The 56,792-nt window shown below is 46.2% G+C and carries 60 protein-coding genes; 48 read left to right on the top strand and 12 right to left on the bottom strand.

Annotated features, from left to right (window positions below; all coding sequences use genetic code 11):
• Positions 1 to 211 precede the first annotated feature (211 nt).
• The 19 genes from BLU03_RS12655 (at position 212) to BLU03_RS12565 (ending at position 16,443) form a co-directional block, all read left to right on the top strand.
• Positions 212 to 763, top strand: a complete 552-nt coding sequence (locus tag BLU03_RS12655) for a DUF1572 domain-containing protein (RefSeq protein ID WP_093108129.1) — start codon at positions 212 to 214, stop codon at positions 761 to 763.
• A gap of 45 nt (positions 764 to 808) precedes the next feature.
• Positions 809 to 1,681 carry a phosphotransferase family protein gene (locus tag BLU03_RS12650; RefSeq protein WP_245698865.1) on the top strand — a complete coding sequence of 291 codons (873 nt, stop codon included), beginning with the start codon at positions 809 to 811 and terminating at the stop codon, positions 1,679 to 1,681.
• Positions 1,682 to 1,859: 178 nt separating this feature from the next.
• Positions 1,860 to 2,099, top strand: a complete 240-nt coding sequence (locus tag BLU03_RS12645; protein WP_093108126.1) for a hypothetical protein — start codon at positions 1,860 to 1,862, stop codon at positions 2,097 to 2,099.
• 86 nt (positions 2,100 to 2,185) lie between these two features.
• Positions 2,186 to 2,719: a dihydrofolate reductase family protein gene (locus BLU03_RS12640; protein ID WP_093108139.1), complete on the top strand. Its 534-nt coding sequence runs from the start codon at positions 2,186 to 2,188 to the stop codon at positions 2,717 to 2,719.
• A 689-nt stretch (positions 2,720 to 3,408) separates the two neighbouring features.
• Positions 3,409 to 4,380, top strand: coding sequence for a sugar-binding transcriptional regulator (locus BLU03_RS12635; RefSeq protein ID WP_245698862.1), 972 nt, complete (start codon positions 3,409 to 3,411; stop codon positions 4,378 to 4,380).
• Positions 4,377 to 4,823, top strand: a complete 447-nt coding sequence (locus tag BLU03_RS12630) for a transcriptional regulator GutM (RefSeq protein WP_093108122.1) — start codon at positions 4,377 to 4,379, stop codon at positions 4,821 to 4,823. Before BLU03_RS12635 ends, BLU03_RS12630 begins: the two co-directional genes overlap by 4 nt.
• Before the next feature lie 2 nt (positions 4,824 to 4,825).
• Complete coding sequence (srlA, locus tag BLU03_RS12625; protein WP_093108120.1) at positions 4,826 to 5,398, top strand: PTS glucitol/sorbitol transporter subunit IIC; 573 nt, start codon at positions 4,826 to 4,828, stop codon at positions 5,396 to 5,398.
• On the top strand, positions 5,391 to 6,425 hold the full coding sequence (srlE, locus tag BLU03_RS12620; RefSeq protein WP_093108118.1) for a PTS glucitol/sorbitol transporter subunit IIB: 1,035 nt from the start codon (positions 5,391 to 5,393) through the stop codon (positions 6,423 to 6,425). The genes srlA and srlE overlap by 8 nt, the downstream gene beginning before the upstream one ends.
• Before the next feature lie 18 nt (positions 6,426 to 6,443).
• Positions 6,444 to 6,809, top strand: coding sequence for a PTS glucitol/sorbitol transporter subunit IIA (locus tag BLU03_RS12615; RefSeq protein WP_093108117.1), 366 nt, complete (start codon positions 6,444 to 6,446; stop codon positions 6,807 to 6,809).
• Positions 6,810 to 6,821: 12 nt separating this feature from the next.
• The gene (gene srlD / locus BLU03_RS12610; RefSeq protein ID WP_093108115.1) at positions 6,822 to 7,598 is read left to right on the top strand and encodes a sorbitol-6-phosphate dehydrogenase; all 777 of its coding nucleotides are present in this window, start codon (positions 6,822 to 6,824) and stop codon (positions 7,596 to 7,598) included.
• 12 nt (positions 7,599 to 7,610) lie between these two features.
• Positions 7,611 to 8,264 carry a transaldolase family protein gene (locus tag BLU03_RS12605; protein ID WP_093108113.1) on the top strand — a complete coding sequence of 218 codons (654 nt, stop codon included), beginning with the start codon at positions 7,611 to 7,613 and terminating at the stop codon, positions 8,262 to 8,264.
• A 512-nt stretch (positions 8,265 to 8,776) separates the two neighbouring features.
• Positions 8,777 to 9,478, top strand: a complete 702-nt coding sequence (locus BLU03_RS12600; RefSeq protein WP_093108111.1) for an HAD family hydrolase — start codon at positions 8,777 to 8,779, stop codon at positions 9,476 to 9,478.
• A gap of 320 nt (positions 9,479 to 9,798) precedes the next feature.
• Positions 9,799 to 10,224, top strand: coding sequence for a PaaI family thioesterase (locus BLU03_RS12595; RefSeq protein WP_093108109.1), 426 nt, complete (start codon positions 9,799 to 9,801; stop codon positions 10,222 to 10,224).
• Positions 10,225 to 10,583: 359 nt separating this feature from the next.
• Positions 10,584 to 11,366, top strand: coding sequence for a hypothetical protein (locus BLU03_RS12590; RefSeq protein WP_093108107.1), 783 nt, complete (start codon positions 10,584 to 10,586; stop codon positions 11,364 to 11,366).
• Between the two features lie 355 nt (positions 11,367 to 11,721).
• Complete coding sequence (locus BLU03_RS12585; RefSeq protein WP_093108105.1) at positions 11,722 to 13,014, top strand: lipopolysaccharide biosynthesis protein; 1,293 nt, start codon at positions 11,722 to 11,724, stop codon at positions 13,012 to 13,014.
• A gap of 409 nt (positions 13,015 to 13,423) precedes the next feature.
• The gene (locus BLU03_RS12580; protein WP_093108103.1) at positions 13,424 to 13,801 is read left to right on the top strand and encodes a GntR family transcriptional regulator; all 378 of its coding nucleotides are present in this window, start codon (positions 13,424 to 13,426) and stop codon (positions 13,799 to 13,801) included.
• The gene (locus BLU03_RS12575; RefSeq protein WP_093108101.1) at positions 13,798 to 14,679 is read left to right on the top strand and encodes an ATP-binding cassette domain-containing protein; all 882 of its coding nucleotides are present in this window, start codon (positions 13,798 to 13,800) and stop codon (positions 14,677 to 14,679) included. Before BLU03_RS12580 ends, BLU03_RS12575 begins: the two co-directional genes overlap by 4 nt.
• A complete protein-coding gene (locus BLU03_RS12570; protein WP_093108099.1) occupies positions 14,672 to 15,376 on the top strand; it encodes a hypothetical protein in 705 nt (234 codons plus the stop codon). The genes BLU03_RS12575 and BLU03_RS12570 overlap by 8 nt, the downstream gene beginning before the upstream one ends.
• 635 nt (positions 15,377 to 16,011) lie before the next feature.
• Positions 16,012 to 16,443, top strand: coding sequence for a VOC family protein (locus BLU03_RS12565; protein WP_093108096.1), 432 nt, complete (start codon positions 16,012 to 16,014; stop codon positions 16,441 to 16,443).
• Positions 16,444 to 16,560: 117 nt separating this feature from the next.
• Here BLU03_RS12565 and BLU03_RS12560 read toward each other — a convergent pair whose 3' ends face one another.
• Positions 16,561 to 17,772 (bottom strand): cytochrome P450 family protein, encoded by a 1,212-nt coding sequence (locus BLU03_RS12560; RefSeq protein ID WP_093108094.1) that lies wholly within the window; start codon positions 17,770 to 17,772, stop codon positions 16,561 to 16,563.
• Between the two features lie 448 nt (positions 17,773 to 18,220).
• Between BLU03_RS12560 and BLU03_RS12555 the strand changes: the two genes are divergently transcribed.
• The 8 genes from BLU03_RS12555 to BLU03_RS12520 all read left to right on the top strand — a co-directional run bounded on the left by BLU03_RS12555 (position 18,221) and on the right by BLU03_RS12520 (position 23,182).
• On the top strand, positions 18,221 to 18,967 hold the full coding sequence (locus BLU03_RS12555) for an SDR family NAD(P)-dependent oxidoreductase (protein WP_093108092.1): 747 nt from the start codon (positions 18,221 to 18,223) through the stop codon (positions 18,965 to 18,967).
• A gap of 172 nt (positions 18,968 to 19,139) precedes the next feature.
• Positions 19,140 to 19,424: a zinc-binding dehydrogenase gene (locus BLU03_RS12550; RefSeq protein WP_093108090.1), complete on the top strand. Its 285-nt coding sequence runs from the start codon at positions 19,140 to 19,142 to the stop codon at positions 19,422 to 19,424.
• A 62-nt stretch (positions 19,425 to 19,486) separates the two neighbouring features.
• Positions 19,487 to 19,723 (top strand): DUF1659 domain-containing protein, encoded by a 237-nt coding sequence (locus tag BLU03_RS12545; RefSeq protein ID WP_093108088.1) that lies wholly within the window; start codon positions 19,487 to 19,489, stop codon positions 19,721 to 19,723.
• 109 nt (positions 19,724 to 19,832) lie between these two features.
• Positions 19,833 to 20,063 carry a DUF1659 domain-containing protein gene (locus BLU03_RS12540; protein ID WP_008592118.1) on the top strand — a complete coding sequence of 77 codons (231 nt, stop codon included), beginning with the start codon at positions 19,833 to 19,835 and terminating at the stop codon, positions 20,061 to 20,063.
• A 14-nt stretch (positions 20,064 to 20,077) separates the two neighbouring features.
• Positions 20,078 to 20,290, top strand: a complete 213-nt coding sequence (locus tag BLU03_RS12535; RefSeq protein ID WP_008592117.1) for a DUF2922 domain-containing protein — start codon at positions 20,078 to 20,080, stop codon at positions 20,288 to 20,290.
• A gap of 48 nt (positions 20,291 to 20,338) precedes the next feature.
• A complete protein-coding gene (locus BLU03_RS12530; RefSeq protein ID WP_008592115.1) occupies positions 20,339 to 20,473 on the top strand; it encodes a YvrJ family protein in 135 nt (44 codons plus the stop codon).
• 181 nt (positions 20,474 to 20,654) lie between these two features.
• Positions 20,655 to 21,704, top strand: coding sequence for a 2,3-butanediol dehydrogenase (locus tag BLU03_RS12525; protein ID WP_093108086.1), 1,050 nt, complete (start codon positions 20,655 to 20,657; stop codon positions 21,702 to 21,704).
• Between the two features lie 134 nt (positions 21,705 to 21,838).
• Positions 21,839 to 23,182: a DUF2254 domain-containing protein gene (locus BLU03_RS12520; RefSeq protein ID WP_093108084.1), complete on the top strand. Its 1,344-nt coding sequence runs from the start codon at positions 21,839 to 21,841 to the stop codon at positions 23,180 to 23,182.
• 61 nt (positions 23,183 to 23,243) lie between these two features.
• Here the strand turns inward: BLU03_RS12520 and BLU03_RS12515 are convergent, their stop codons facing one another.
• The 3 genes from BLU03_RS12515 to BLU03_RS12505 form a co-directional block, all read right to left on the bottom strand.
• The gene (locus BLU03_RS12515; protein WP_093108082.1) at positions 23,244 to 23,594 is read right to left on the bottom strand and encodes a DUF2200 domain-containing protein; all 351 of its coding nucleotides are present in this window, start codon (positions 23,592 to 23,594) and stop codon (positions 23,244 to 23,246) included.
• Positions 23,595 to 23,651: 57 nt separating this feature from the next.
• On the bottom strand, positions 23,652 to 24,167 hold the full coding sequence (locus BLU03_RS12510) for a DUF421 domain-containing protein (protein WP_093108080.1): 516 nt from the start codon (positions 24,165 to 24,167) through the stop codon (positions 23,652 to 23,654).
• Positions 24,168 to 24,354: 187 nt separating this feature from the next.
• Complete coding sequence (locus BLU03_RS12505; RefSeq protein ID WP_093108078.1) at positions 24,355 to 24,852, bottom strand: DUF1097 domain-containing protein; 498 nt, start codon at positions 24,850 to 24,852, stop codon at positions 24,355 to 24,357.
• 527 nt (positions 24,853 to 25,379) lie between these two features.
• Here BLU03_RS12505 and BLU03_RS12500 point away from each other — a divergent pair.
• The 3 genes from BLU03_RS12500 (at position 25,380) to BLU03_RS12490 (ending at position 29,515) form a co-directional block, all read left to right on the top strand.
• Positions 25,380 to 26,768, top strand: a complete 1,389-nt coding sequence (locus BLU03_RS12500) for an alkaline phosphatase (RefSeq protein ID WP_176765475.1) — start codon at positions 25,380 to 25,382, stop codon at positions 26,766 to 26,768.
• Between the two features lie 204 nt (positions 26,769 to 26,972).
• Positions 26,973 to 28,382, top strand: coding sequence for a sodium:solute symporter family protein (locus BLU03_RS12495; protein ID WP_076572266.1), 1,410 nt, complete (start codon positions 26,973 to 26,975; stop codon positions 28,380 to 28,382).
• A complete protein-coding gene (locus BLU03_RS12490; RefSeq protein ID WP_093108074.1) occupies positions 28,382 to 29,515 on the top strand; it encodes a M24 family metallopeptidase in 1,134 nt (377 codons plus the stop codon). The genes BLU03_RS12495 and BLU03_RS12490 overlap by 1 nt, the downstream gene beginning before the upstream one ends.
• Before the next feature lie 108 nt (positions 29,516 to 29,623).
• Here BLU03_RS12490 and BLU03_RS12485 read toward each other — a convergent pair whose 3' ends face one another.
• The gene (locus BLU03_RS12485) at positions 29,624 to 29,854 is read right to left on the bottom strand and encodes a hypothetical protein (RefSeq protein ID WP_093108072.1); all 231 of its coding nucleotides are present in this window, start codon (positions 29,852 to 29,854) and stop codon (positions 29,624 to 29,626) included.
• Positions 29,855 to 30,054: 200 nt separating this feature from the next.
• Positions 30,055 to 30,243 carry a hypothetical protein gene (locus tag BLU03_RS12480; RefSeq protein ID WP_093108070.1) on the bottom strand — a complete coding sequence of 63 codons (189 nt, stop codon included), beginning with the start codon at positions 30,241 to 30,243 and terminating at the stop codon, positions 30,055 to 30,057.
• 207 nt (positions 30,244 to 30,450) lie between these two features.
• Here BLU03_RS12480 and BLU03_RS12475 point away from each other — a divergent pair, with 207 nt between their 5' ends.
• Positions 30,451 to 30,651, top strand: a complete 201-nt coding sequence (locus BLU03_RS12475) for a hypothetical protein (protein ID WP_076572284.1) — start codon at positions 30,451 to 30,453, stop codon at positions 30,649 to 30,651.
• Positions 30,652 to 30,668: 17 nt separating this feature from the next.
• Here BLU03_RS12475 and BLU03_RS12470 read toward each other — a convergent pair whose 3' ends face one another.
• Entirely contained in the window at positions 30,669 to 32,606 is a 1,938-nt protein-coding gene (locus BLU03_RS12470) for a DUF2075 domain-containing protein (protein WP_093108068.1), read from the bottom strand.
• A 282-nt stretch (positions 32,607 to 32,888) separates the two neighbouring features.
• Between BLU03_RS12470 and BLU03_RS12465 the strand changes: the two genes are divergently transcribed.
• Genes BLU03_RS12465 through rbsK form a run of 3 tightly spaced genes read left to right on the top strand, consistent with a single transcriptional unit; the run spans position 32,889 to position 36,015 of the window.
• Positions 32,889 to 34,121, top strand: a complete 1,233-nt coding sequence (locus BLU03_RS12465; protein WP_093108137.1) for a NupC/NupG family nucleoside CNT transporter — start codon at positions 32,889 to 32,891, stop codon at positions 34,119 to 34,121.
• Positions 34,122 to 34,147: 26 nt separating this feature from the next.
• Positions 34,148 to 35,092 carry a nucleoside hydrolase gene (locus BLU03_RS12460; RefSeq protein ID WP_093108066.1) on the top strand — a complete coding sequence of 315 codons (945 nt, stop codon included), beginning with the start codon at positions 34,148 to 34,150 and terminating at the stop codon, positions 35,090 to 35,092.
• 38 nt (positions 35,093 to 35,130) lie between these two features.
• Positions 35,131 to 36,015 carry a ribokinase gene (gene rbsK, locus BLU03_RS12455; RefSeq protein ID WP_093108064.1) on the top strand — a complete coding sequence of 295 codons (885 nt, stop codon included), beginning with the start codon at positions 35,131 to 35,133 and terminating at the stop codon, positions 36,013 to 36,015.
• A 59-nt stretch (positions 36,016 to 36,074) separates the two neighbouring features.
• Here rbsK and pstB read toward each other — a convergent pair whose 3' ends face one another.
• Genes pstB through BLU03_RS12435 form a run of 4 tightly spaced genes read right to left on the bottom strand, consistent with a single transcriptional unit; the run spans position 36,075 to position 39,737 of the window.
• Complete coding sequence (gene pstB, locus BLU03_RS12450; protein ID WP_093108062.1) at positions 36,075 to 36,896, bottom strand: phosphate ABC transporter ATP-binding protein PstB; 822 nt, start codon at positions 36,894 to 36,896, stop codon at positions 36,075 to 36,077.
• An 18-nt stretch (positions 36,897 to 36,914) separates the two neighbouring features.
• The gene (gene pstA / locus BLU03_RS12445; protein ID WP_093108060.1) at positions 36,915 to 37,793 is read right to left on the bottom strand and encodes a phosphate ABC transporter permease PstA; all 879 of its coding nucleotides are present in this window, start codon (positions 37,791 to 37,793) and stop codon (positions 36,915 to 36,917) included.
• Position 37,794: 1 nt separating this feature from the next.
• Positions 37,795 to 38,721: a phosphate ABC transporter permease subunit PstC gene (pstC, locus tag BLU03_RS12440; protein ID WP_093108058.1), complete on the bottom strand. Its 927-nt coding sequence runs from the start codon at positions 38,719 to 38,721 to the stop codon at positions 37,795 to 37,797.
• A 44-nt stretch (positions 38,722 to 38,765) separates the two neighbouring features.
• Complete coding sequence (locus BLU03_RS12435; protein ID WP_093108056.1) at positions 38,766 to 39,737, bottom strand: PstS family phosphate ABC transporter substrate-binding protein; 972 nt, start codon at positions 39,735 to 39,737, stop codon at positions 38,766 to 38,768.
• Positions 39,738 to 40,071: 334 nt separating this feature from the next.
• On the opposite strand from BLU03_RS12435, the gene BLU03_RS12430 reads away from it, so the two are divergent.
• The 4 genes from BLU03_RS12430 (at position 40,072) to BLU03_RS12415 (ending at position 43,456) form a co-directional block, all read left to right on the top strand.
• Entirely contained in the window at positions 40,072 to 41,484 is a 1,413-nt protein-coding gene (locus BLU03_RS12430) for a cobyrinate a,c-diamide synthase (RefSeq protein ID WP_093108054.1), read from the top strand.
• Complete coding sequence (locus BLU03_RS12425) at positions 41,456 to 42,289, top strand: cobalamin-binding protein (protein WP_093108052.1); 834 nt, start codon at positions 41,456 to 41,458, stop codon at positions 42,287 to 42,289. The genes BLU03_RS12430 and BLU03_RS12425 overlap by 29 nt, the downstream gene beginning before the upstream one ends.
• Positions 42,282 to 42,467: a hypothetical protein gene (locus tag BLU03_RS12420; protein ID WP_093108050.1), complete on the top strand. Its 186-nt coding sequence runs from the start codon at positions 42,282 to 42,284 to the stop codon at positions 42,465 to 42,467. The genes BLU03_RS12425 and BLU03_RS12420 overlap by 8 nt, the downstream gene beginning before the upstream one ends.
• 137 nt (positions 42,468 to 42,604) lie before the next feature.
• Positions 42,605 to 43,456, top strand: a complete 852-nt coding sequence (locus BLU03_RS12415; protein WP_093108048.1) for a VOC family protein — start codon at positions 42,605 to 42,607, stop codon at positions 43,454 to 43,456.
• 88 nt (positions 43,457 to 43,544) lie between these two features.
• Here BLU03_RS12415 and BLU03_RS12410 read toward each other — a convergent pair whose 3' ends face one another.
• Complete coding sequence (locus BLU03_RS12410) at positions 43,545 to 44,642, bottom strand: YkvI family membrane protein (protein ID WP_093108135.1); 1,098 nt, start codon at positions 44,640 to 44,642, stop codon at positions 43,545 to 43,547.
• 185 nt (positions 44,643 to 44,827) lie between these two features.
• Here BLU03_RS12410 and BLU03_RS12405 point away from each other — a divergent pair, with 185 nt between their 5' ends.
• From BLU03_RS12405 to mqo, 10 genes are all read left to right on the top strand, one after another.
• Positions 44,828 to 46,759, top strand: coding sequence for a fructose-1,6-bisphosphatase (locus BLU03_RS12405; RefSeq protein ID WP_093108046.1), 1,932 nt, complete (start codon positions 44,828 to 44,830; stop codon positions 46,757 to 46,759).
• Between the two features lie 152 nt (positions 46,760 to 46,911).
• Positions 46,912 to 48,459, top strand: coding sequence for a histidine kinase N-terminal 7TM domain-containing diguanylate cyclase (locus BLU03_RS12400; protein ID WP_093108044.1), 1,548 nt, complete (start codon positions 46,912 to 46,914; stop codon positions 48,457 to 48,459).
• A 47-nt stretch (positions 48,460 to 48,506) separates the two neighbouring features.
• On the top strand, positions 48,507 to 49,355 hold the full coding sequence (locus BLU03_RS12395; RefSeq protein WP_076572335.1) for a patatin-like phospholipase family protein: 849 nt from the start codon (positions 48,507 to 48,509) through the stop codon (positions 49,353 to 49,355).
• 132 nt (positions 49,356 to 49,487) lie between these two features.
• Positions 49,488 to 49,721 carry a YkvS family protein gene (locus BLU03_RS12390; RefSeq protein ID WP_093108042.1) on the top strand — a complete coding sequence of 78 codons (234 nt, stop codon included), beginning with the start codon at positions 49,488 to 49,490 and terminating at the stop codon, positions 49,719 to 49,721.
• Between the two features lie 134 nt (positions 49,722 to 49,855).
• Positions 49,856 to 51,211 (top strand): sigma-54 interaction domain-containing protein, encoded by a 1,356-nt coding sequence (locus BLU03_RS12385; RefSeq protein WP_093108040.1) that lies wholly within the window; start codon positions 49,856 to 49,858, stop codon positions 51,209 to 51,211.
• Between the two features lie 216 nt (positions 51,212 to 51,427).
• The gene (locus BLU03_RS12380) at positions 51,428 to 52,123 is read left to right on the top strand and encodes a CoA transferase subunit A (RefSeq protein WP_076572339.1); all 696 of its coding nucleotides are present in this window, start codon (positions 51,428 to 51,430) and stop codon (positions 52,121 to 52,123) included.
• 16 nt (positions 52,124 to 52,139) lie between these two features.
• Positions 52,140 to 52,817 (top strand): 3-oxoacid CoA-transferase subunit B, encoded by a 678-nt coding sequence (locus BLU03_RS12375; protein WP_093108038.1) that lies wholly within the window; start codon positions 52,140 to 52,142, stop codon positions 52,815 to 52,817.
• A 15-nt stretch (positions 52,818 to 52,832) separates the two neighbouring features.
• Positions 52,833 to 53,606 carry a 3-hydroxybutyrate dehydrogenase gene (locus tag BLU03_RS12370; RefSeq protein ID WP_076572343.1) on the top strand — a complete coding sequence of 258 codons (774 nt, stop codon included), beginning with the start codon at positions 52,833 to 52,835 and terminating at the stop codon, positions 53,604 to 53,606.
• Between the two features lie 33 nt (positions 53,607 to 53,639).
• Positions 53,640 to 54,923 carry a GntP family permease gene (locus BLU03_RS12365; RefSeq protein ID WP_093108036.1) on the top strand — a complete coding sequence of 428 codons (1,284 nt, stop codon included), beginning with the start codon at positions 53,640 to 53,642 and terminating at the stop codon, positions 54,921 to 54,923.
• A 156-nt stretch (positions 54,924 to 55,079) separates the two neighbouring features.
• Positions 55,080 to 56,585 carry a malate dehydrogenase (quinone) gene (gene mqo, locus BLU03_RS12360; protein WP_176765474.1) on the top strand — a complete coding sequence of 502 codons (1,506 nt, stop codon included), beginning with the start codon at positions 55,080 to 55,082 and terminating at the stop codon, positions 56,583 to 56,585.
• The last annotated feature ends 207 nt before the right edge of the window (positions 56,586 to 56,792 follow it).

Raw genomic sequence — 56,792 nt, 5'->3', positions numbered from 1 at the left:
TATAGCTCTATTTTTATTAAGTCTGGGTTTGTTTCTTCTCGGCTTTACTCCAGAGGAAATTGAATATGGTCTTATTATTGCAGGGATGATTTTCAATTATATAGGGATAGCTATGTTGCTTACTGGTGCAATAAAAAGATATAAAAGTGCTGATTAAAGTTTTCTCTAAATGGGAGCGATTGTTGCATAAAAACAAGCCGGGGGGCTATTTATGAATATTGGAAATGAGTACTTAAAGGTTGTTCAAGAAAGGTTTGAGAGCGTTAAAAATCTTGGAGACAACACGATAAATCAATTATCAGAGGAAGATGTACACTGGAAAGTAAACGATACCTCAAATAGCATTGCAATTATTGTGAAACATTTGAATGGAAACATGATATCCAGGTGGTCTGACTTACTAACATCAGATGGAGAAAAGCCCTTCAGAAATCGTGAGCAGGAATTTGAAGATGATATTTCCTCAAAGCAGGAAATGATAATTATGTGGGAGAAGGGATGGAATGCTGTTCTTAGTACCTTGAATGAATTAGTAGATCAAGATTTATTAAAAAGTATAACGATTCGGGGTGAGGAACACACAGTTCTGGAAGCAATCGAAAGGCAAGTGGCTCATTACGCTTATCACGTTGGTCAGATTGTTTATATTGGTAAGCAATTAAAAGATGAGAGCTGGGAAAGCCTTAGTATTCCTAAAGGAAAATCAGAACAGTATCTACAGCAGAAGTTAAATAAACATCGAGCTCAAAATAATGGGCATTGAGTTCCAACAAGTACATCCAATGGAGGAATTTGGATTAAAAAGGAAGTGTTAGTAATAGGTGATAAATACATTGAAAACATTAAACTGGTATATCCTGATCTTTCCATCGAAGAATGGCACGCTAACGACATTGGTCAAAATAACAATGTGTTCATCGTGAATAATTCTCTGGTATTTAGATTTCCAAAATACGAACAAGGAATAACACAGTTGAAAAAAGAGAAAGAAATCTTAGAATACATACAGAACGTTGTTACTATCCCAGTCCCGTATCCAATATATGAGTATTTTGACACTCTCAAGCCGAGAGAAGTTTTCACAGGTTATAACCTAATTGCTGGTGTTCCTTTATGGAGAGAAAGTTTAGAAAACATTAATAAAGACGAACCAATAAAAAGATTAGCATCACAACTTGTAACTTTCCTTATCGAACTTCACTCAACTTCGAAAGATGCGTTGAAACTGGAAGACAGTGATCCACGCGAAGAGATGTCGGAGCTATTCGATAAGATACGAAACAAGCTATTTCCTTATATCAGAAAAGAGGCTCAGGATGAAATAACTCAATCCTTTAGTACTTTTCTAAATAGGAAAGCTTTCTTAAATGTAAAGACAACACTCATACACGGGGATTTCGGAGCTTCTAATATCTTGTGGAACCCGAAATCAACCAGGGTTTCCGGAATCATAGATTTCGGTGAAGCAGGGCTGGGAGATCCTGCGTATGATTTTGCCGGAATACTGTCGAGCTATGGCGAAGATTTTTTTAATGTGTGTATCGACTTATACCCTGATGGAGATGAGATTTCTGAACGTGTAAAGTTTTATAAAAGTACGTTTGCATTACAGGAAGCATTACATGGAATAGAGAATGACGATCCTCAGGCCTTCGAAAATGGAATTAAAGATTACAGATGAACTACTCATCCTTTTGCTGGAAATGATGAAGTTATTGAATCGTTAAGCTATTGTGTTACTAATGGCTTAATGAACAAAGAAGTAGATGACCAGAAGATGAGTGGATAAACGGTAAAGTTGTCATGAAAAGTGTGCATGTCCTTCTCTTTTGTTTGCTATATAGAAAGGCGGTAGATCTGTGAGCCAAAGTAATATTTATGATTTTCTGAACGTTGACCAGGACCCTTTATATCAAAATCTCCAATCGTTACAAATAGGGGATAGTTATAATATTGATGACCATACAGAAATTCACTATAACACTCATGGGCTGTATGAAGTTATAGCAGAAGAAACGGAACAAGCATTTTCTTCTCTTGAAGATTGCTATTCTTATATTTCTACTTATGACTTCGGAGTAAAACCTGATCGTTTATGAAAGCGCTTGATATCATGGCATTACCTGGCCGGATGGTAATAACGCAACAAACAGGCCATTATGTGGAACCAAAGAAAGGGGAAATTATGAGCGAAATACGTAGTTTAGTATTATTCATTGCTTCAAGTCTGGATGGGTATATTGCTACCAAAGATGAATCTCTCGAATGGTTATTTAAGGTGGATGGTGAAGGAGATAACGGTTTTGCAGAGTTTTATGAAACAGTTGATACGGTTGTAATGGGCAAGAAAACGTACAATTGGGTAATGAGACAGGGTATAAAGGAGTTCCCATATAAAAACAAAGAATGTTATGTGTTTACAAGATCAGCTGCTGAAAACACCGAAAATGTAAAGTTTGTTAATGAAGATGTAACTAATTTTGTTCGTAAATTGAAAAATCAAAAAGGGAAAAACATATGGATTGTTGGTGGAGGAGAATTGTTGCAGTCATTCCTGCAAGAAAAGTTGGTTAATGAACTGATCTTAACGGTTGCTCCAACCATACTTGGTAAAGGAATTTCATTATTTAAAGAGGGAGATTATCAATTAGACCTTTCATTGATGAGCACCAGAAATTTTAATCAATTTGTTGAACTGCACTATGATGTTAAAAAGTAACGAAAAAATCTTCAAACGGGGACGATTGTTGCAAAACAGAGTTAGAAAACGAACAACCTTTATTTCAAAGCTATACTACATATGACTTATGACATCTATAAAGAAAAGGGGGAACTGGTCATTCGTACATAAGTGACAAATGCTTCCCTATAGATGAGTCGGTAATTTGAGATTTACCCCAGAATGCCTTCTTTTTGTATTATTGTAGTATTGAGTTAATGTGGGATTGTGTTGACAATATCATTGAGATGGCGCAGCTGGTACTCGAACGTGATTTGATGTAGAACGCACGAACCCTTGAAAACCTTGGGCTTGATGGTATGAATGTGGAGGATTTTTTACGCTATATAGAAACAGGGGAACGTTAAAAGGGCAGCCACTTCGGCTGCTCTTTTTTTATGGGAAGGTGAAGAGAACATGTCGCTTAAAAAAAAGATCCACTGGCATCGGTTTTTTTAGATTTATTCAAATTAAAACTGTCGTCTGTTTACGGGTTCGCTATCTTATTTTTTGCCTCTTATTGTTAAATTAATACTCGCTATTTGCACATATGTGCACTAATTGAACAGAATTTGTTTTTCTTTTGAATTTAATTGACGGCGCTTTCATTTCTCCTTTACTATAGTATTTAACAACAGCACAATTGTTATTTATTTGCACATATGTGCAAAAGACGGAAGGTGAACAGATTGAACTGGAATGAAGAGAGAAAGCTTATTAAGGTCGCTAAGATGTACTACGAAGAGAATTTGACTCAAAATGAAATCGCTAACACGATAGGAGTCTACCGAACTTCGGTAACGAGGCTTCTACAAAAAGCCAGGGACGAAGGTGTAGTGCAGATTACTGTAAAAGGGGATTACAGAAAACAAATAGCTTTTGAAGAAAGGCTTTCCGAATTATTTAATCTGGAAGATGTCATTGTGGTTCCGACTGACGAGAAAAAAAGCACCACAGAAAGAAAAGAAGCAGTGGGGAAAGCAGCTGTTCAACTATTAGATAAAGTTATGAAAAATGGAGACACCGTTGGTTTTGCCTGGGGAAGCACGATAGGAAGTATGGTGGATGCATTGGAAGGAACGAAGAAAAGAGACGTCACCTTCGTCCCCCTCGTCGGTGGGCCTGGGAAAATGCCGGTAGAGCATCATGTAAATGCGATTGTATACACGTATGCCAAAGCTTACGAAGGTCACTCTACATTCATAGATGCTGCCGCTGTAGTCCCATCTGTTCAGGGTAAAAAAGAAATAGTGAATTCTTCATATTTTCAGGACATTCTTTCTTTATGGGGGCAATTATCGGTAGCTGTCGTTGGTATTGGAGCCCCTGTAAGTTCCTCTAATTTAGTCTTTTCAGGATTTTTAGGAGAAGAGGATTATAAAAACTTAGAAAGTCAGCATGCAGTAGGAGATATATGTTCCAGATTTTACGATATTCAAGGTAATGAAATTGCAGGAGATTTAAATAACCGAACGGTTGCTGTAGAGCTTGATACGTTGAAGAATGTACCTTCTACTATCGGAGTAGCGGAATCAAGAGAAAAGACAGAATCGATTGTTGGAGCACTGCGCGGAGGGTTTCTTACTCACCTTGTTACCAACGATACTACGGCTGAAGCTATTCTGGCATTTATTGGTGAAGAAAGGGATGTAGTTCAATGATTTTCTTAATCCTGGCTGTTATAGCTGTTATGTTCATCGTTCAGACATTTTTTGGTTACTGGCAAGTAAAGAACTTTAATAAGAATTATGGAGAAATGAAGTCGCAGAACCGAGTAGCTATTGGCAGAGCAAAAGGCCTGATTACGAACGGTGTCGTACTATTAATACGTATTGATCGTCAGGCGGTTATCCAGGAAGTACGTAAAATGCAAGGGACGACTGTATTCGCCCGTTTTAAGAAAATGGATGCTTTGAACGGAAAGCATTTACTTAAATTGGAAGAGGGGAGTGTTCCTAAGCTGGATAAGTTTACATGGAAAGCATTGAAAGATGCTCAACACGTATACAAAGTAGTGCAGGCAGGAGGAGAACCAGCCCAACCCACAAGTATATTTCAAAAAATTACTGGTTTATTTAAAAAGAAAGGTGAGGTGAATAATTGATCATGGATTTTCTTATTAGCTTAGCTGAAGGTTTTATAGGATTGTTTGAACGTGGTGGAGAAACCTTTGTAGGTTTTGTACAGGATATCGTTCCCTTATTAATTATGTTGCTGGTTGCAATGAACGCTATAGTAGCATTCGTGGGACAAGAGAGAATAGAGAAGTTGGCTATGAAATCAGCCGGAAATATTTTTACAAGATATTTAGTGTTACCGGTTATCGGTACGTTTTTCCTGTTGAATCCAATGACTTTATCTCTGGGACGATTTCTTCCTGAGAAATATAAACCGGGCTACTATGCTTCAGCCAGTTATTCTACTCACTCGATGAATGGATTATTTCCGCACGTTAACCCGGCTGAATTATTCGTTTTCCTAGGTGTGGCAGCTGGTATAGAACAGCTTGGTTTTTCAAACGCAGACTTGGCCCTAAGATATTTTCTTGTAGGACTTGTTATGAACATGATCCGGGGATGGGTCACGGATATTTGTGTGAAGTACGTAGAAAAACAGCAGGGGACGAAACTGAAATCTACCCTTGATACTGTTGCTAAGGAGGAAAAAGCTCATGCCTGATGCAAAATATAAATCTGTAAAGATTGAAAAAGGTGCAGGAGGTTTTGGTGGTCCTTTAACAATTACACCGGATGAGACAAAAAATAAAGTGGTGAATATAACTGGTGGTCCGATTTCTCCAGTGGCTCAAACCATCGCTGATTTAACAGGAGCAGAAATCGTCAACGGCTTCAAAACATCTGTGCCGGAAGAAGAGATGGCCTGTGTCATCATAGATTGTGGAGGCACTTTAAGAGCAGGCCTTTATCCGAAAAAAAGGATCCCTACCATCAATGTGAAGCCTACAGGACAGAGCGGACCGATGGCGAGCTATATTAAAGAAGACATATACGTCTCAGGTGTAAAAGAAAGTAATATAACTGTAGTAGAAGGCGAAGAAAAACAATCTGACTCTTATGAACCAGAAGAGACTACTGAACGAACGAATAAGGAAGCGGAAGAGCAGCCTGAGAAAGGTTCGTATGATACTTCTAAAAAAGTAAGTGAACAGTCGTCAGAAAATCTTATGACTAAGATTGGCGTGTTCATGGGGAATATTGTTGGCGTTTTATATCAAGCAGGGAGAGACGCTATCGATACAGTAATCAAAACGATCCTACCTTTTATGGCATTTGTAGCCATGTTGATAGGATTGATACTGGAAACGGGGATTGGTGATGTGTTTGCTGATATACTCTCTCCTCTTGCTGGGAGTGTGTGGGGACTGATCCTCTTGTCAGCTATAGTATCATTCCCATTATTATCTCCATTTCTCGGCCCTGGAGCTGTAATTGCTCAAGTGATTGGTAGTTTAATAGGTGTAGAAATAGGAAGAGGTAACATCCCACCGCAGTTTGCACTTCCGGCTGTGTTTGCCATTAACTCGCAAGCAGCTGCAGATTTCGTACCGGTAGGGCTTGGGCTCGCGGAAGCGGAGCCGGAAACAGTAGAAGTTGGTGTGCCAGCTGTACTGTACGGAAGATTTTTGACTGGCCCACCTACCGTTTTTGTAGCATGGCTCGCAAGTTTCGGTATGTATGAATCATAAAGACAGGAGGAGAAAAAAATGACACAAATTTATAAAACTATAGTTACAGAATTGGGTGAATCCGTAACTGAGTTCTATTCCGAGAAGATGATTGTATTGTTTAAAGGGGGAGCCCCTGCTGAATTGGCTGAGTTCTGTGTAATTCATGAGGAAAATAATTTATATGAGAATATTCAGCCGGGTGACGTATTTAAAATTGATGACAACGAGTTTCTTATAACCGCAGTTGGAAGTTCTGTTAATGAGAATCTGCAAAATCTTGGGCATATCACTTTGAAATTTGATGGAGCTCAGGAAGCTGAGCTTCCAGGAACCCTATATCTTGAGAACTCAGAAGTACCAGAAATTCAATTAGGTCAAACACTAGAAGTTGCTCGAACATAAGGAGGAAGTAAAATGAGTAAAAAAGTAGCGATTGTAGCAGGAGGCGGACAGAATCTGGGTGAGCATTTATGTTATCGTCTTGCTAGGGAAGACTATAAAGTTATCGTAGCGGATATTAATAAAGAGAATGCAGAGACAGTTGCGAATGATATTAATAAAGAAGAAAAAGCTGAAGCACTTGGAGTATTTGTAGATGTAACCGATGAGAAAAGTGTAAAAGACATGGTGAACAAAACTACAGAAACTTTCGGACGAGTTGATTTGCTGGTATACAACGCAGGGGTTGCCAGAAGCACGAAGATTACAGATTTTGAACTGGCCGATTGGAATTCGATGATGAATGTCAATTTAACTGGTTATTTCTTGTGCGCTCGGGAAGTTTCTCACGTCATGATTGAACAGGAAGAGGGAAGTATTATTCAAATTAATTCTAAGTCAGGGAAGGTAGGAAGTAAACACAACGCAGGCTACTCGTCCTCCAAGTTTGGTGGCGTAGGCTTAACTCAAAGTCTGGCCCTTGATTTGGCTGAACATGGAGTGCGCGTGAATAGTGTGATGCCAGGAAACCTTTTGGAGTCTCCAATGTTTCAAAGTCTAATTCCTTCGTATGCAAAAAAATTGAATATTCGTGAAGACGAAGTGGAGCAGGTATATATGGATAAAGTACCAATGAAACGTGGCTGTTCCTACGAAGACGTAGCCAACGCTGTAGTATTTTACGCCTCGGATCAAGCCTCTTACATGACGGGTCAGTCAATTAATGTAACGGGCGGTCAAGTCATGCACTAAGGAGGAACTCATATGAAAATACTTATAGATTCTGCTAACATTGAGGATATACGCAACCTGCAGTCTACTTATCCGATTCAAGGAGTAACAACTAACCCTTCTATTTTAGCTAAAGAAGTGGGAGCTCCTGAAACATTACTACAGTCGATTTATAGCGCTTTAGACAAAAATGATGAATTTCATATTCAAGTGACACGACATGATGCCGATGCTATCGTACAGGAGTCGTATCAGCTTATAGAAAAGTTCGGGGAAAAAACGTTTATTAAAATCCCTGTTTCTATAGAGGGATACAAGGCTATGCGAATTTTGAATAACCAAGGTTTGCGGACGACAGCTACTGCGGTTTTTACTACAAAACAAGCAGTATTCGCTGCATTAGCAGGAGCTGATTACATAGCTCCGTATGTAAATCGTATCGATAATTACAATGGGGACGGCACAGAGATGATCAGAAGTACCAAAGAGATTTTGCAACGAGAAGGACTTTCTACCGAAGTTTTGGCTGCCAGTTTTAAAAATACAAAGCAAGTTGAAGACGCCATTCTTGCTGGAGCTTCCGTGGTAACAATTCCTCCAGAATTAATGCACGCATTTGTACATCATGAAGGAACGGATGACGCTATAGAAGGTTTTATGCGAAATCAGCAGAAAAGTGATAATTAGATAGTGACTGGAGAATTTAGAAGCAGAAACTATTATAAAAGGGCTGTCGGCTGAATTTTGCCGACAGCCCTTTCTTCTATATATAAGTAATGCTAATGCAGTTTACTTCAAGTGGAGAGAAGGTTCCGTAAATCCACGTACAAATATCCCGGTACGCCACTCGAGATCAGAGTCATTCGTGTTCAGCTGCAGGCAGGGGAATAGTTTGATTTTCTAAATGTTGACTAAGTTCTTTTGCATCAAGACCTCCAATCGTTACAAACAGGGACTAACCACTATCTTGATGAGTAAACAGAAATTCACTGTAGCGTTCATGAGCTATATGAAATTATAGCAGAAGAAACGGACCAAGCATTTTTTCCCTTAAAGAATGTTATTCTTATATTTCAACCAGCGGTTTTGAAGTGAAGGCAAAAGCGTTTGATATAGTTGTATTGCTTAGCTGGATGGTAATAATGCAACAAATGGGCCATTTAGTTAAATAAATTAGGTGCGTAAAGGGGGTAGAGGAAATGATAAAGGCCGTCCTATTTGATTTAGACGGAACTTTGTTAAATCGAGATGAATCGTTAAAAGGATTCGTAAACAATCAATATGAACGACTAAAAAGATGTGTTGGTCATGTAACGAAAGATCAATACGTCGCAAGATTTATTGATCTCGACAGGCGTGGATATGTTTGGAAAGACAAGGTGTATCAGCAATTAATCCAGGAATTTGAGATTTCAAAGATAACTTGGGAGGAATTATTAAAAGATTATATCGAAAATTTCAGATTTAATTGTGTCCCCTTTGATAATCTAATTAAGGTCTTAGAGGAACTAAAAAGCAGCAATTTCCTTTTAGGCATAATTACTAACGGTTATGGGCAATTTCAGATGGATAATATTAAAGCGTTAGGTATTGAGCAATACTTTGATGTGATTCTGGTATCTGAATGGGAAGGAATAAAAAAACCAGCTCCTGAGATTTTTCAAAGGGCTTTAGAAAAACTTAATGTATCACCTGAACAGAGTATATTTGTTGGAGATCATCCTGAAAACGATGTAAAGGCTTCTCAAATTATCGGGATGCAAGGGATTTGGAAAAAAGATATCCAGTCGGAAGATGCTGAGGCAGATTTCATTGTTAATGACTTGAAAGAACTGCCATTAATTATTGGAAATTTAACTGGGAAGGTAGAAATCAGTTCAACAATCGGGCGCGAGTGCTGAATAGAACCATTTGTTTAAAGGCTTAGGGGTTGCTATGAAGGCACCCTCTTTTTTATTAAAATAGGAAGAGATAAAGTAAAGGAACTGGTTATCATCTTGATGAGTAAACAGAAGTCTCCTGTAATGCTTCCGGCTGTATGAAGTTATAGAAGAAGAAACGGGCCAAGCATTTCCTTCCCTTAAAGAATGTTATTCTTATATTTCAACCTGCGGCTTTGAAATGAAGACAAAAACGTTTGATATAATGGCAGTGTCCAGCTGGAAGGTAACAATGGAATCATTAGGAAAAATAGCACTGGAATGTTTGGAGGGATGAATAAATGAGTGATAATAAGTTTTTCGAGACAGGAAAGCAGGCTTTGGAAGCACAGTCTTTTAGTCAGCTTATTGGTGCAGAACTTACAGAGTTCGCACCTGGAAAAGTTCTATTGGAAATTCCGATAAAAGATGACTTATTACAGCAGCACAGATTTGTGCACGGCGGGGTTATTAGTTACGCAGCTGATAACGCACTAACCTTTGTAGGAGCGTCTGTCTTAGGACCGGAAGTGTTAACATCAGAGTATAAAATAAACTACGTTAGACCAGCTGTCGGTGAAAAATTAGTTGCACGAGCAAGCGTTATATACACCGGGAAACGTCAAGCTGTCTGTCGCTGTGATGTGTTCACCCAGGATTCTGAAGGTGAAGAAAAAATGTGTGCTACTGCTCAAGGAACAATTATGTCTATTTCATCCTCGTCTTGAATAGATAGTGATTAATACAACAATCGGTTGAGACTGCTGCAAAAAAGAGTTGGAAAATGACTATATTTTAATGCAGAGCTGCAAAAAATCTGGAGGGACTTTATCAGGAAAATCAATTAAATATTTCTGAAGCGATGTCCATATGTAGGGTGTCGCTTTTCTTTTATGTTTCATTCTTTTTAAAGAATACATATTTCTTTTAATGTTGTGCTGGTGTATAATTTATTGTAGTTACTCACAATTTTATGTTTCGTTATCAGAATCTATAATCCGGGAAAATGGATGAACTGACTTTTAGAGAGAGAAAGTTGAAAACGGCGGTTTTATAGTAATTATATTATGAAGGATGGGGTGGGGTTATGGTTGAGTGGAAAGTATTGATACCGTTCTATTACACTTTGTATACTAGACTGAAGGATACGATGAACAGAATATCTTATATTACTACATTCCTCATACCAGTTCTTTTCGTTATATATCATTTTGAGAGGGGTATTGACCTTTTGGCTGTTCTCTCAGGTTTTGTCGCATTGTTCAGCATATACGAAATCGGCTATTTAAAAAATGACATAGTAACGACGAAATTCGAGAAGAACCCAACCCTCAGACTAGACGAAGAATCATATAGCATACTTGATGAAAATCTGAGACGAATCGTTTTATTAAAATATATTATCGCTTTAATTTCCCTCGTCGCAATCTGGCTGATGGGATACCAGGTGCTCATTCTCGGTTCTTTCCTGTTACTGATTGATTTGACATACAGAATCCATAATAGAGTCAGAGGGAGAACAGCTCTTATTACATTTATGGTTTTAAGTATTCTGAGGTATTCCGCCGTTCCTGTATTGTTCGTATCTGATCTATTTTCCGTTTTAATGATTTACACTGTTACTATCGGTATCCTGAGGTTCATTGAAAAAGGTTCGAGGAAAAAGTTCCGCCTCAGATGGTTACAACATTTGTGCAAGGAAATAAATCAGTTCAGGGTTCTATATTATCTTTCTCTGGTTATAGTGGCTTTTGTCATCGATTTGAACAGCGTTTATTCTATTCTGGCTATGTATTATTTAATATACAGAACAATTATTTACCTGATGATAAGGATTAAAGCGAATAAGAATCAGATCGGCTTCACGTAATAGACCGATTTCGTACAGTTAAACTGAAAATCGCTTCCTGCAACGCGATAGACTGCGCTGCAGGGAAGGCTCCACCTAGGTGAAGGGAATCAGTCTGTTCTTAATAAGGTAAAAAATAACATTATTTAAAACGAAAGCTGGTTTTTTGCAACGTACTGTTGTATAATTCTAGTAAGAAATCAAAATCATTACCTTTAACTTCAACGAGCATGATTAGAAGGGGAGGTTCAGTAACTGAAACACTTATTGTTTTATTCTCAATAATGAATAAAAAGAAGTGTATTTTTTTAACCTTTATTGTTCTTTAAAAAGAACAAAAGATTATTTATAAAAAGTTCGTCGATAGGGGATGCCTATGGAAAATATATTAATCAGAATCTCACGGAAATCGTTCGTAAGAAATGTAGCTATAGTGGCTTCCGGCACCGCTTCTGCACAAGTGATCATGGTTGTCAGTTCACAGTTTCTTACGAGAATCTATGGTCCGGAAGCTTTTGGGATGTTCGGTGTATATTCTTCGATTATTGCCATTATAACTCCGGTAGCTGCCCTGACATATCCGGTAGCTGTCGTTTTACCTAAATCGAAAGAGACAGCTATGGACCTGATGCGTCTTTCTTTTTACATTACTTTACTGGTAACGATGGTTACGGCGGTTTTTCTGATGTTATTCAGTGACGTGGTAGTGTCCGCCTTCAATTTGGAGGAGGTCGCTTCCTTTCTTTACTGTCTTCCTCTAGTCATTTTTTTTACCGGGTGTCTTCAGATTATAGAACAATGGCTCATCCGTAATGATCAGTTCAAAATTACCGCTCGTGCCACCCTGGGACAGACGGCTATCATACAGACGGGTATGGTGGGAGCTGGTCTATTTAATCCTCTGGCTGCAATGCTTATACTATTCACTTCGATGAACCAGGCCTTACGTTCTTTTATCATGATGGTAGGGGCGGGATACTTTAAACCGGTCAAGGTGATAAGTTTTTTAACAGAGATTAATGTACAAAAGATGCAGAAACTGGCGAAAAGATACTATGATTTTCCGGTATTCCGGAGTCCTCAACTGCTGCTGAACGGATTTTCGCAAGGGTTTCCTGTCCTTATGTTAAGCAGCTTCTTTTCTCCAGTCGCAGCAGGCTATTATGCTATAGGAAGAATGGCCCTGGATATGCCGACCAACCTGATCGGGAAAGCTATATCGGACGTTCTTTATCCCAGGATCTCACGAGGAGCGAATAATTTTGAAAAAATCACCCCGATACTGCTGAAGGCGACAGCGATGATGGGAGGAATCGGGCTCTTACCTTTTGGCCTTGTCATCCTGATCGGCCCCTGGCTATTCGAACTTGTTTTCGGGGAAGGCTGGTCGATGGCGGGAGAATATGCTGTATGGATCGCGGTCTGGGGCTGGACCAGGTTTCTGCGGGCGCCAAGTGTCAGTACGCTTCCCGTTTTGTCGGCGCAGGGATTTCATCTTGGATTCACCATTTGTTCGCTGATTGTCCGGATCGCTGCGATGTTTGCAGGATACCGGATATTCGGGGACGACCTTACAGCTGTAGCATGGTTCTGTATAAGTGGAGCATTCATGAACATACTTCTCGTATTTATTACCTGGAAACGAACTCGCAGATTTGATGGACGATAGAAGGAGCTGTTATGAGCTAAAGAATATGTGAGGTTGGGAGTCTACTGGGTAAGGTTAAGATGGGGGGAGTAATGCAGAGTAATAGGAAAAAATGAGTGAAATTTATAGATGTGGCTGGAGACCTCCAAAGCAAGTGAAATTCAGCCGCAGATACAGATTCTCTAAACGTTGGCCAGGGCCCTTAGTATCAAAAACGCCAATCATTACAAACTTCAATCAATTGTTTTAGCCGTATGAAATTTAGAGTAATAAAATATTGTGATATGGACAAAGAAACGAGTATAAAAGACGATCAAGTTCCATTTGATCGTCTTTTATACTTGATTTAAAGCTTACACTCATATATGGTTATATATATAACTATATGACTATATAACGTGAAATTTGTTAGTAGGAGGTGACTCTAGCTTTGAGTACGTCTTTTGATGATAAAAAGCCTATATTTATTCAAATTAAAGAAGTGATTGAAGATCAAATTATAAATAACCGATTAAAAAATCATGATCAAATTCCATCCACGAATCAGCTCGTTCAATTTTACAAGATAAATCACATTACCGTTTCGAAGGGAATCGATCTCCTTGTGGAAGAAGAGATCATTTACAAAAAAAGAGGTGTTGGAATGTTCGTAATGGAAGGGGCGAAAGAAAAATTATTATTACAACGAAGAAACGCCTTTGCTGAAGATTTTGTTTTACCAATGTTAAAAGAAGCTGAAAAATTGAAACTATCGGATGCTGCGATTGTGAAAATAATAGAAGAGGCGAAAGGAAGTGAAAAAGAATGACTGTGAAAGTAGAAGCAAACCAGATAAGCTTTTCTTATAAAAACTTTGAAGCATTAACGAATATAGATTTTACATTGGAAAACGGAAAAATTTACGGTCTCATTGGTCGGAATGGAGCCGGTAAAACAAGCTTATTATCTCTTTTAGCCGCATACCAAAAGTCAACGAGTGGAAATCTGAAAATAGACGGGGAAAATATTTTTGAAAATGAACGGGCAATGGCCAAAGTAACATTCGTTCATCAAGTAGATTATAAAGATGAATATGACACCATCCCACAATTCTTTGAACTGGCGAATCGCTACCGCCCTACATTCGACCAGCAATATGCGGAGCAATTAGTGGAACTATTTCAATTGCCAACAGATAAACCACTAAAGGAATTATCAACAGGTATGCAATCTGCTTTCAATGTGACTATTGGTTTAGCCAATCGAACGCCACTTACGATTTTCGACGAGGCCTATCAAGGGATGGATGCTCCAACCCGTGAAGTTTTCTATAACGAAATATTAGAAGAACAAGAACGTAATCCTAGACTCTTCATACTATCCACTCACTTAGTGTCAGAAATGGAATACTTGTTCGATGAAGTTTTAATGATTGATAAAGGAAAACTAATTGTGAAAGAGGACATGGGTTCCTTACTACAAAAAGGCTTTTCCATTACTGGGGCGATTGATGACATCGAGCAAGTAGTCAGTGGTCTTCAAGTGTTAAGTGAACAACAGCTGGGTGGTACAAAATCGGTAATGGTATATGGGGAACTACCGAAAGAAAAAGAAGAAGAAATTAAACAAAAAGGGTTAGAAATAGGAAGCGTTTCCCTGCACGATTTATTTATTCAATTAACAAAGGAGAGGAATAAAGATGAGTGAAACGGGGAAGAAAATAGCTTTTGATTTATACTCAATTCAAATGAAGTGGGTTGCCTGGTATTTGCCTATTGTTTATATTGCTTACTTTGCGTTAGTTTGGTTTCTTAATGAACCAGAAATACAGTCAATGTCGCTACTCACCTTTACCTTTCACACAGCAACGATTTTTATGCTTGTGTGTGGCATCCTTTCTAGTACTGTATTTCTTCCAGTGTTTGTAAAGCATGGTGTTTCTAGAAAATCATACTTCCAAGGATCATTTTTTTCAGCAATTAGCTTAGCAATCACAATAATAGGGGTTACTGCGATTTTATCTGGGGGGTTAAGCCTATTTGAAACAAATATTTTCAAAGATGTGGTGTTATCATCACTCGGTCCGAACAGTTGGCTGTTGACGAGCATTACGTATTTTATTTCAGTTATGATTTATTACTCAGTTGGATGGTTAATAGGGACAGCTTTTTATCGATATGGTGGTCCTGGTGGGTTTATTTCTATCGTAGTTGCACTTATAACGGTGTCTTTGAATGATTTATTATGGGAATTCGGGACACCAAAACCATTTATGGGGTTGTTAAATGTAAGTTTTCCCGCACCACACGTCGCAATTTCTCTTGCGGTATCTATCGTAATAGCAACGATATCTATTGTTTCAGTTTACAAAATAGTGAAAGACACACCAATTAAGGTAGTTTAATAATATACGAGCAATTAATCCTTGGGCCGTAAACGAGGAGGGGGGGATATGGATACATTAGATTTTGAGACTCCATTGTTAATAGCTACTAACACACTGGCCTTTTATGGAATTAGCGTAACCCGGACAGGGTTGAGTACAATGATGGGGAGACGATTATCGAGATGGCGCTCGAACGCGGTTTGATGCAGGACACACGAACCCTTGAAAATCTTAGGGTTGATGACATGAATGCGGAGGAATCCTTACGCTATATAGAAACAGGCGAACGGTAAAAGGGCAGCCACTTCGGCTGCTCTCTTTTTTTATGGGAAAAGTTACTTTAATGATGAAAACCCGTGAAATTGTAGGGAGATTAAGAATTTTACGGACCAAAGCAGTATGCATGATTTTCTGAACGTTGAACAAATTTTGGGTACTAAAAGCTCCAATTAAGATTTTGGTTGCTAAACAGAAATTCACTGTAACGCTCATAGTCTGTATCAAGTTATAGCAGGAATGCAGCTCTGAATAAACGTTCAATCATTTATAGAAAGTTTGATACAATTGTATTGACTAGCTGGGTTGTGCAATGCAGCAAACGGGCTACATTGTTGCATAACCCGATCACATCTTATTTCAAGGAGGCATGTAAGATGAATAAAGTTACGTGTATTTGCTTAGGTGTACGAAATATGGAGAAATCGATGAAGTTTTACAGAGATGATCTTGGATTTCAGACTAACGAAAAAAGTAATAATCCCGATGTAGTATTTTTTAATACACCTGGAACAAAATTTGAGCTATTCCCTTTGCACTCACTAGCAAAAGATATTAGTGAAGTTGAACCTCCCGAAATAGCAGATGGCTTTGCCGGGATAACATTGGCATATAATGTTGAACACAGGGAGGATGTTGAAAGAGTTATTGATTTAGCCAGAAACGCTGGAGCGAAAATAGTTAAAGAACCTCAAGATGTTTTTTGGGGCGGGCACCACGCGTATTTTTCCGATCTGGATGGATATTATTGGGAGGTTGCCTGGGGACCAGACTTTAAATATGATGATAACGGTATGCTTGTTTTTTAATACGGGACTCAACGCTTCTGTTGAAAAGGCATCTTTTATAGAAAAATAGAAAATTGAAAAAGACTGCCGACGATTCAGTCGACAGTCCTTTTCTCCTATACATACTGTCCATACAGTTTACTTCAGACGGACAGGAAGTTCCATAAGCCCGCGCATCAATATGCCGGGACGCCACTCGAGATCGGAGACGTCTGTACTCAGCTGCAGGTCAGGGAAACGTTCCAACAGCGTCTGCAGGGAGACTTCGGCTTCCACCCTGGCAAGCGGGGCTCCGAGGCAAAAGTGCATGCCTTTTCCGAAAGCGAGGTGCTTGCTCCGGCCGCGTGTGATATCGAAGACGTCCGGGTCTTCAAATGCTTCCGGGTCACGGTTGGCTGCATCAAGAGCTACGAGTACATGCTCGCCTCTGTGAATCGTCTGCCCCTGCAGCTCGACTGTTTCAGAAGCCCAGCGGTCGGTACTGAATTCAACCGGTCCTTCGAAACGGAGCATTTCTTCGATGGCCGGGCGCAGGAGGTCCGGCTGCTCCTGAAGCTTGCGCATCTGTTCAGGATGAGTCATTAAGGCATACATACCGTTCGAGATAAGGTTCACCGTCGTTTCGTGCCCGGCGATGATTAACAGCGACACTACGCCGTACAGCTCCTGTTCGGAGAGTCGGTCTCCGGATTCCTCTGCCTGAATGAGCTTACTGATCATGTCGTTCTGCGGGTTTTCCTGTCTGTCGGCCATCCACTCCTGAAGATAAGCGGTGAATTCCTGCATATGCTGCTGCACTTTTTCGGCTTTCTCCGGATCGTTGGATGCTTCCACGAGGGTGTTGGACCAGGTACGGAATTTATCCCTGTCCTCACTCGGTACACCGAGCATTTCACATATAACAATGATAGGAAGAGGGAAAGCGAAATCATCGATCAGATCGATCTGGGAACGGTCCTGCATATCGTCGATAAGCTCGTTCGCGATTTCTGTAATTCTGCCACGGAGCTCTTCGATTATTCGCGGCGTAAAGGCCTGCTGCACGAGGCCACGCAGACGTTTGTGGTCCGGCGGATCGGCGAAAAGCATATTCCGGGAGAAAATACTCTGATGCGCCTGGGCACGACTCTCTTCATCCAGAAAAACGGTGAAATCTTTAATAAAACGCTGATCTTTCAGCACATTCACAGCATCCTCATACCTGGTTACGATCCAGGCATAATGCCCGTCCGGCATTAAGGTCCGGTGCACAGGGGAGTTCTGCTGGAGAGAATGGAAAGCAGGGTACGGATCCTGATTAAAAGCGTGTGTGAATAAATCGGCTTCCTGATGGTTGGAATGATTCGTCATCGTGATTGTCTCCTTTTTAGAAAGCGTTATCATAATTGTTTGAAAAAAATACAGGAACATCCATTCCTGGTGAAGATACTGCAAATAATAGTTGATGACGGGGTGATTGTAAAAGAAAGGGGCTTGAATTAAATAAAATTTGCAATAGGAGACAAAATAAAAAACGAACTAACCAGACCTTTATCTGTCAGTTCGTTTCCTGCCACCACTTTTCTATTCTTACTGGTCGTTATCACTATATTTTATCCGTTTTTAGTCGAAGTAAGCAGCAGAAAAACATATGATTTTCAGGGAGAACAGTAAAACAATACTACGGGAATAAATTGCTGTTGGCGTAGTAAGGAGAAGATATACTTAGTGAAGAAAAACCGACTTGTAATTATGAAATAATCCCGGAGGCCCCCGCGTCGATGATACAATGGGTACCAATTAAAAAGGAGGGGTCCTGATGCCGGATTTAACGGACAACGTCGTACTCGTCACAGGAGGAAACCGGGGGCAGGGGCTGGCGATTGCCGTTCATCTTGCCGACCTTGGCGCCATAGTAGGCGTCGGCGCAAGAGATTATAAAGAAGCAGAAAAGAAAGCTCAGGAAATCGGTGCAGGACGGGCTTTTCCTGTCCGGCTCGATGTTACGAAGCAGGAAGACTGGAGAGACGCCGTTGATTACATAGTGGATAAATACGAACGGATCGACGCCCTCGTCAATAACGCAGGACTGCTGATACGCAAACCGCTGGAAGAGCTCACTTTGGAAGAATATGAGCGGATGATCCAGGTGAACCAGATTGGCGTGTTTATGGGGATGCAGGCGGTAATTCCGCATATGGAAAAACAGCGGAAGGGGTCGATTGTAAATAACGTATCGATTTCGGCATTCGCACCTATCAGTCAGTCTTCTGCTTATGCAGCTACGAAAGCGGCAGTCGTCGCCATGTCGAAAGCGGCCGCTATCGAACAGGGACCAAAGGGGATACGGATAAATATGATCCACCCCGGAGGCGTGGAAACGGAAATGGCTACAGAAGGAAAAGGTGTGCCTGCTTTTTACGAGTCGGTTCCGCTCGGGCGGATCGGTCAGCCTCCTGAAATTGCACGTGCCGTCGCCTATCTGGCATCGGATGACAGTTCCTACTGTACAGGAGCGGAGATCACTGTTGACGGAGGTATGACGCTCGGTACTGCAGACAGGTAAGAGCATGCACACGGGTGCGGCTATCAATATTAAGTTAAGCGGAAGGGAACGACGTACAAAACGACTTCTCCCCGGAAAAGTTTAGAACTGGCAGTCGGGACAACATCGGCCGTTTATTGATGAAAGGAATGAAGGATAGTTTTAAAGTACTCTTCTCCTCGCTGCTTCAGCTATCCAGCCGGGTACTACGGTAGATAGTACGGAGGTGGTAAGAGAGGGCGGAAAAGTCATTACGGTTTCCGGTGACGATGTTAAATCGGAAAGACGTGTTACGGTTCATCAACTGCAGCACAAGTTGAGTTTTCCAAACGCCGTAAACTCACTTGTTAAAGACATTCTTGCAGGAAACCTCCGTCCTGTCCTCGAAGACGTGTACGAATCTGAACGGGCGCTGGATGCGTTGAGAAAGACAGAAACGAGACACGCCCGCGGAAAACTGGTCGTCTCTCTGCAATGAGGAACTGTCAGACACCGGACTACCCTTCTCTTTCGATTATAGGGTGAAGGGAGGGGTCGAATATGGCGGTTATCACAACTCGCACCGGTTCAGCGTTGAATATCCAGTTCCGTACAGGAAGAGACGCGGAAGGGAAGACGACGTATAAAACGAAATCTTTCCGGAACGTACGTACGGATGCTCCGACACAGTCACTTTACGAAGTAGTGCTTAAGCTGAAAGATTTACAGCAGCACCCCATCATCAAAGTGACGAGAGAAGATGAGTCTCTGCTTAATACAAAGAGTCAGCAACAGTAAGAAGAGTCGTCCTGCGAGGGCGGCTTTTTTCTTTTAAAAAATATCTGGCAGAACTGACACCGGATACTCTAGCGTTTCGATTATAGGTGTGAAAGGAGGGGAAACGCTGATGGCTCTTATGACACAACGAATCAACTCGACACTGAAGCTGGATTTTGAAACAGGAGTGGACGAACTCGGCCAGCCGGTCTACAAAACGAAATCATTCCGTAACGTCCGCACGGAAGCTACGGCCGAAGCACTTTACGCCGTTGCCGAAAAGCTTGAATCACTGCAACAGTATCCGCTTTACGAAGTAACAAGAGACGATGAATCATCGATCGTCCATATCCAGGACTAAGGAGGAAGTAGAAAATGAAGAAATTAGAATTGAAGTTTCTTAATGAAGAAGAGAAAGTCGTAACCGTTTCTCTGGACGCCCCGGCAGAGCCGGCGGATCCCGTCGCTATCAACGCTGCGATGGACGAAATCATCGCCCAGGACTGTTTCTTGTCCTCCGGCGGCGGTCTCGTTTCCAAGAAACAGGCCCGCATTGTAGAACGTAACGTCAACGATATTCAAATCTAAAACTGGGAAGCCGCCGTACAGGCGGCTTTTCCTGTAGGAGGGACCATTATGGACATGGGGGTACAGTTTCTGACGGACGTCGGTTTCCCGATTGCGGTCACATTTTATCTGCTGCACCGCATCGAAGGAAAACTGGACGTACTTATCGAAACGATCCATCAGCTGCCGGGAGATAAAGCCTGATTGAACTATTCAATAGTAAAACCCGCCTCTTTTCCCTCGCGTTTATACGACGTGGAGGAAAGGCGGGTTTTTCACATATAATCATCTAAATTTTTAGATTATAATGGTTCTTAGCGGGAAGACTGTATATACATCGGGATTATTCCCGACATTCACTATTCTCAAAGGAGGAGTATCACCCATGAAAGCAGCAGTATGGTATGGAAAAAAAGACTTGCGTGTAGAAGAGCGGGAAGAGAAACCTCTTAAAGATGATGAAGTGAAAGTCCGGGTCGGCTGGGCAGGTATTTGTGGAAGTGACCTTCATGAATATGAAGAAGGTCCTGTCTTCGTACCGAATGAAGAGAAAGATGAGCTTACAGGAGAACAGGCACCTCTTACTATGGGCCACGAGTTTGCCGGGGTCGTTGAGGAAGTTGGTGCGAATGTAAAGAATGTTAAAAAAGGGGACCGTGTAGCAATAAATCCTACGTTGACTCACGGCGATAAACCAGAAGACGTGGATATCTATGATGGGTTCAGTTTTATAGGCCTCCATGGTGATGGAGGATTTACGAAGTATGCCAACGTTCCGGAAGAAAATGCTTATCTTTTACCGGAGTCCATGACTTTGCAGGATGGAGCACTCGTAGAACCAACCGCAGTAGCTGTACAGGCAATAAAAGAAGCAGATATGTCGTTCGGTGATACGGTTGCTGTGTTTGGAGTCGGACCTATAGGCCTTGCTACGATTCTGGCTGCGAAGGCTGCCGGAGCTACAAGGATTATTGCTCTGGACCTTTCTGAAAAGCGTCTTCAGAAAGCGGCGGAGGTCGGGGCGACAGACGTTATCAATTCCGGAGAGAAAGATCCCGTAGAAGCAGTTCATGAACTGGAGTCGGACGGAGTAGACACAGCTTTTGAAGTAGCCGGAGTGGAACCTACCTTCAATCAGGCCATAAGCGTAACGAAGGCAAGAGGGACAATGGTGATTGTGTCTATTTTTTCTAAGGCTATTGAGTGGAACCCGATGCAGTTAACTGGAAGTGGTGTGAAACTGACCTCAACTATCGCTTATTCGCCGAGCACATTCCAGCGAACTATTGATCTTATAGGAACCGGACAGTTAAACCCTCGCGGAATAATTACGGATGAGATTAAACTCGATGATATTGTAGACAAAGGGTTCGAAGCTTTGAGCAACGATAAATCTCAGGCGAAGATTCTCGTAGAATTGAGTGGAGAAAAATAATAAGAATACCTGAATTCTATAAATCACAGAGCCACTGATGCTCTGTGATTTTTTGTGTACAGCCGGAATTGGTAGGTGTGACTGCGAAAAGTATGTATAATGTAAGGTTAGATGCAAAAAAAGGAGTTCTGATGATGAATAAAATGCAGTTTTGGATGAAAATGCGGGACAGCTTCTGGTTCCTGCCTACCGTTTACAGCCTGCTGGCGCTTGTAGTAGTGACGATTACGAACACGATAGATACTTTTCTCGTGCCGGTCATTACCGACAACGTTCCGGCCACTTTTTTCCTGAGTAAATCGACAGCTTCCTCTATGTACGGGTCACTTATCACTTCTATGCTGACGATGACGACCATCAGTTTCTCGACTATTATGGTCGTGCTTACGACGTACACCACCCAATTTTCTCCGAGGACACTTCAGGACTTTATGAAAAGCAGAATTACCCAGCATGTGCTCGGCGTTTTCTCGTTCGGGTTCGTCTTTACACTGATCAACCTGTTTCTGCTCGGAAGCAGCAGCAAAAAAGAATTCCTCGGGCCATTCTTCACTGTTCTGGTCGCAATTATATGTCTCGGTTTCTTTATCCTGTTCATCCACCACTCTTCCCGTTTCCTTCAGGTGAACAGCCTGATCGGTAAAATACGAGGAGATGCTTCTGCTCTTATTGCGAATACGTTCCGGGAAAAAGAGTACAAAGAAGCCGTGGAATGGGATGAACAGGAAATCGCTAAATGGGAAGAGAAAGAACCTTATATCATTAAAGCGAAACAGTCAGGTTATCTGCAGGGGATAGAAATCAAGAGTCTCCTGACGTATGCAAGAAATAACGACGTTCTGTTTGCAGCTGTGTTCCGTACCGGTGACTACATTCAAAAAGGCGCCCCTTTGTTTTACTACTGGGAAAAGAATGAGACAGAAGAGGAGACGGATGTGGAAGCAGCCACGGATTACGTTCTGGTCGGAAACGAGCGGACGGACGTGCAGGACATCGAGTTTTCCATACAGAAGCTGGTGGAAATCGCGGTTCGCGCTATTTCCCCGGGAATAAATGATCCTCATACGGCCGTAAACTGTATTAACCGTATCGGTTCCCTGATGGCGGAACTCGCAAGCGTCCATCGCCCGGTACGTTACTACGCAGACCGGGATGATGAACTCAGATTTATGATGGAACCGAAGAAATTCCGCGACTATCTGTACAAAGGTTTCTATCAGATCCGTCTGTACGGAAAGCAGGATCTCACCGTCATGGATGCAATGCTGGAAGGACTTTATAAGATAGCGATCGTTCATCATGGTCACATTAAAGAAGAGACATGGCAGTTCGCGAAATACATCATCGAGTCCACAGACACTGATGAAATGCACGAAATCGATTATGACCGCTTCTATGAAACGTGCAAAAAAATGGCGGACGAGTGCGGAGAAGAGTTACCTCTCCAGCGTGTAACAGGAGGTCGCACGGCCATCTAAAGAAGATATAGCTGAAAAAGTCCTGAAGGTCTCGCCTCCAGGACTTTTTTTATGGATATGACTAATCTCGCAAAATCTTCTCCATCGCTTTCCCTTTCGCCAGCTCATCCACCAGCTTGTCCAGGTAGCGGATCTCCTGCATCACCGGCTCTTCAATCTCCTCTACACGTACTCCGCAAATAACGCCCCTAATCGTTTTTCTCGAAGGGTTAAGGTCGGGAGCTTCTTCAAAGAAGGTTTCGAAATCTATGCCCTGTTCGAGCTGTTCATCGAGTTGTTCCTGACTGTACCCTGTAAGCCATCGGATGATTTCATCGACTTCTTCCTTGGAACGTCCCTTTTTCTCCGATTTTGTGATGTAGTGGGGATACACTTTCGCAACACTCATAGTGTAGATCTTGTGCTTCGTCATCCTACCGCCTCCTTTTACCGTTTTCTTATTCTTATCATACCACGGTGTGCCGGAGTGCTACTGTTTTAAGACCTTTACATTTTCCAGTACGTTCACCGGATGACCGTCCACTTTTTTAATGATGGAGAGCCCTCCGTTCGTCTCAAGTACGACGGCTTCCACGAGGGCGAGCGAGCCGATCCCGTTCTGCCGCGCCACCTGCAGAACTTCGACTTCGGCAATACGTGTTTTCCGCAAAGCTTTCGGATAAAATTCTCCTTCGTAAAAAAGCAGAACCGGTTGCGATTTGACCAGCTTCGCGAACGCTTTCGACCTCACGCTTAGCCACGTTACGAGGAACTGCAGCAGGTTAAGCAGACCGAGTGCCAGGAAGCCTTCGGCAAGAGATATGTCTTTCGTTATTAAAAAAGAGCCCACGAGCGTACCGAAAGCGACTGTGATGATCCAGTCGAATATATTGAACTTCGACGGGGTCCTTTTCCCTGTAAGCCGGAGGAGGAGAATGACGGAAGGGTAGATGATGATTCCTTTTAATAGTATATTCCAGAGCTCGTTCCAGTTATCGAAGAACATAGTACACCTCCTTCTGATAAGTCATGCTCACGTATTTTTTCCATTCCCGTCATAGAGGAAGGAAACACCGGCATACCCAAAATTTTCGTGATAGATATGGAAGGAAAAAAATCATGCAGTCTCTATTCATCCCTCAGCGCTTGAGCTGATAGGAAAAGAGTACCGCATGATTTTTTATTTCTCCCCGTTATCGCAAAGCCTTCGCTTTTTTCTTTTCATCCCCGGCCAGAGCTTTGCCGGGGGTCAGTTTCCGGTAGAGCGCTGCAAACTTCATACCGAGTTCCGCGCTGAAGAATCCGAGCAGGACCCCGCACAGCAGGGACATCGTGATGACGAACCAGTCCCCGCCGGAAGCGAAAGTGGAGAAGGCTCCGACGAAGATCCCGGGTGTGTAGTTCATAGGTTTTACGGAGCCGAGCAGTACCATAATCGTCGTGACGATACCGCTCAGTATTGCCATACCGGCGGAAAAGTCGGCAGCCGAGGCGAGCACGAGAATGATCATGCCGCAGGCGACTCCCGTTACGTTCGTGATGGTGGCAGTGGTAAGCGCCCGCCACCTCCCTGTCCCTACCGCGAAAAAAGTGGTGCATCCGGCGAATCCTGCCCAGATCAGCAGGCCGAACAGAGGTGCTATATATGTCCAAATTCCACTCAACAGGCCGGTCGCCAGTGCAGTGGCCATAGTTCTCATCCTTTCTTTATCCAAACCATCAATTGCTGATGCAAAACTATAATATATAACGCTTCCCTCCGGTTGTAAATCATTATTTATCATACTCTCCGTCACGAAGAGAAAATAAGCTGTTTATTATAGAGAAACGTCTTACAGTCCGTTTTCTTTCATTGGTCCACGGCTGGCTCTTATCAGCTATCCGTACGAGTGAGACTTCCGTTACGATTTTGCAAAGCGGGAAGAGAAACATTTCTTTTGGTACCGCTGAATCAGGGGCGGGACATCTTTCTATTATAAGGTGTCCCCGTACCGTAATTTTATCCTGTATAGTTATCTGAACAGTCAGAATAATAACTTGACAGACGTAATTGCTCACTTTACGCTAATGGTAGCCGGTCTCCGGAACGAGAATTATTTTTTTGAAAGTTTATGAATGCGGTTTCAAAAAGTTTTACGTTTTCTTAACAGCAGCTTCAATCGGCTTTTACAGTGTGCCTGTATCATTCCGGATGACTCGTTAATAAGTATAGGGAGGAATGTACGTGCTCTACAAAACGATGATGAAGAAACTGGCTCCGCTTGTGCTGGTATCGGGATTAGCCTTCGGCGGCTTCGCTCTTGTGACGTCTACAGAGGATTCGGCTCAGGCAGATCCCGGGGATAAATCGAATGCTAAAATCAAAAACGTCATCTTTCTGATCGGGGACGGAATGGGGTCGCAGTATACGTCCGCCTACCGCTATTTCCAGGATCGACCGGATTCTCCTTACACAGAAGATACGGCTTTTGATGATTATCTGATCGGTATGCAGGAAACATATTCCTGGGATGAGGAAGAAAGCGTGACGGATTCGGCGGCAGCGGCGACTACGATGGCAGCCGGAGTAAAGACATATAACGGCGCCATAGGTGTGGACGTTGAAAAAGAAAGAGTGAAGACGGCTCTCGAAATCGCAAAGGAGGAAGGGAAATCGACCGGCCTGGTCTCCACGTCCCACGTGAACCACGCCACCCCTGCATCGTTCGGAACCCACAACGAATCCCGGAAAAACTATGATGAAATCGCCGACGATTATTACGATGAAATGATTGACGGAGAGCACAAAGTAGACGTCCTTTTAGGTGGAGGGACGGATTACTTTGAGCGGGAAGACCGTAATCTGGCACAGGAATTCCAGGACGACGGCTACAGCTACGTAACCTCCCGTGACGAGATGATGTCGGATGATAACGAGCAGATTCTCGGTCTGTTCGCTCCCGAAGGAATGGACAAAATGATCGACCGGGACGAGGACACTCCTTCTCTCGAGGAGATGACGTCGAGCGCCCTCGACAGACTCAGTAAAGAAAAAGACGGTTTCTTCCTGATGGTAGAAGGCAGTCAGATTGACTGGGCCGGACACGACAATGACGTGGTGGCTGCGATGAGCGAGATGGAAGACTTCGAAAAAGCTTTCGAGGAAGCGATCGCTTACGCCAAAAAGGATAAACATACGCTCGTCGTAACGACAGCCGATCATTCGACCGGCGGCATGACGATGGGCCGGGACGGCGAATATAAATGGGATCCGGAACCGCTGAAAGCGGCGAAACGAACGCCGGACTTCATGGCCTCGGCCATTGCTGATGGTGAGGACGCTGAGGAAACGCTGAATAAGTACGTGGATCTATCCTTTACAGAGGAGGAAATCGACTCCGTAGAGGAAGCGGCTGATGGAGAAACGGAGGAGATCGATGACGCAATCGAAAAGATTTTTGACCTCCGCTCCGGTACCGGATGGACGACGGACGGCCACACCGGGGAAGACGTGAACGTGTACGGCTACGGGCCGCAGTCCGATGCCTTCAGTGGCCTTCATGATAACCACGAAGTCGGCAAGATGATTATGAATACTCTTGAGAGTGGACGCACACAGATGAAATAATCTCAGGAGAAGAGCGATGGACTCCCCCTAAAGTAATCTACTTTAGGGGGAGTTTTCGTTTGAAATCGGATAGTAAATACCCAGCTACGTGGCCCCTTGAAGAGAGTAACCTATTCAATAATTAACTTTTATGGAATTGTATCCGTTTTCTTATTTTGTTAACCTCGGTAAGTGAGTTTATTAATTTTAAAAGGGGTTACGTTTATGGAACTGACAAATCAGCCAATGTTAATTTGGTTTGTCGTCGGTTACGGCATTTTTATGCTATTACTCGGCGTGTATTATTCTAAGAAAATCAATACGAGTGATGACTTCATACTCGCAGGGAAATCACTTGGTCCGATTGTTCTGATGGGAACTTTGCTAGCTACGTGGGTAGGGAGCGGTTCTGTCACAGGTGGACAGAATTCCATGGCTTATTCCTTTGGTATTTGGCCAGCTCTAATGAGTACTATTCCGTCATTGCTCGGAATACTGACGATTTTTCTCATTTCATCTAAAATTAAGCATTACGGAAAACACACCGTTGCAGAGATATTGGAGATTAAATATGGAAGATGGTCAAGTCTGCTTGCAGCTATCATTATAATTTTGGCATTTGTCGGTATTGTTTCTTATCAATTCCAGGGTCTCGGCTTTATTTTAAGTGTGTCCACAGGAATTACTCCTGAGACGGGTACCATTATTGGTGCAGTTATCATCATTTTCCTGGCGTGTATCGGCGGGTTGATGTCCGTCGCTCCAACAGACGCAGTCAGTGCTTTTATGGTTATCATTGGACTGGTTGTCGCAGTCCCTCTTGCTATCTCTGTCGGCGGAGGCTGGGACCAGATTATAGCGAATGTCCCGGAAAGCCACACTTCTTTTACAGGTGGATTGAGCTTCCTGCAATTGATGGGCTATTATTTACCAACATTATTCTTATTACTCGGTGATCAGAATATCTATCAGCGTATCACTGCCTCAAATAATGATAAAACTACAAAACGCGGAACAGCAGGTTGGATTATCGGTCTTATTATTGCCACACCGACTATTTCTCTTCTTGCTTTCATTTCACGCTCCCTTTTCCCGGACATTGATCCCGGAATGGCAGTCATCGCTTTAACAAGTGTCCTGCCTATAGCTGTAGGTGGCGTTCTGATCGCCGCATTGACAGCTTTCATCGTAACAACAGGAAACTCGTATCTTTTATCTGCAGCAACAAGCGTGATTTACGATTTCTTTGCGAAATACATAAAAAAGGATATAAATGATCATCAAAAATTAGTTTATACAAGAGTGCTTATCCCTGTATTAGGTGTCATCGCCTTCTTACTGACTATGTATTTCCCGACAGTTCTTTCAGTACAAATGTATGCTTACACAGTATACGGGGCAGGTATCACTCCGGCATTGCTGGCAGTATTCCTGTTCCCGCAGGTTACTAAATCGGCGGGGTTAAGTTCTATGATAACCGGACTGATCGTTACACTGTTCTGGGAGTTTTTCTATGTAGAATCTACAGGTATAAATTCTGTCATTGTTTCTGTACCGGTAGCGATTATCGTACTTATTGTTGTTACGCTATTCACGTATAAAAAAAACAGTAGTAGGAAAGAAGGGACGGAGTAATGAATACATCACAAAGGGTGGCGCGTTTAAGAGAAGTTCTGAAAGCCCGTAATTTGGATGCAGCGATTATATTCAACTTTGAGAATCAGTATTATTTCAGCGGGTTAAAAGCAATCACTTACTCCAGACCGATTATCCTGGTCGTGGAAGAAAATAAACAAAGCTTAATCATACCTAAAGTAGAAGAAAATCACGCCAAAGAAAAAACGGATGTTGATTCACTTTATATTTACCAGGAAGTGAGAAACAGTAGTGGGGAAAGCACGGATTATAAAGCGTTATTTAATGATGTGCTCTCGAAACTGAACAACCACAGTAAAATAGGAATTGAATATGGGTCATTACCGACTGACTTCACTATGAGTCTTCAGAGCCAAAGGTTTGAAATCGAAGATATACAACAGGACGTAGTCGATTTAAGATCGATTAAATCAGAAGAAGAAATTGAAGCGATCAAAACATCCGGTGACCTGGTCAGTGGTGCTTTAAAGAATACTTTGGAGAATTCATCCATCAAAGCTTCTGAGGTCGACATTGATTATTTTGGAAATCAATTTCTGTTCGATGAAATTTCTAAGAAGTTTACAAATTCGACATTAGACTACTTTGTCATGTCTCCATCCGGCATAGAACGTACGAATATGCCTCACGTTTTTTCAAATACGAGAAAATTGGAAGAAGGAGACATCATTATACACAGCAGACAGGTCGGCCTGAACGGTTACCGTGCCGAGTGTGAAAGAACTTACTTTGTCGGTGAACCTTCAGAAAAACAAAAGGAAGTGTTCGATGTCATGCTCCGGGCTCACAACGCGGCTCTCGACTTCATTAAAGTCGGCGTCACTGCTAAAGAGGTGGATGAAGCAGCTTTACGAGTGATCCGCGAAGCTGGTTTAGAAAAATACGTCTCACATAGAACAGGACACGGTATCGGCATAGGACAGCATGAAGAACCATATCTCCGATTCGATAATGACCTGGAACTGAAAGCGGGGATGGTGTTCTGTATAGAGCCTGGGATTTACGTACCTGGCGTGGGAGGTTTCAGGCATTCAGATACGGTCGTGTTGAGAGAGGATGGAACTGAAATTATTACGGAATACCCAAGAGAATTAGAACAGCTGATTTTTTAATGAATAATAAAATTCACCGAAAGAGCCGAACCTGAATGACATGTTCTCTCTAAAGTAGACACTTAAAAATTATAAAGGGTATACTCCGCTATAAAGATTAATATTGTTTTATGCTACGTAAACGAAAAAAGTTGTTTTTAGGTCCATAACTTTCCCGAACGGGTACCAGGAGAGATTTTGTGTAGCAGAAGGAGCTTTTACTACTTCAGGAAATCTGATATATATACTACACTGAAGCTCTCTCCTGGATATTTCCTGTAATAAAATCTCATCAAATTTGTCACTGAGATTCCGGTTTAAGATAAGTGCATCTAAAAAACTTAAATCCAGCTGGGCCAAGTTTTTAAACTCCTCTTTCACATCACTTCCCTCAATGTATAGGCTTTGAATAGAGTATTTTTCTGTCGTGAAGGATGGAATGATCTCATCTTGATTGTATGATTCATTCTTAGCAGGGCATGAACCATACGCGCCCCGAGATCATCCTATAACAGTTTGGCGCTCTTTATTAAAATGTCTATTATAGGTCACAGTTCAATTCACCCGTTCTTGTTTTGATTTATTTTCTTAATTATAGCCTGGGCAGCAACCCGAGCAATCAACCCGATAAGAAGCATTATTCCCAACACAACGAAAATATTATCTGATAGAGCCATCCCTAATTGGACCCCTAAAAATAAAGCTATCCCAATCACAAGGCCTATAATGATTTTGTTTTTTCCTGTCATAGCGTGTCCTCCTCAAAAGTCGCAGTTCATTTCGTGAATCATTTTTTCTAACACGTCTGAGAGTTAATTGAATAAAGCTGCCCCTAAAATAGTTATAATCACGAGTGGCAAAAATACAAATACTGCTATAAGCACATTATATTATCTTTGTCGGTGAATAGAGGCTTACGGTATATGTATAAGAAAACTCCTATAAGAAGTAATGCAATGATTGTCATTGCTAAATCCAATGTTACCCCTCCAATAGCTCTTCGTAAGTCAATCTCCGCTTTCAGTGTAGACAAAGCTTTATCCGGGAGACCGAACCTGGAACTCGGCAATACAGATGGAAAGTATCCTCTGAGCCGCTCCGGTGCCTTCTACTGTACCGATAAACGTTTGACTCACAAAATAAAAGCCCTGCTGTAGAAAGTCGCTCTTATATTTTAATTTCCATACTCATCATTTCTTTCCGCAACTTTCGAATATTCTCCGGGTGAGAGGTTTTCATAAACAGTCGCTTTTCTGAGCCGTTCCTGAAAGTATGCATTCAATTCGGGATCGGTGCAGAAAATGAAGCAGCCTTTCTGGCCCCGCGTCATAAGCGTACGGTACGTGTTCCGGATAATGTCATCAGCTACCTGCTGTGCTTTGATCGGGTTTTCTTTAGCCATTTTTTTAATGCCGCGCAGGGACTGATCCGATTTGGCCCGTTTCGTGTAATCCGTCTTCACTTCTCCGTTTTCGAAATAAAGGTCGGGACCGATGATCACCCCCACATAATCAAACTCCAGCCCCTGGGAGGTATGAATACATCCGGCTTCCGCGACTGATTGCTGATCGATCGCCCAAATACTGTCCGACAGATTCCAGCTCATTTCAAAATCATATTCGGGCAGCGTAATATCCTTGTACTCCGTATCTTTCCGCTGCTTCACCGGCCACTCCCAGCAGTATCCGGCCAGCATGCGTGATTTATTATTCCTTTTGTTCAATTCCTCGATATGACGCAGCATCCGGTGCGGGTCTTCGTACACCCGGAAGTCATAGTCCACCCCGTAGTCGTTTTTATTGGCTGTCTCACGGATGCCGAGAGTGTCCTCTAGCCAGGCGATATAGGCTTCCGATCCGTCACATCGGAACTGGGAAGCCAGTTTCCCCGTAATCAGTTCGGCACCCGATTCTTTTGTATACTGCTCAATCAGTCCCATGCTTCCGATATCCTTAAGCGTAACCCGCTGCTTTTCGTCAATGAAGAACATAGTGAATTTGGCGGCGTTGATCAGTTCTTTCACCTGATTTTCTCCCTGGTTGCCGTAGAATCCGGACTTCTCATTAAGCCGGTGCGCTTCATCAACCACGATGACGTCGAATTCATTCGGTTCGGATGTTGTGAAACTGCCGGAACCTTTGAACAGATTGTTTATATGTGTCTTCTTCATCGTTCCCTGAAGCCGGGAGGCGTATACGGTACGGGGCGCAGAGTTTTTGGAGACGTACAGTACATTCAGCCCCTGATTGATCAAATTCACCAACAGATGAACGGCCATAACTGATTTGCCGGTACCGGGACCTCCTTCGATCGCCATAACGTGTTTCTGTTCCGAGTGCACGCCTTCGAGAGCCAGCTGGTAAGCCTGTTCGTAAAAAACCTTCTGTTCATCGATCATCCGGAATTCCTCGTTGCCCTCCAGCATACTGCTTAAGGAATCCTGAAGAGACCTGGAAGGACGGATCCTGCCATGTTCTATTTCATAGATCAGATGACGGTTGTCGCCGTGTACAACGTATTTCTTGATGAAGGAGCGCAGCTTACTGATTTCCCCTTTCGTAAACACGGGGGCTCTGTCCAAATGTTCCTGGTAGTGAGCATCCGTCAGGGGATCGTCCGCTTCTTTCCGGTAGTTATGCAGGTAGGCACAGGGATTGAGGGAAATATGTTTCTCCTGGACGTTTTCATTAAAATCTTCAATGAGAGCAGAGTAGGACCACGCCTGATAGGAAGGGTGCGGGAGAGGTCGTTTCCCTCCGCCTATGTAAGTGGAAACGATAGCATCCTGCTCCTCAACCTTCTCCACCTCCGACCACTGTTTCAATTCAATGATGATGACATGATCCTGGTCGCCGTTGTTTCCGGATATAAGAAAGTCGACCCGTTTTGAGGTGTTGGGGATATTGAATTCAATAGCGACAGATGCATCTTCCGGTATCTCCTCATCCTGCATGACGTTCGACATGCGCTGAAGCGAGTTCTCCCACGATTTGATTTCCTGTTTGGAGGTCCGGCCGATCTTTTCCTGGTAGGAATGGTACAGGCGTTCCACGAGTTCTTCATTGATTACGTCAGAGACGAAGTCTGTTTTGGTAGATTCATAAATAATCATGAGGGTGCCCCTTTCCCGGTCCGCAATATTCGGTCTTTTTACTTTCGTTACTGAATATCGTATCAGTACACTGGAATTTTTTCTATTCTTTTACATCTGCGCATCCCCTTGAGTGGATTCGATTCCCCTTTTTAAAACAATTGTTTTTTTATTGAACTTTTGTTTGTTATGCGCTATCATTTAAATAATTCTAAAAAATCAACGGTTCCGGTGACTGACCAACGTGGTGTCTTTAGTGTGGCGTTAGTTGTAACCGGTTACATTGAAGGGGTGTTTCAATTGATAAATATTTTGTGGGGGCTGTTAGGTATAGCCACCGTTCTCGGAATTGCATTTCTGCTGAGCGTGAAGAAAAAAGAGATCCATTTGCGGACCATTGGTCTGGCTCTTCTGATTCAAATAACGTTCGCCTTTCTGACGCTGAAATCGACGACCGGACGGGCAGCACTGGAAGGGTTATCGAACCTCGTTCAAAACGTCATCGGATATGCGAGTGAAGGTATTTCCTTCCTGTTCGGACCGCTGGTAGCCGGGGACGGGAATATTTTCGCTTTTCAGGTGCTTACGATCATCATATTTTTCTCGTCCATGATTTCGATTCTTTATTACCTCGGAATTATGCAGTGGATCATTAAAACCCTCGGCGGCGGTCTGTCCAGACTGCTGCAGACGACCCGGCCGGAGTCGCTGGCGGCCGCAGCGAATATATTCGTCGGGCACACGGAGGCGCCGCTGGTTGTACGTCCGTTCATCAAAAAAATGAACGAGTCGGAATTGTTTGCTATTATGGTCGGAGGAATGGGTTCTGTATCCGGTTCTATTCTCGTCGGTTATTCTCTCCTCGGTATTCCTCTGGAGTACCTGTTAGCCGCAAGTTTCATGGCGGCACCTTCGAGTCTTCTGATAGCTAAAATGATTTTCCCTCTTCCTGCCGAAGTGAGGAAGAGTATAGCGGAAGGACCGGCGGAAGAAATCAATATCGATATGGCGGAAGACGAAAAACCGGCCAACATCATCGATGCTGCCGCAAGCGGAGCTTCGACCGGTGTGAAAATGGTCCTTGAGATTGCGGGGATGCTGCTGGCTTTCGTGTCGCTGATCGCTCTGATCAACGGTTTGTTCGGCGCCGTAGGTGGTCTGTTCGGTATGGAAGACCTGACGCTCGAATTGATTTTAGGTGTCATTCTGTCTCCCATCGCTTTCTTGATCGGAGTACCGTGGGAGGAAGCAGTGAGGGCTGCTCAGTTCATCGGGCAGAAGGTGGTCATCAACGAATTCGTCGCTTTTGCCGGGCTCGGAGAAGTCATTGACAGCTTTTCCGCCAAAACCGCGATGATACTCAGTTTCGCCCTGGCAGGGTTTGCGAACTTCGGGTCTATCGCCATCCAGATCGGGGCGCTCGGTTCTCTTGCTCCGGAGAGGAGAAACGACGTATCGAGGCTCGGGTTACGGGCGATGATCGGTGGCACGCTCGCTTCATTACTGAATGCGGCTATCGCAGGCATGTTTATTTAATACAGTTCCTGAAGGAGGAGTACATAATGGAAAAAAATAAAAAAGTGATACTGGACTGTGACCCCGGGCACGATGACGCGATGGCGATCATTCTGGCGGCTTCCGGCATAAGCAATCTGAAAATCGAAGCGATTACGACGGTAGCGGGGAATGTGGAAGTCGAGAAGAATACGCTGAACGCACTGAAGGTCTGTGATATTTTAGGGTTGGATGATATTCCGGTCGCTCAAGGGGCGGAGCGTCCGATGGTGAAAGAACGCGAAATCGCGGAGGCGATTCACGGAGACAGCGGCCTGGACGGGCCGATTTTACCGGAGGTGCCCGAGAAGCAGATTGTGGAGACCCATGCGGTGGATCTCATCATCGAAAAAATAATGGCGTCGGACGGGGACATTACTCTGGTGCCGACAGGGCCGCTTACCAACATAGCGATGGCGATGGTCAAAAATCCCCGGATTGTGCCGAAGATCAAAGAAATCGTCCTGATGGGCGGCGGAACATTCGGAAACTGGACACCGGCGGCGGAGTTCAATATTTACGTGGATGCGGAAGCGGCGAAAGTCGTATTTGAAAGCGGCGTACCTATTGCCATGTTCGGGCTCGATGTGACCCATCAGGCCGTGGCCACTGACAGCGTGACGAAGGAACTGGACGGGATCGGCAATCCGGTATCCGGGTTTGTCGTCGAACTGCTGAAGTTCTTTGCGAAGACGTATAAAGAAGTGTTCGGATTCGATGGAGCGCCGATCCATGATGCCTGCACCGTAGCCTATTTGATAGATGAATCTATTTTTGACATGCGTCATGTACGGGTAGATATAGAAACAAAGGGAGAATTTACGTACGGCATGACCGCCGTCGATACGCTGGCGGTCACGGGAAGGGAGCCGAACGTGAATTTTGCCTATAGTCTTGATGCAGATAAGTTCTGGGAATTGTTCCGGAAGGCGCTCGCTTCCTATAGCGATTGAAGTCATGACCCGGCAAACGTAGAAAGGAGTGGTGCCGGATGAAGCGACCGGCTGTAACGGTGATCGGCAGTATTAATGTTGATATGATAACGAAGACCACTGTCGTTCCTGATCAGGGAGAGACGGTGCTCGGAGATGAGTTCCATATTAAATCCGGAGGGAAAGGCGCCAATCAGGCGATAGCTGCAGCCCGCCTTGGAGCAGAGGTCTCCATGATCGGAAGAGTGGGTAAGGACGCTCACGGCGAGGATATGCTGCGGGTCCTGGAGAAAGAGTCGATCAACACGGCTGCCGTCGAAAAAACGGACGGGGTCCATACGGGAGTGGCGAATATCATCGTATCCAATAACGATAACCGGATTACGATCGTACCGGGAGCGAACAATGAGGTGTCCCGGGACTACGTCCGGCAGTTTGAGAAAAAGATTGCCTCCAGTGACATCGTACTGTTACAGTTCGAAATTCCTCTGGAGACCGTCATGTATTGTCTGGAAGTGTGCGAAAAACACGACGTCCCGGTGATTGTGAATCCGGCACCGGCACGTGATCTTCCTGATGACTATTGGAAGAAGGCGGACTACATTACACCGAACGAAAGCGAAGCGGCACAGCTGTTCAGCGAAGCGGAAATAAGCGGGGATCTGGCGGATAAGCTGGTTATCACTAAAGGCGAAGCCGGGGTGTCCTACAGTGAAAATGGCGAATCCGTCACTGTGCCGTCCTACCCTGTGACTCCCATCGATACGACAGGTGCGGGCGATACGTTCAACGGGGCCCTGGCCGTCGCACTCGCCGAAAACGAATCGATGACTTCGGCAGTAAAATTCGCGAACGCTGCTTCCGCCCTCTCGATCCAGAAGTTCGGGGCACAGGAAGGGATGCCCGGCCGGAATGAAATTCATGCTTTTCTTAATGATCAGTAAGCGTAAAGCGGGGTACTGTATGCTTCCACCTAAGCTCAGAGGCGTGGCGGAATGTTGAATCAGCCGAAGCGGCCGGTAATATAATCTTCCGTGCGCTTATCTTCAGGGTGGGAGAAGAGGGTAGTTGTGTCGGCATGTTCGACGACCTGACCGTCCAGAAAAAACGCCGTTTTATCCGAAATTCTCGCTGCCTGCTGCATATTGTGCGTAATGATGACAATACTGTAGCGTTTCTTAAGATTCTGGACGAGTTCTTCAATCTTCCCGGTAGAAACAGGGTCCAGGGCAGAGGTCGGTTCGTCCATCAGAATGACCTCGGGTTCAATAGCGAGACATCTGGCAATGCAGAGACGCTGCTGCTGACCGCCGGATAATCCGAAGGCATTCTCATCCAGCCGATCTTTCACTTCGTCCCAAAGGGCGGCTTCCTTCAGACTCTTCTCCGCAATCTCCTCCAGGATTTTTTTCTTTTTGATTCCGTGTGTTCTGGGACCGTAGACTACGTTTTCGTAAATCGATTTCGGAAAAGGATTTGGATGTTGAAATACCATCCCTGTGTTCGTCCTCAATTCTTCAACTTTATATTTCGGACTGAAAATATTTTCGCCATCGTATTTCACAGTTCCATTCATCCGGACGGATGGAACCAGTTCGACCATTCGGTTCAAGGCTTTTATGAATGTCGATTTGCCACAGCCTGATGGTCCTATGATCGCCGTAACTTTATTCATGGGTATAGTCATGTCTATTCCATAAAGCGCCTGATTCTCGCCGTACCACAAGTTGAACTTCTCCACAGCATAAATTGCCTTCGTTTCTTCCTGTACCTTCTCTTTCAGAGAGACGAGTGATAGTTGTTTGTTATCCTTTAATATGTTCATCATAGATTCCTCCCGGATTCAGTATCGTTTCGAATATTTATGCCTGATCAGAACAGCAACAGAATTCATAAGCAGGAGGATAAACAGGAGAATGATAATACCTGTCGAGGCGACCAGATGGAATTCCTCCTGAGGTCTTGCCGTCCAATTGAAAATTTGTATGGGCAGTACCGTGAAACCGGACCAGATGTTTTCTGGCAGATAAGCGATGAACGATAGGGCGCCAATCATCAGTAAGGGAGCCGTCTCACCAATGGCCCGGGACAAAGCTAAAATTCCTCCTGTCAAAATACCGGGCAGGGCTGCCGGGAGTACTACCCGGCGTATGGTCTGCCATTTAGTGGCTCCCATGGCGTAGGAGGCTTCGTATTGACTATTCGGAATGGCTCTGATCGCTTCCTGGGAGGCTACCACTATAATCGGAAGAATTAACAGACTCATGGTGAACCCCCCGGCTATGATGCTTCTTCCCATCTCCATCAATCGGACGAATACGGTAAGTCCGAGCAGTCCGAAAACCACCGACGGTACGCCTGCAAGGTTGGATATATTCATTCGTATGAACCGGGTAAACATGTTTTCTTTAGCATATTCTTCTAAATAGATAGCTGTGCCGACCCCGAGCACGACTGAGACAGGTGCCGTAACCACCATCAGCCATACAGACCCTGTAATTGCTGCTTTTATCCCGGCTTCTTCCGGGAAACGTGAAGCAAAGCTCGTCAGAAAATCTATGTCCAGATACGGAAGCCCCTCCCGGAATATGCGGTATAGTAATACGGCAAGGACAACGATTCCGAAGACGGAAGCCGAAAAGAAAATCTGGCGCATGATCCGGTTGCTGAAGAGCCGTTTCTTTCTTCTTCTTTGAACGAGCTGTTTATCGACCAGGTTCATATCAGTACTCCTCCTTGAAGCGACGGGAGATATATTGGGCCAGGAGATTCATGAGCAGGGTGAAGACGAACAGGGTCATTCCTACAGCGTATATACTGTAATAAGTCGTAGAGCCGTAGGAAGCATCCCCTAATGTCACCTGAACGATATAACCGGTCATCGTCTGGATCGATTGTGTAACGTCTGTCGTCAGTGTCGGAGTAGAGCCGGCAGCTACGGAGACAATCATCGTCTCGCCGATGGCCCGGGACACTCCCAGCAAAAAGGATGCTACGATTCCGGAAAGAGCTGCCGGGACGACGACTTTAAGGGCGACCTCCAGTCTGGTCGAACCGAGAGCCAGAGCTCCCTCTCTCATGGAATCGGGCACGGAGCTCATCGCATCCTCAGACAGGGAAGCGATCATGGGAATGATCATTATACCTACAACAATACCGGGACTGAGAGCATTGAAGATAGGTAAGTCTTTGATAAAGAGCTGAAGCATCGGTGTTACGAATGTAAGAGCAAAGAATCCATAGACAATTGTAGGAATCCCGGCGAGAACTTCGAGCACCGGTTTCACAACTTTCCGTACGTTACCTGGAGCAAATTCACTTAAATAAATGGCCGATGCCAGTCCTGTGGGAAGTGCTACAAGCATTGCAATGGCTGTTATTAACAGAGTCCCGGTTATCAAGGGAAGAATGCCATAGCTGGCATTCTCGCCAAAGGGCCACCATTCTGTTTCGGTCAGAAACTCTATAATGGAGATACGGTTAAAGAATGTAACGGTTTCTACTAACAGCGTCAGAGTAATGCCGATGGTCGTCAACACGGAGATGCTTGCACAAAGCAGGAAGAAGGCCGGTACTGATTTCTCAAGAATAGAAAGGAAACGCCGATTTGATTTCTTTTCATCTATCATCCTTTTAATGTTTACTGTCATGACTTTACTCCCCTTTTACATAGTGGAGGCCTGGTATGCACGTGTTACTTCCCTGCAATGCTATCGAGTTCCTGCAACGCTTCTTTGTAGGCGCTGTCAGGCTTTCCGACATAACCGACCGACTCCGACATCGCACCGGCATTCTTCAGGGCGTATTTCGTGAAATCATATACCGCTTCATTCTCAAGTGCCGAATGCTTCACGTATACGAAGAGCGGTCTTGAGAAAGGATTGTATTCACCGGACTGGACCGTTTCCTGATCAGGTGCCACTGCTTCTCCGCTGTCATTAACAATCGGCACGGCCTTCAATTGTTCCTTATTTTCAGCATAGTAGGCATATCCGAAGTAACCGATGCCGTTTTTAGAGCCCGTCACCCCCTGGACCAGTACGTTGTCATCCTCGGATAATGAGGCATCCTGACGAATTTCACCTTCTTCTCCGAGGACTACTTCGCTGAAATAATCGAATGTACCTGAATCTGCTCCGGGGCTGTAAAATTGAATTTCTTCTTCCGGCCATCCTTCTCTGACATCCGCCCACGTGGTTACGTCCCCGTAGGAGGACCACATTTTATTCAATTCCTTGACTGTCAGTTCATCGACCCAGTCGTTTTCTTTGTTGACGACGATGGATAGGCCATCAAGAGCTATTTCGAATTCCGTGTAGTCGATTCCTGCTTCTTCAAGAGATGCTTTCTCTTCGTCCTTGATCGGACGTGAGGCATTGGATATGTGTGTCTCACCGGCTGCGAATTTTTCAAAGCCGCCACCACTTCCGGAGGTGCCGATGTTTACGCGGGCGTCCGGGTTTTCTTTCTGATATTCTTCTGCCACCGCTTCCATTATGGGGAACACAGTAGACGACCCGTCTACCACGACTTCCGGACCATCACTCTCTGCATTCACGTTTTGACTGTCCTCCTCTGTGCCTTTACTCTCTTCTGTATTTCCACATGCTGCCAAAACAATCAAAAACAGAATTGCTGTTGCGAGAAACAATAATTTCGATTTCATACTTTCTCCCCCTCACGGATCGATGGTTGTCAGAAAAAGAGAATGACCACCTTCTCTGCAAGTTCTATTGTAAAGTATGAATGTTATTACCTTATTAACCCCGGGTAAATGTTCTGTAAAGCTCGCTTGAGGGGAATAAGCGGCAGGGATACTCTTTACTTCTTCCTGAAATTAAGAAGACACAAGACGTTTACTGAAATTTCACAAAATAGAACTACTGTACTATACTTTTATTGGGAAATGAAAAACGGAAATGAAATAAATTTTTAATTAAGCGCTTTCAATATAGAGTGAGCTTATTTGTATAACCGCTCGGGAAAGGAGGAGGGAAGAAATGAAGGAACGGAAAATAGTTATTGCCGGTACCGGAAGCGGAACAGGTAAAACGACAATTACGCTCGGACTGATGGCGGCTCTGAAGAAACGGGGGCAAAAGGTACAGGGATTCAAATGCGGCCCGGATTACATAGATCCGACCTTTCATACGGCGGTGACGGGACGCCCTTCCCGGAATCTGGACAGCTGGATGCTGACGCCTTCACAGATGACTGACGTATTTATAAACGGAAAGCGGGGCGCCGATATTTCTGTCATCGAAGGCATGATGGGACTGTTCGACGGCAAGAGTCCGGATTCCAACCGCGGGAGTGCGGCTGAGATAAGCGCGATGACGAAAAGTCCGGTCATCCTTGTCGTGAACTGCGTGAACATGGCCCGCAGTGCAGCCGCTGTCGTGAAGGGCTTTCAGCTTTTCGATGAGCAGACGGCAATCGCTGGCGTCATTGTAAACGAAGTGGGCAGTGACGGTCACTACCGGTTAGTGAAAACGGCGATTGAACAGGAGTGCGGCATTCCCGTAATCGGCTATTTGAAACAGGAACCCGGCATCCAGATGCCGGAGCGTCATCTTGGCCTTATTCCGGCGATTGAACGGGGAGAGCTCGATACCTTCTTTGACAGACTGGGAGACCTGATACTCGAGACGGTGGACGTGGACCGGCTGCTGGAACTGTCCGGAACAGAACCGGTCGAAACCGGGGGAGAGCCCTCCATGTTCGAGGAGAAGCGGGATACACGGGTCCGGATCGCCGTGGCGAAAGATGCGGCGTTTAACTTCTACTATCCGGAAAATTCGGAGATTCTGGAGGCGTACGGAGCAGAATTGATCGAGTTCTCTCCGCTCCGAGGAGACAGGGTGCCGTATGAGGCGGATGGTCTGTATCTCGGGGGCGGCTTTCCGGAAGAATTCGCATCACGCCTGGCTGCACAGAAAGAAGCGTCGGCTTCCGTTCGCGAAGCGGTGCAGGGAGGGTTACCGACGCTTGCAGAATGCGGCGGTTTCATGTATCTGACGGATTCGATCGAAACGACGGATGGAAAGATCCATCCAATGACGGGAGTGATCCCCGGAAGAATCCGCATGCAGGAAAATCTGGCTGCGATCGGGTACAGGGAAGTACGCGGCAGAAACGGCAATTTTCTGCTGGAAGATCTCGTCGTCAGAGGTCATGAGTTCCACTATGCCGTCTTTCACCCGGAAGAAGAACAGGTGCCTGCTGCCTATCATACGGAAGATACGGGCGGGGCGGGCGACGCCGGTTATCTGATTCATAACGCAGTAGCCGGTTTCCCGCATTTCCATTTCGGTTCCCGTCCTGAGGTGGCAGAAAAATGGGTGGAAAAATGTACAGCGTACGGGAAAGGGAAGGTGGAAGATTATGAAACTGATATCAATCTGTCCGAGTAACACCGAGCTTGCGGTGTATCTCGGTCTGGAGGAGTCACTTGTCGGAGTGGATGACTATTCCGACTGGCCGGAAACGATCGCACAGCTGCCAAGACTGGGCCCTGACTTAAGCATCGACATGGATCTCGTGGAGGAGCTGGAGCCGGATATGGTGCTCGCTTCGCTGACCGTGCCCGGCATGGAGAAGAATATCGAAGGGCTGGAGGAGAGAGGCATTCCCTACGTCATCGTGCCGAACCCGACAACGCTGACGGAAGTCGGAGACTGTCTGCTGTTCGTCGGAGAGGCGACAGGAACGAAGGGAAAGGCCGAGCGGCTGCACGCAACGTATCAGTCTATCCTCCAGCATTACAAAAAGCTTGCTGAACAGGTGGAGGAGCAGAAAACAGTGTACTGGGAATGGTGGCCGAAGCCGATCTTCACTCCGGGTGCCGCCAACTGGTTAACGGAAATCAGTGACCTGGCCGGTGCTGTCAACGTGTTCCGCGACCGGGAAGAGGCGAGTGTACAGACGGACTGGGAAGACGTGAGGACGAGGGACCCTGATGTGATGTGTGTCGTCTGGGTCGGTGTCCGCCAGGAAAAAGTAAATACGAAAGTCATTCACAGCCGGGAGAAGTCGGAGGAGATGCGGGCAATCAGGGATGAAGAGCTGCACGTTCTGGAGGAGCCGCTGTTCTGCAGACCGTCTCCGCGGCTTTTGGCGGGGCTCGTGAAAGTCGCTCACATCCTGCATCCGTCCGTCTACCCTCCATACCCGGAAGGAAAAGACCCGCTCACGGAATGGGGGTATTTAGATGATTGAACGCTATCACTGCTGTGCTACGTGCAAACATTTCCGTATCGACGTACAGGACAACGGAGACCGGCGCATTTACTGCGAGAGGCTCGGGTTCGACACGAAACCGACCTATCAGTTCAACTGCTGGGACCCGAAGGACAGGGTGAAAGAAGCGATGAAACAGGAAGAGGAATCAGAGTAAAGGAAGAAGTGTGACAGGATACTCCTGTCTGCTTCTTCTTTTTTTGTCAGGCTTTCAAACAGCGTTTAAAAGAAGAGCGAGGAGGTAAAATGACAAGCAGGAACATATGAAGTATCAAAAGAAGGAGAGAGGGGATAATGAATTTTCATCAGCAGCCGTTACGATTTGTGAAAGACGTCGTGCTGAGAGTAACGGATCTCAACACGTCGCTGCAGTTTTATAAAGAGTATCTCGGACTCAGCGTACTTGAGCGGGAAGCGGACAGAGTCGAGCTGACGGCGGACGGTGAGTACGCACTGCTGTCTCTCGAGGAACTCGGGACGCCCGCGAGAAAAGAGCGGGAGCGGACAGGACTGTATCATCTGGCTCTGCTCGTACCTTCAAGAGCCGCCCTCGCAGAAGTACTCGACCATTTAGCCGATAAAAACATACCCGTCGGCTCGGCCGACCATCTCGTAAGCGAGTCGCTGTACATCAGTGATCCGGACGGCAACGGTTTGGAAATTTACGCAGACCGTAGCCCGTCCGAGTGGGAATGGCATAACGGCGGAGTGATTATGGGCGTGGACCCGCTCGATTTCGAAGATCTTCGAAATTCCGGTGAGTCTGCGGAGAACTTTCGGAAACTGCCGGAAGAGACAGTAATCGGTCATATCCACCTGCACGTCTCTGATTTACAGGAAGCCGAGAATTTTTACACGGACGGTCTCGGGTTCGCTACAGTGAGCCGTCTCGGAGACCGGGCGCTGTTTCTGGCGGACGGCGGCTATCATCACCACATCGGCCTAAATACTTGGGCCGGCACCGGCATACCTGCTGCTTCCCGGGAGACTCCCGGGCTGGAGTCATTTACGATCGTGCTTCCGGATAAAGGGACAGTGGATCAGACCGTCCGCCGCCTGAAGGAATTCGGTGCTCCGGTTACGGAAAGAGAAGGAGCTGTTGTGACGGAGGACCCGTCCGGCAACCGGATCAGGCTGGTAGTGTGAATGTCTATCGAGTAATCTTTCTCATAAAAAAACTCCCTGCACGCGTCCCGGGTCCTACATTCCGGGTTACGCACGCAGGGAGTTTCTTTTAAGCGGACCGGTGTTCTTCCGCTGCCGCTTTTTCTTTACTTAAGCGGAATGGAGCGGTAATGAGAGCGGCAATCAGAAACAGCCCCATGTACCCGATCAGCGGATAGAAGATAGCTACAAGGTCGGTGAAGCCGACGAAGCTGAGAGCGAGTGCCACAGCGCCGACAGTGAAGACGAACTGCTTATGCTGCTTCGTACCGACGGTCGTGAATCTCGCTGCCAAAGAGAAAAACATGCTGATGGCCGTGTTGAACACCATACCGAACAGTACGATGGAAAACAGGACCCCGAGCCCCGGCGCAATATCGTCGACGAGCTTCAGCATCGGCATGTCCACGTTTGCGACAATGTCCACTTTGGAGAAGATGGCCAGGTGGCTGAGGACGATCATCAGACCGAGAGACAGCCCGCCGAGCAGTCCTCCGAGGGATGAGGTGCGTTCGTTATCCTCGTTACCACCCATGAGGAGCGACATCGATGCCCCTACGGCGATGTTGAACGATACGTAATTCAGGGCGGAAATGAACCAGCCCGGCAGAAACAGGAAGGAACTTTCAACGACCGAGTCCTGCGCTTTTGCCGTAGCATCAAGACTGCTGAGCCCTCCGTCCATCGTAGCTATACTGTATACGGCCACAAGAACGACGGTGGCAATGAGAAAAGGGGTGATGCTTCCGATGACGTTCACCACTTTCTCCACGTTCATCAGAATGGTGGCGACGACGAGCACGCTCATCAGAATCGTGCCGAGCACACTCGGAAGCCCGAACTGCTGACTCGGTATGGAACCGGCCCCGGCAATCATGACCACTCCGACGCCGAATAACGTAAAGATGATGACGTAGTCGACGATGAGACCGAGCCATTTCCCGCTCACCCGGTAGATGGCTTCTTTGTGGGAAGTGGCTTTCATTCTCGTACCCAGTTTCGTCAGCATCATGCCCATATAGGCGAAGATGGCGGTGGCGATGATGGCACCAATCGTTCCTGCGTACCCGTAACTGGTGAAATACTGCAAAATCTCCTGGCCGGAAGCAAATCCTGCCCCGACGATGATTCCGATGAACGCACTGGCGATCCGGAGAACTTTCTTCATTATGAAAAACTCCCTTATGTATGGTACAAGCTCTTTTAACTTTACCATGTATCCGCTTTCCTTTAAAAGGAAATTGAAAGGATGCAGCGAAAATAGGGACAATTTTCACCCGTCACAATATGTCATCATAATATACACTATGTTATACTAATTGAAATAATATACATACATAGGAGCGTGATCAGGTGAGTAAAAAATACCTGGATTTACTGGCGGAGAAATACGGCAGTGAAGAGGAAGTTGTTACGGAAATCATCAATCTGGAAGCGATTCTCAATCTGCCGAAAGGGACGGAACACTTTGTGAGCGATCTGCACGGGGAGTACCAGGCCTTCCAGCACGTCCTCCGGAACGGTTCCGGAAAAGTGAAAGAGAAAATCCGGGATATTTTCAAAGACGAATTGAGCGAGCAGGAAATCAGCGAGCTCGCAACGCTCATTTACTATCCGGAGGAGAAACTGAAGCTGATTAAAGGGACCTTCACGAGTGATGAAGAGCTGAACGAGTGGTACAAGACGATCATCGTACGGATGCTTGAGCTGATTCCTTACGCTTCTTCCAAGTATACGCGCACCAAACTGAGGAAAGCTCTGCCGTCGCAGTTCGTTTTTCTCATTGAAGAACTGCTTTACAAAACGGACCGGTACACGAATAAAACCGACTATTACTCAAGCATCATGGAGCAGATCATTACGCTGCGTCAGTCCGATAAACTGATCGCCGGACTGGCGTACACGATCCAGCGTCTCGTCGTCGACCATCTGCACGTCGTCGGAGATATTTACGACCGGGGACCGGAGCCGGACAAAATTATGGATACCCTCATCGACTATCATTCCCTCGATATCCAGTGGGGGAACCACGACGTATTATGGATAGGCGCCTACGCAGGGTCCAAAGTCTGTCTCGCCAACATATTGAGGATCTGTGCCCGCTATGCGAATCTGGATATTATTGAGGATGCCTACGGAATCAATCTGCGTCCGCTGCTCAGTCTTGCCGAGAAGTATTACGGGGACAACCCGGCATTCCGCCCGAAACTTCAGGGAGATGAGCGGCTGACGGAACAGGAGCAGCTGCAGATCGCCAAAATCCATCAGGCGATTGCCATGATTCAATTTAAGTTGGAGAGTCCGATCATCAAACGCCGCGACTGCTTCAACATGGACGGGAGACTTCTCCTTGATAAAATCGATTATGAGCGGGAGGAGATATACCTGAAAGGGAAAACGTACCCGCTTGAGAATCCGTGTTTCCAGACGATCGACCCGGAGGACCCGGCCCGGCTTCTCGAAGAAGAGCAGCAGGTGATTGATAAGCTTCTCTTCTCCATCCAGCATTCGGAGAAGCTGACGCGGCACATGAAGTTTCTTATGAAAAAAGGGAACCTGTACCTGAAGTACAACGGGAATCTGCTTATTCATGGCTGTATTCCGCTTGATGAGGACGGCAATATGGAAACGATGACGATCGAAGGGCAGACGTACGGAGGCCGTGATCTTCTCGATCTGTTCGAAGAGAAGCTCCGGTACAGCTTCGCTCATCCCGAAGAGACGGATGATCTGGCTACGGATATGGTGTGGTATCTGTGGACGGGCGAGTATTCGTCGCTGTTCGGTAAACGGGAAATGACGACGTTTGAACGGTACTTCATCAGCGATAAGGCGACGCACAAAGAGGAAAAGAATCCTTACTACTACCTGCGTGAAAACGAGGAAGTGTGCCGGAAGATGCTGGAGGATTTCGATCTGGACCCGGATCAGGGTCATATCATCAACGGGCACACGCCGGTGAAGGAAATCGAAGGAGAGAACCCGGTGAAAGCCGGCGGGAAGATGGTCGTCATCGACGGCGGCTTCTCTAAAGCCTATCAGTCCACGACGGGAATCGCCGGTTACACGCTGCTCTTCAACTCGTTCGGCATGCAGCTGGTGGCCCATCAGAAATTCAGTTCCCGGGAAGAAGTGCTGAAAGACGGCATCGACGTTCTTTCCGTACGTCGTCTCGTAGATAAGGAAATGGAGCGGAAGCTTGTGAGAGAAACGAATATCGGCACGGAAATTCAGTCACAGATCGACACGCTCCGTTACTTACTGGAAGAAAGGTATATGAAATGAGAGTGGCCCCCGGCCGCTCTTTTTTTGTATGCTCACTGCAAAAAAATGTAGAACCGGAAAATATTGTGATATTTTTTTGTTTCAAATTCAAATTATTCGGTTATCTATGGTAATATGATACAAAAGAACCATTAAGAACGGAGGAAGCAAAGATGAACTGGATCGACCCCTATATCTTTCTGCTGATGATTCTGGCTATCGGTGCGTCGTTCGTGGCTGTTGCGTTGCTGAAATCTCCCCGGAAACTGCTTCGTGATTTTTTGGCGGGGGCGGCAGCTTTAAGTTCACTCTTTATCATTATTACTATATTTGAACTACAAATCGAAAACAGAAACGCTATGATAGTCCTTAGAAATTTCCAGCAGATTTCCATAGTTTTTGCTCCGATTCTTCTGTTCGGCTATGCGAAAGAACTGCACAGGGAAGATGCAAAGACCACACTAAGGCTCACAGGGTTACTGGCTTTGCCGTCTATTCTCGATGTCACCCTCGCTTTTACGGATAAGTGGCACGGATGGATGCGGGAGAGTGTTACGGTCGAAACGGTGTGGAACTACACGGAGCTTTCCATTACAAGTACTTCTGTGAACTCCGTATTCAGCTCATACTCCTACGCCGTTTCTTTACTTACCGTTTTTTTACTGGTGCGTAATATGTTCGATGTCCCGAAACACTACCGGTCCACTTTCGGACTCTCCGCGGTGGCCGTAATCCTCCCGATAGTATCCATTACGGTTCTGTCGCTGCTTGAAGTGAAAGTGCCGGGGATGTTCGCTTTGTCATACGGTTCCATGGCGCTTTTGCTGATCATAGCGAACCGGAGCCGGGACTTCAATACGGTATGGCCGGTGTCACGGCAGCTGGTACTTGAAAATCTGTCGGAAGGCATTTTACTCATCGACGCCCGCGGCTGCATCATAGAAGCGAACCGGGCGATTTGTGATATGGCTTCCCACATTCATAAAAAGGACGTCTGTCCGAAAGATCTTCTTCATCAGAGAGCCGTTACGGTGTTCAATGGGGTGGAAGGACTGGAGAAATCCATGGAGAAAAGTGGAGACACAGAGTTTTCGGTGGAAGCCGGAGAACGTTTTTACGATATAGCGGTAACGAAACTGAAGGAGAAACGTCAGCCGATCTGGCTCGTCGTCGCCAAGGAGGTAACAGATCAGAAAGTGGTGGAACGGGAACTCGAGCATTTGGCTTCTCTCGATTCGCTCACCGGGCTCAAAAACAGAAAAGCTTTTCTGAGCGAGTATGAAAAAGCAGGGGCGGTAGAAGACAGGGTGTTCGTTCTTATGGATATCGATTACTTCAAAAACTTCAACGATACCTACGGGCACGTGGCAGGGGATGAAGTGCTGCGTGCTATGTCGGAACTGCTCGGGGAACATTTCGGGAAAGAAGGGGAAGTCGTTTCACGCTTCGGAGGGGAAGAGTTCGGGATTCTGCTGCAGGGGAAGCCGGAGGAAGTGGAGACGAGGATCACCCGGTTCTGCGAACATCTGAAAAGGCTGAACAAGGATAAGAACGGCCGGATCAGGGAAGAGATCACCGTTAGTGCAGGGATACACGCCTTCACCTCCGGGGAGGAGTTCGACGCCGTCTACCATTGTGCGGACCAGGCGATGTATGAGTCGAAACGTAACGGCCGGGATCAGCTCAGTTTTACGGGCCGCCCTTCTCCGGTGAAAAGTTGAAGTACCTGCATAGAAAAAGGTAGAATGGAAGCAACAGGAGGAATTTTATGGAACAGACCGGATTAGTTCTGGAAGGAGGAGGGAGCCGCGGTATATACACAGCCGGGGTTCTCAATCGCCTGATGAAAGCGGGAATTTATCTCCCTTACGTCAACGGAGTGTCTGCCGGAGCCTGCAACGGCTCTTCCTATGTCGCACGGCAGCTGGACCGCAACCGGGCAGTGCTCATCGATTACGTAAAGCATCCCGACTATCTGTCGCTGCGCAATCTTCTCAGGAAACGACAGCTGTTCGGTATGGACTTTCTTTTTGATACGCTGCCGAACCGACTGGAACCTTTTGATTATCATACATTTGCTCAGGCGAAAGAAGAGTTCGAAATCGGTACGACGGACTGCGTTACCGGGGAAGCGGTATTTTTCGATAAGGAAAACTACAATGAACATATGCTGACGCTCATGCGGGCTTCGAGTTCTCTGCCGATGGTGGCCCCTCCCGTCCCGTTTAACAACCGTATGCTGATGGATGGCGGGATTGCCGACCCCATCCCTCTTATGAGATCCATCAGCCGGGGGAACAGAAAGAACGTAGTTGTGCTGACCCAGGTGCGCGATTATTACAAAAAGCCGCAGTCGGTCGGCTGGTACATGAAGCGGAAGTACCGGGAATACCCCGGGCTGCTGCGGGCGATGGAGAAACGGCACATTGTTTATAACGAAACACTGGACTACATAAGAGAAGAAGAGCGGAAAGGGAATGTATTCGTCATTTCCCCCTCTCATGCTCCGGGGGTCGGCCGGGTCGAGCGCAACAAAGGGAAATTGACCACCCTCTACGAGCGGGGCATCAGGGATACACAGCAACTGGAAGCCTCTCTTAATGAATTTTTGCAATGAATCGGACCCCCGTGGTGTCCGGTTTTTGTTTATATTACACACGCAGAAGTGCAACCTTTTGCACAATCCCCCTTGATTTTGAAATCGTTTCCACCTAAAATGAGAGAAAATGTTAAAAGGGGAGTCGTTCGAATGTCTACTGTCGAAGAGAATGTGCAAGCTCAAATCGGAGATATCGTAACATTTACACGCAAGAAAGAGCAGTGGATGGGAAAAGTCGTTCCGTCCGGATGTGCAAATTCAGTGATCGTCGATTTACGCGTGATGGAAGAACTTCCTGATCGGGAAAATTCCTCTTACCTTACCTGCGTCAACCATAAAAACTACCATATCGTCTCACGGGCGGCCGAAACGTCCGTGGAATAATAAATTCAGGCAGCGTACCTGTCCGGGGTCTCTCCGGGCAGGTATTTTTATGTCCGGCACCCGGGGCAATGTAGTCACCACAGACAGGACGTGGTAAACTTTTTGACAACAACTATCCTAAAAGGAGTTCAGTGATGTCTTTATTTGAGAAACGGAATAAATATATGTTCGAGACGTTATTCGGGAGTACGGAACATTGCATCGTCGTAGTCGATAAAGAAGGGGTCATCACTTATATAAACAGCGGGTATGCTGATTTTATCGGTGTGGACCGGAAAAAAGCCGAAGGACGACACGTTACGGAAGTCATCGAAAACACGCGTATGCATATCGTAGTGGAAACGGGCCGGGAAGAGGTGGCGGATCTTCAGTACATACGCGGGGACTACATGATCGCCAACCGCATTCCTGTCTTTGAAGACGGAGAGCTTACAGGGGCGTTTGGTATGGTGCTGTTCCGTGATACGGATGAGTGGAAAGTGATGAACACGAATGTCAAAGAACTGCTGATGGAGCTTGAGTCCTACCGGGAAAATTTCAAAAAGAACACCGGCGCCTCCTACTCCCTTCATAACATCGTCTCCCATTCCCCGAAAATGATGGAAGTGAAAGACACGGTAAGAAAGATGGCGACAGGGGATGCATCTGTGCTGTTGCGAGGGGAAAGTGGGACCGGGAAGGAACTGTTCGCTCACAGTCTCCACAATTTAAGTGAGCGGAACGGGGAACCCTTTATCAAAGTGAACTGTGCAGCAATCCCCGAGCAGCTGTTTGAAGCGGAGCTGTTCGGCTATGAGGAAGGAGCGTTCACCGGGGCGAAAAAAGGCGGGAAAGCCGGTAAGTTCCAGCTTGCCGACGGCGGGACGCTTTTTCTCGATGAAGTCGGGGACATGCCGCTGCACGCCCAGGTGAAAATATTACGTGCCCTGCAGGAAGGGGAAGTGGAGCCGCTCGGCTCGGAGACATCCGAACTGGTGGACGTACGCGTCGTGGCAGCTACGAATCAGGCGCTTGAGGAACTGATCAGCCGCCAGGAGTTTCGGGAAGACCTGTACTACCGGATCAACGTCGTGTCTGTCGATATCCCTCCCTTGCGCGAACGGCCGGAAGATATCCGTCTGCTTGCCAAATACATCCTCAGTAAAACCGGGGACAGCAGGAGGAAGAAAGTCGAGGGATTCTCCGAAGCGACCATTCAGGTGCTTGAGGGGTATCCGTGGCCCGGAAACATACGTGAACTTGAAAATACGATCGAGTCGGCGGTGCATATGGCGGACGGGTCTTACATCGAAGTGTCCGACCTTCCCGGGAGTATAACAGCCGCTTCCGTTACCGAAGAGGAAAGCCTGAAAACGATACTGGAACGAGTGGAGAAAGAAACGATCGAGCAGGCTCTCACGAGGACCTCGGGGGACAAAAATGCGGCCGCTGCACATCTCGGCATCGGAAAGACGAGCCTTTATGATAAAGCGAAAAAATACGGTATATGACTGGCAGGTGACACCTTCACAAAACAGCCATTCCGGAAAAGCGGAAACTATTCCGCAAATCCGGAATGGTTTTTTATTTATGATGTAAGGGTTTTCATAAGGGTGTGCCGAAATTTTTCCGGAAATCCGGAAAAGGAGAAAAAGATACCCCTGTCTGCCGGCGTCCGGAAAGTTGGCACGATTCTTGCATAAGTAAGGGAGAAGGGAGTGGAACATATGAAAAAGATATATACAACGTTTCAGGAAGCGGTTAAGGAAATAAGGGATCATTCCACTGTGATGGTAGGAGGGTTCGGGCTCGTCGGGATACCGGAGAATCTCATACTCGGCATCGTCGAATCCGGAGCGAAACATCTGACGGTCATCTCCAACAACTGCGGAGTGGACGACTGGGGACTCGGCCTTCTGCTTGAGAATAAGCAGATTGATAAGATGATCGGGTCATACGTCGGGGAAAACAAGGAGTTTGAACGGCAGGTTCTTGCGGGGGAGCTGGAAGTCGAGCTTACGCCGCAGGGGTCACTGGCAGAAAAAATCCGGGCCGGAGGTGCAGGGATTCCCGCTTTTTATACACCCGCCGGAGTCGGAACACCGATTGCCGAAGGAAAAGAGATCCGGGAATTCGACGGCAGAGAATACGTGCTGGAGGAAGCGCTCACGGCTGATGTGAGTCTGGTCCGGGCAGCGCGCGCGGACCGTTTCGGGAATCTCGTCTACAACAAAACCGCCCGCAACTTCAATCCGGAAATAGCGGCAGCCGGGAAAGTGACGATTGCCGAAGTCGAAGAACTCGTGGATCCCGGAGAACTGGACGGCGATCACATCCATACGCCGGGAATCTACGTCCAGGGTCTTATCGAAGGACAGCAGGAGAAAAGAATTGAACGTCTGACCGTGCGTCAGGAAGCATAACGAAGGAGGAGTCGAAATGAGCACTGTAAAACAGGACAAAGCAGTCCAGAGAGAAAAAATAGCAAGAAGAGCCGAACGCGAAATTGAAAGCGGTTTCTACGTAAACCTCGGTATCGGTATGCCGACGATGGTGGCAAATTATATACAGCCCGGGAAAGAAGTGGTGCTGCAGTCGGAAAACGGGCTGCTCGGAATCGGTCCGTCGCCTTATGAATCGGAAGTGGACCCGGATCTGATCAACGCTGGGAAGGAGACGGTGACCGCATCTGTCAGCGGTTCCTACTGCAGCAGCGCCGAATCCTTCGCGATGATTCGCGGGGAGCATCTGGATCTTGCAATTCTCGGCGGAATGGAAGTGGCAGCGAACGGAGATCTGGCCAACTGGATGATTCCCGGCAAAGTGATCAAAGGCATGGGCGGCGCGATGGATATCGTGCACGGGGCGAAAAAGATCGTCATCATTATGGACCACGTCAGCAAACACGGGACTCCGAAAATACTGAAGGAATGCACGCTCCCGCTTACCGGGAAGGGAGTCGTGGACCGTATTATAACGGACCGGGCTGTCATCGACGTAACGGACGCAGGTCTCCTACTCCGGGAAGTGGCGGAAGGATTTACCGTCCAGGAGGTTATAGACAGCACGGAAGCACCACTCGAAGTGAGCGGATCACTGAAAGAAGCGGGTTATTAAAAAGGAGGAGACGAAATGAAAGGACAGATCGTATTTATTACAGGAGCAGCAAGCGGTATCGGTTATGAAGTGGGGGCGGCTTTTGCGAAAGAGGGAGCCAAAGTCGTGCTCAGTGATATAGACGAAGCGAAGGTGAAGGATGCGGCGGGAACCTTGAGAGATTCAGGGTATGAAAGCGAAGGGGTCGTCTGTGACGTAACGAAAGAAGAAGAAATCCAGCAGGCGATCGACTACGTAGTGGATACGTACGGCCGGCTCGACGTCCTGATCAATAATGCAGGACTACAGCACGTGGCGTCCGTCGAGGATTTTCCGACAGAAAAATTTGAACTGATCAACCGGGTGATGCTGGTGGCTCCGTTCATGGCAACGAAGCACGTATTTCCGGTAATGAAAAAGCAGGGGAGCGGCCGGATCCTGAATATGTCCTCCATTAACGGGCTCGTCGGATTTGCCGGCAAGGCCGCCTACAACAGCTCCAAACACGGGGTGATCGGCCTGACGAAAGTGACGTCGCTCGAAGGTGCAGAGCACGGCATTACGGTGAATGCTCTTTGCCCGGGCTATGTGGATACGCCGCTCGTCCGGAATCAGCTTGAAGACCTGGCAGAGAACAGAAACACGTCTCTCGAAAACGTTCTGGAAGACGTCATTTATCCGCTCGTTCCCCAGAAACGCCTGCTTTCCGTACAGGAAGTGGCGGATTACGCCCTGTTTCTGGCCGGTGATAAAGCCCGCGGGGTGACAGGTCAGGCGGTTGTCATCGATGGCGGGTACACGGCTCAGTAAATACGGAATGTAAACTAAAGGAGGAGTAATCGCATGTTTGGAATTTTTCTTGGACTCGTCGTATTAATGGTTCTCGCCTATATCGGATGGTCGATTATCTGGGTGGCGCCGATTGCTGCCGGAGTCGTGGCGCTTACGGGCGGGCTCGATCTGCTCGACGCCTATAAAGATACGTATATGGGAGGGTTCGTAGACTTTGCGAAATCATGGTTCCCCGTTTTCATGCTCGGGGCCATCTTCGGGAAGCTGATGGAGGACACGGGAATGGCGCGTTCCGTTGCGGTCGCTTTTACGAGGGTTATCGGAACGAACCGTGCTATCCTCGGAGTGCTCGTATCTGCAGCCGTGCTGACGTATGGGGGTGTAAGCCTCTTTGTCGTCGTATTCGCCGTTTATCCTTTGGCCCTGTCTTTATTCCGGGAAGCGAATATCAGCCGTAAGCTTATACCGGCTACCGTGGCGCTCGGGGCTTTCACCTTCACGATGACGGCACTGCCGGGGTCGCCGCAGATCCAGAACCTGATTCCGATGGAGTATTTTGAAACGGATGCGATGGCTGCACCTGTAATGGGAATCATCGCCGGAATTATTATGGCGGTCGGCGGTTACCTTTACCTTCGCCACCGGGAACAGAAATTGAGGGAGAAGGGGGAGACCTTCTTTGAACCGGAGGAAAAAGAGAACGTGGGGGAAGATGAAAAAACGCCGATGTTCGTCCTTTCGATACTGCCGCTTTTGACCGTCCTTCTAACGCTGAATCTGCTGCAGTGGGATATCGTCACCGCCCTTATTTCAGGAATCGTTCTGATCATGCTTTTGAACGTTACGAAGTACGCGAAATTCATCGGTGCGATGAACAAAGGGGCGAGCGGCTCGGTACTTGCGATCATCAATACGAGTGCGGCCGTCGGGTTCGGTACCGTCGTCCGGGAAGTCCCTGGGTTTGAGCGCCTGACGGAAATGCTCATGGGTGTCAAAGGCAACCCGCTCATATCAGAGGCGGTTGCAGTCAACGTTCTTGCGGGAGCGACGGGATCTGCTTCCGGGGGAATGGGGATCGCTCTTGAAGCACTCGGTTCCAAATACTATCAGATAGCTCTCGATACGGGCATAAGTCCGGAAGCTTTCCACCGGGTGGCCTCCCTTTCCTCCGGCGGACTGGACGCACTTCCGCATAACGGAGCGGTCCTTACCCTTTTCGCTATTACAGGAATGACTCATAAAGACAGCTACCGTGATATTTTTGTCGTAGCCATCCTTATCCCTATTATTTCCGTAGCCGTCGTCATTCTGCTTAACACTATCGGTGTTCTTTAATAAATAGGAAGGTTCGAGGGTTGTATATTTAATTTTGATGCCAATAGTGGTAAACTGTTTATGGAATAAAATATACTGGAAAAGATGTACATTCAGTGAAGCCTAGCCTGCAACGATGCATCTTTTCTTCAATACATAGGGAGAAGGATCGGATATATGAGTAATCAACGTACACAAAAAGAAGTCATTTTGATTGGTGCCGGGATTATGAGTGCCACGTTGGCAACGCTTTTGAAGGAACTGGCTCCTGAGTGGAACATTAAAGTATTCGAACGGCTCGATGAACCGGGCAGAGAAAGCTCGAACGTGTGGAACAACGCGGGAACGGGACACGCGGCTCTGTGTGAGCTGAACTACACGAAAGAAAAAGAGGACGGCTCCATCGACATCAGCAAAGCCGTAAGTATCAACGAGAAATTCGAAGTATCCAAACAGTTCTGGTCGTTTCTCGTAAAGCAGGACCTCATCAGGGATCCGCAGGAATTCATCCAGCCGGTTCCGCACATCAGCTTCGTACACGGTGAGGATCACGTGGATTTCTTAAGAAAACGTTACGAGAAAATGATAGCGCATCCACTTTTTGAAGGGATGAAGTATGCGGAAGACCTTGAAACATTGAAGAACTGGCTTCCGCTTATGATGAACAACCGTCCGGAAGGCGAAGCGATCGCCGCTACGAAAATCGACTCCGGCACGGACGTCAATTTCGGTGTGCTCACCCGTCTTCTGTTTGAACAGGCGACTACCGGAAACGTGGATGTCCGTTACAACCAGGAAGTTTCCGATTTGAAGCAGCTGGATAACGGAGATTGGGAAGTGCGTGTCCGTAACGAAAAAGAAGGAAGGATCGAACACCATCAGGCGCCTTTCGTATTTGTCGGAGGCGGTGGCGGAAGTCTCCACCTCCTTCAGAAATCCGGCATTCCGGAAGGACAAGGGTTCGGCGGCTTCCCGGTAAGCGGACAGTTCCTTTTCTGTGATAAACCGGAAGTCGTGGAGCAGCACCGCGGAAAAGTATACAGCAAAGCACCGGTCGGAGCTCCTCCGATGTCCGTGCCGCACCTGGATACCCGCTTCATCGATGGAAAAGAGACCCTTCTGTTCGGACCGTTCGCAGGCTTTTCGCCGAAATTCCAGAAGACAGGCTCTCTTATGGACCTCCTGACTTCCGTGAAACGGGACAACCTGTTTACGATGATGGCAGCAGGAGTGAAAAACGTGCCGCTTACGAAGTATCTTATTGAGCAGCTGATGCTTTCGAAGGAAGAGCGCGTCGAAGCTCTCCGTGAATTCGTACCGGAAGCCGTCGGCGAAGACTGGAATCTCGTTACGGCCGGTCAGCGCGTACAGGTGCTGAAAGATACGGAAGAAGAAGGGCGGGGGACACTGCAGTTCGGAACGGAACTCGTCACAGGAGCGAACGGCTCCATCGCAGCTCTTCTCGGGGCATCCCCGGGAGCATCGACAGCCGTGTCAATCATGTTCGATCTGATGAAGGAGTGCTTCCCGGACTACATGGACGAATGGGAACCTAAAATTAAAGAAATGGTACCATCGTACGGGGTGACTCTCGCGGATGATCGCCAGCTTATTCAGGAAATCCAGGAATACACGACGGAAACGCTGAATCTTACAGGACGCATGGCTACAAGCAACAACTGAACGCCATAAGCCTCTCCTCCGACTGGGGGAGAGGCTTTTTTGTGTGGCGCCGATTTTTTGCGTGCCCCTGGCGGCCTGTTTCACGGTCCGACCGTCACGATTAGCCGGGAATCGTGCCCTTCGCAGGGAAAAGATGGGCTTGAAGGTAACGATTAGGTAGGAATCGTACCCTTCGCAGAGAAAAGACGGGCTTGAAGGTAACGATTA

The sequence above is a fragment of the Salimicrobium album genome (genome assembly GCF_900107115.1).
Classification (GTDB): Bacteria; Bacillota; Bacilli; order Bacillales; family Halobacillaceae; genus Salimicrobium; species Salimicrobium album.
Note: the sequence above shows the minus strand (reverse complement) of the source record. Positions and strands in the feature narration are given on the sequence as shown.

Excerpts from the sequence above, each read along its gene's own strand:
- srlD (WP_093108115.1), top strand. The coding sequence starts at position 6,822 with ATGAGTAAAAAAGTAGCGATTGTAGCAGGAGGCGGACAGAATCTGGGT.
- BLU03_RS12395 (WP_076572335.1), top strand. The coding sequence starts at position 48,507 with ATGGAACAGACCGGATTAGTTCTGGAAGGAGGAGGGAGCCGCGGTATA.
- BLU03_RS12535 (WP_008592117.1), top strand. The coding sequence starts at position 20,078 with ATGAAGAAATTAGAATTGAAGTTTCTTAATGAAGAAGAGAAAGTCGTA.
- BLU03_RS12545 (WP_093108088.1), top strand. The coding sequence starts at position 19,487 with ATGGCGGTTATCACAACTCGCACCGGTTCAGCGTTGAATATCCAGTTC.
- BLU03_RS12500 (WP_176765475.1), top strand. The coding sequence starts at position 25,380 with ATGTACGTGCTCTACAAAACGATGATGAAGAAACTGGCTCCGCTTGTG.
- BLU03_RS12630 (WP_093108122.1), top strand. The coding sequence starts at position 4,377 with ATGATTTTCTTAATCCTGGCTGTTATAGCTGTTATGTTCATCGTTCAG.
- BLU03_RS12475 (WP_076572284.1), top strand. The coding sequence starts at position 30,451 with ATGATTGTCATTGCTAAATCCAATGTTACCCCTCCAATAGCTCTTCGT.
- BLU03_RS12410 (WP_093108135.1), bottom strand. The coding sequence starts at position 44,642 with ATGAAGAAAGTTCTCCGGATCGCCAGTGCGTTCATCGGAATCATCGTC.
- pstC (WP_093108058.1), bottom strand. The coding sequence starts at position 38,721 with ATGACAGTAAACATTAAAAGGATGATAGATGAAAAGAAATCAAATCGG.
- BLU03_RS12505 (WP_093108078.1), bottom strand. The coding sequence starts at position 24,852 with ATGGCCACTGCACTGGCGACCGGCCTGTTGAGTGGAATTTGGACATAT.
- BLU03_RS12525 (WP_093108086.1), top strand. The coding sequence starts at position 20,655 with ATGAAAGCAGCAGTATGGTATGGAAAAAAAGACTTGCGTGTAGAAGAG.
- pstA (WP_093108060.1), bottom strand. The coding sequence starts at position 37,793 with ATGAACCTGGTCGATAAACAGCTCGTTCAAAGAAGAAGAAAGAAACGG.
- BLU03_RS12480 (WP_093108070.1), bottom strand. The coding sequence starts at position 30,243 with ATGACAGGAAAAAACAAAATCATTATAGGCCTTGTGATTGGGATAGCT.
- BLU03_RS12385 (WP_093108040.1), top strand. The coding sequence starts at position 49,856 with ATGTCTTTATTTGAGAAACGGAATAAATATATGTTCGAGACGTTATTC.
- BLU03_RS12570 (WP_093108099.1), top strand. The coding sequence starts at position 14,672 with ATGAGTGAAACGGGGAAGAAAATAGCTTTTGATTTATACTCAATTCAA.
- BLU03_RS12560 (WP_093108094.1), bottom strand. The coding sequence starts at position 17,772 with ATGACGAATCATTCCAACCATCAGGAAGCCGATTTATTCACACACGCT.
- BLU03_RS12490 (WP_093108074.1), top strand. The coding sequence starts at position 28,382 with ATGAATACATCACAAAGGGTGGCGCGTTTAAGAGAAGTTCTGAAAGCC.
- BLU03_RS12605 (WP_093108113.1), top strand. The coding sequence starts at position 7,611 with ATGAAAATACTTATAGATTCTGCTAACATTGAGGATATACGCAACCTG.
- BLU03_RS12515 (WP_093108082.1), bottom strand. The coding sequence starts at position 23,594 with ATGACGAAGCACAAGATCTACACTATGAGTGTTGCGAAAGTGTATCCC.
- BLU03_RS12415 (WP_093108048.1), top strand. The coding sequence starts at position 42,605 with ATGAATTTTCATCAGCAGCCGTTACGATTTGTGAAAGACGTCGTGCTG.
- BLU03_RS12590 (WP_093108107.1), top strand. The coding sequence starts at position 10,584 with ATGGTTGAGTGGAAAGTATTGATACCGTTCTATTACACTTTGTATACT.
- BLU03_RS12585 (WP_093108105.1), top strand. The coding sequence starts at position 11,722 with ATGGAAAATATATTAATCAGAATCTCACGGAAATCGTTCGTAAGAAAT.
- BLU03_RS12425 (WP_093108052.1), top strand. The coding sequence starts at position 41,456 with ATGAAACTGATATCAATCTGTCCGAGTAACACCGAGCTTGCGGTGTAT.
- pstB (WP_093108062.1), bottom strand. The coding sequence starts at position 36,896 with ATGAACATATTAAAGGATAACAAACAACTATCACTCGTCTCTCTGAAA.
- BLU03_RS12420 (WP_093108050.1), top strand. The coding sequence starts at position 42,282 with ATGATTGAACGCTATCACTGCTGTGCTACGTGCAAACATTTCCGTATC.
- BLU03_RS12520 (WP_093108084.1), top strand. The coding sequence starts at position 21,839 with ATGAATAAAATGCAGTTTTGGATGAAAATGCGGGACAGCTTCTGGTTC.
- BLU03_RS12600 (WP_093108111.1), top strand. The coding sequence starts at position 8,777 with ATGATAAAGGCCGTCCTATTTGATTTAGACGGAACTTTGTTAAATCGA.
- mqo (WP_176765474.1), top strand. The coding sequence starts at position 55,080 with ATGAGTAATCAACGTACACAAAAAGAAGTCATTTTGATTGGTGCCGGG.
- BLU03_RS12555 (WP_093108092.1), top strand. The coding sequence starts at position 18,221 with ATGCCGGATTTAACGGACAACGTCGTACTCGTCACAGGAGGAAACCGG.
- rbsK (WP_093108064.1), top strand. The coding sequence starts at position 35,131 with ATGAAGCGACCGGCTGTAACGGTGATCGGCAGTATTAATGTTGATATG.
- BLU03_RS12400 (WP_093108044.1), top strand. The coding sequence starts at position 46,912 with ATGAACTGGATCGACCCCTATATCTTTCTGCTGATGATTCTGGCTATC.
- BLU03_RS12365 (WP_093108036.1), top strand. The coding sequence starts at position 53,640 with ATGTTTGGAATTTTTCTTGGACTCGTCGTATTAATGGTTCTCGCCTAT.
- BLU03_RS12615 (WP_093108117.1), top strand. The coding sequence starts at position 6,444 with ATGACACAAATTTATAAAACTATAGTTACAGAATTGGGTGAATCCGTA.
- srlA (WP_093108120.1), top strand. The coding sequence starts at position 4,826 with ATGGATTTTCTTATTAGCTTAGCTGAAGGTTTTATAGGATTGTTTGAA.
- BLU03_RS12640 (WP_093108139.1), top strand. The coding sequence starts at position 2,186 with ATGAGCGAAATACGTAGTTTAGTATTATTCATTGCTTCAAGTCTGGAT.
- BLU03_RS12530 (WP_008592115.1), top strand. The coding sequence starts at position 20,339 with ATGGACATGGGGGTACAGTTTCTGACGGACGTCGGTTTCCCGATTGCG.
- BLU03_RS12565 (WP_093108096.1), top strand. The coding sequence starts at position 16,012 with ATGAATAAAGTTACGTGTATTTGCTTAGGTGTACGAAATATGGAGAAA.
- BLU03_RS12495 (WP_076572266.1), top strand. The coding sequence starts at position 26,973 with ATGGAACTGACAAATCAGCCAATGTTAATTTGGTTTGTCGTCGGTTAC.
- BLU03_RS12460 (WP_093108066.1), top strand. The coding sequence starts at position 34,148 with ATGGAAAAAAATAAAAAAGTGATACTGGACTGTGACCCCGGGCACGAT.
- BLU03_RS12375 (WP_093108038.1), top strand. The coding sequence starts at position 52,140 with ATGAGCACTGTAAAACAGGACAAAGCAGTCCAGAGAGAAAAAATAGCA.
- BLU03_RS12510 (WP_093108080.1), bottom strand. The coding sequence starts at position 24,167 with ATGTTCTTCGATAACTGGAACGAGCTCTGGAATATACTATTAAAAGGA.
- srlE (WP_093108118.1), top strand. The coding sequence starts at position 5,391 with ATGCCTGATGCAAAATATAAATCTGTAAAGATTGAAAAAGGTGCAGGA.
- BLU03_RS12470 (WP_093108068.1), bottom strand. The coding sequence starts at position 32,606 with ATGATTATTTATGAATCTACCAAAACAGACTTCGTCTCTGACGTAATC.
- BLU03_RS12370 (WP_076572343.1), top strand. The coding sequence starts at position 52,833 with ATGAAAGGACAGATCGTATTTATTACAGGAGCAGCAAGCGGTATCGGT.
- BLU03_RS12380 (WP_076572339.1), top strand. The coding sequence starts at position 51,428 with ATGAAAAAGATATATACAACGTTTCAGGAAGCGGTTAAGGAAATAAGG.
- BLU03_RS12655 (WP_093108129.1), top strand. The coding sequence starts at position 212 with ATGAATATTGGAAATGAGTACTTAAAGGTTGTTCAAGAAAGGTTTGAG.
- BLU03_RS12390 (WP_093108042.1), top strand. The coding sequence starts at position 49,488 with ATGTCTACTGTCGAAGAGAATGTGCAAGCTCAAATCGGAGATATCGTA.
- BLU03_RS12430 (WP_093108054.1), top strand. The coding sequence starts at position 40,072 with ATGAAGGAACGGAAAATAGTTATTGCCGGTACCGGAAGCGGAACAGGT.
- BLU03_RS12595 (WP_093108109.1), top strand. The coding sequence starts at position 9,799 with ATGAGTGATAATAAGTTTTTCGAGACAGGAAAGCAGGCTTTGGAAGCA.
- BLU03_RS12575 (WP_093108101.1), top strand. The coding sequence starts at position 13,798 with ATGACTGTGAAAGTAGAAGCAAACCAGATAAGCTTTTCTTATAAAAAC.
- BLU03_RS12435 (WP_093108056.1), bottom strand. The coding sequence starts at position 39,737 with ATGAAATCGAAATTATTGTTTCTCGCAACAGCAATTCTGTTTTTGATT.
- BLU03_RS12540 (WP_008592118.1), top strand. The coding sequence starts at position 19,833 with ATGGCTCTTATGACACAACGAATCAACTCGACACTGAAGCTGGATTTT.